At 68.0% G+C, this 56,821-nt stretch carries 52 protein-coding genes and 1 riboswitch (1 of these 53 cut by a window edge); of the genes, 32 read left to right on the top strand and 20 right to left on the bottom strand.

Annotated features, from left to right (window positions below; genetic code table 11):
* From der to MHA02_RS00210, 11 genes are all read right to left on the bottom strand, one after another.
* Positions 1 to 994: the 5' portion of a ribosome biogenesis GTPase Der gene (gene der / locus MHA02_RS00260; RefSeq protein WP_147075966.1), read on the bottom strand. 350 nt of this gene lie to the left of the window's left edge; only the first 994 of its 1,344 coding nucleotides appear in the window; the start codon lies at positions 992 to 994; its stop codon lies beyond the left edge, outside the window.
* Positions 995 to 1,226: 232 nt separating this feature from the next.
* The gene (locus MHA02_RS00255; protein ID WP_147075965.1) at positions 1,227 to 1,937 is read right to left on the bottom strand and encodes a tetratricopeptide repeat protein; all 711 of its coding nucleotides are present in this window, start codon (positions 1,935 to 1,937) and stop codon (positions 1,227 to 1,229) included.
* Positions 1,938 to 2,116: 179 nt separating this feature from the next.
* Positions 2,117 to 2,875 (bottom strand): precorrin-3B C(17)-methyltransferase, encoded by a 759-nt coding sequence (cobJ, locus tag MHA02_RS00250; protein WP_147075964.1) that lies wholly within the window; start codon positions 2,873 to 2,875, stop codon positions 2,117 to 2,119.
* Complete coding sequence (locus tag MHA02_RS00245; protein ID WP_147075963.1) at positions 2,872 to 3,660, bottom strand: precorrin-2 C(20)-methyltransferase; 789 nt, start codon at positions 3,658 to 3,660, stop codon at positions 2,872 to 2,874. Before MHA02_RS00245 ends, cobJ begins: the two co-directional genes overlap by 4 nt.
* Positions 3,660 to 4,292 carry a precorrin-8X methylmutase gene (locus tag MHA02_RS00240; protein ID WP_147075962.1) on the bottom strand — a complete coding sequence of 211 codons (633 nt, stop codon included), beginning with the start codon at positions 4,290 to 4,292 and terminating at the stop codon, positions 3,660 to 3,662. Before MHA02_RS00240 ends, MHA02_RS00245 begins: the two co-directional genes overlap by 1 nt.
* A 20-nt stretch (positions 4,293 to 4,312) precedes the next feature.
* Positions 4,313 to 5,905 carry a ferredoxin-like domain-containing protein gene (locus MHA02_RS00235; protein WP_373318373.1) on the bottom strand — a complete coding sequence of 531 codons (1,593 nt, stop codon included), beginning with the start codon at positions 5,903 to 5,905 and terminating at the stop codon, positions 4,313 to 4,315.
* A complete protein-coding gene (cobN, locus tag MHA02_RS00230) occupies positions 5,902 to 9,237 on the bottom strand; it encodes a cobaltochelatase subunit CobN (protein WP_147075961.1) in 3,336 nt (1,111 codons plus the stop codon). The genes MHA02_RS00235 and cobN overlap by 4 nt, the downstream gene beginning before the upstream one ends.
* A gap of 11 nt (positions 9,238 to 9,248) precedes the next feature.
* Positions 9,249 to 10,283 carry a cobalamin biosynthesis protein CobW gene (gene cobW, locus MHA02_RS00225; RefSeq protein ID WP_147075960.1) on the bottom strand — a complete coding sequence of 345 codons (1,035 nt, stop codon included), beginning with the start codon at positions 10,281 to 10,283 and terminating at the stop codon, positions 9,249 to 9,251.
* Positions 10,280 to 10,684 carry a DUF1636 family protein gene (locus MHA02_RS00220; protein WP_147075959.1) on the bottom strand — a complete coding sequence of 135 codons (405 nt, stop codon included), beginning with the start codon at positions 10,682 to 10,684 and terminating at the stop codon, positions 10,280 to 10,282. The genes cobW and MHA02_RS00220 overlap by 4 nt, the downstream gene beginning before the upstream one ends.
* Positions 10,677 to 11,429 (bottom strand): CbtA family protein, encoded by a 753-nt coding sequence (locus MHA02_RS00215; protein ID WP_147075958.1) that lies wholly within the window; start codon positions 11,427 to 11,429, stop codon positions 10,677 to 10,679. Before MHA02_RS00215 ends, MHA02_RS00220 begins: the two co-directional genes overlap by 8 nt.
* A 127-nt stretch (positions 11,430 to 11,556) precedes the next feature.
* Positions 11,557 to 11,736, bottom strand: a complete 180-nt coding sequence (locus MHA02_RS00210; RefSeq protein ID WP_147075957.1) for a CbtB domain-containing protein — start codon at positions 11,734 to 11,736, stop codon at positions 11,557 to 11,559.
* A 33-nt stretch (positions 11,737 to 11,769) separates the two neighbouring features.
* A riboswitch (cobalamin riboswitch) is annotated at positions 11,770 to 12,017 on the bottom strand.
* A 392-nt stretch (positions 12,018 to 12,409) separates the two neighbouring features.
* Between MHA02_RS00210 and MHA02_RS00205 the strand changes: the two genes are divergently transcribed.
* The 5 genes from MHA02_RS00205 (at position 12,410) to MHA02_RS00185 (ending at position 16,517) form a co-directional block, all read left to right on the top strand.
* Complete coding sequence (locus MHA02_RS00205; RefSeq protein WP_147076009.1) at positions 12,410 to 13,195, top strand: transporter; 786 nt, start codon at positions 12,410 to 12,412, stop codon at positions 13,193 to 13,195.
* An 81-nt stretch (positions 13,196 to 13,276) separates the two neighbouring features.
* On the top strand, positions 13,277 to 13,798 hold the full coding sequence (gene cobU, locus MHA02_RS00200; protein WP_147076008.1) for a bifunctional adenosylcobinamide kinase/adenosylcobinamide-phosphate guanylyltransferase: 522 nt from the start codon (positions 13,277 to 13,279) through the stop codon (positions 13,796 to 13,798).
* Complete coding sequence (cobO, locus tag MHA02_RS00195) at positions 13,795 to 14,397, top strand: cob(I)yrinic acid a,c-diamide adenosyltransferase (protein WP_147075956.1); 603 nt, start codon at positions 13,795 to 13,797, stop codon at positions 14,395 to 14,397. Before cobU ends, cobO begins: the two co-directional genes overlap by 4 nt.
* Positions 14,398 to 14,523: 126 nt before the next feature.
* Positions 14,524 to 16,014 (top strand): cobyric acid synthase, encoded by a 1,491-nt coding sequence (locus MHA02_RS00190; protein ID WP_147075955.1) that lies wholly within the window; start codon positions 14,524 to 14,526, stop codon positions 16,012 to 16,014.
* Between the two features lie 32 nt (positions 16,015 to 16,046).
* Complete coding sequence (locus tag MHA02_RS00185) at positions 16,047 to 16,517, top strand: YfjT/YkfB family phage-associated protein (protein ID WP_147075954.1); 471 nt, start codon at positions 16,047 to 16,049, stop codon at positions 16,515 to 16,517.
* A gap of 12 nt (positions 16,518 to 16,529) precedes the next feature.
* Here MHA02_RS00185 and cbiB read toward each other — a convergent pair whose 3' ends face one another.
* The gene (gene cbiB, locus MHA02_RS00180; RefSeq protein ID WP_147075953.1) at positions 16,530 to 17,522 is read right to left on the bottom strand and encodes an adenosylcobinamide-phosphate synthase CbiB; all 993 of its coding nucleotides are present in this window, start codon (positions 17,520 to 17,522) and stop codon (positions 16,530 to 16,532) included.
* 37 nt (positions 17,523 to 17,559) lie between these two features.
* On the opposite strand from cbiB, the gene cobD reads away from it, so the two are divergent.
* Complete coding sequence (gene cobD / locus MHA02_RS00175) at positions 17,560 to 18,564, top strand: threonine-phosphate decarboxylase CobD (protein ID WP_147075952.1); 1,005 nt, start codon at positions 17,560 to 17,562, stop codon at positions 18,562 to 18,564.
* Here cobD and MHA02_RS00170 read toward each other — a convergent pair.
* Positions 18,551 to 19,723, bottom strand: a complete 1,173-nt coding sequence (locus tag MHA02_RS00170) for an MFS transporter (protein WP_147076007.1) — start codon at positions 19,721 to 19,723, stop codon at positions 18,551 to 18,553. The two genes, cobD and MHA02_RS00170, sit on opposite strands and share 14 nt — an antisense overlap.
* Before the next feature lie 331 nt (positions 19,724 to 20,054).
* Between MHA02_RS00170 and MHA02_RS00165 the strand changes: the two genes are divergently transcribed.
* The 6 genes from MHA02_RS00165 to MHA02_RS00140 all read left to right on the top strand — a co-directional run bounded on the left by MHA02_RS00165 (position 20,055) and on the right by MHA02_RS00140 (position 25,909).
* A complete protein-coding gene (locus MHA02_RS00165; protein WP_147075951.1) occupies positions 20,055 to 20,261 on the top strand; it encodes a hypothetical protein in 207 nt (68 codons plus the stop codon).
* Positions 20,262 to 20,397: 136 nt separating this feature from the next.
* Positions 20,398 to 21,804: a malonyl-CoA decarboxylase gene (locus tag MHA02_RS00160; RefSeq protein WP_147075950.1), complete on the top strand. Its 1,407-nt coding sequence runs from the start codon at positions 20,398 to 20,400 to the stop codon at positions 21,802 to 21,804.
* A gap of 254 nt (positions 21,805 to 22,058) precedes the next feature.
* A complete protein-coding gene (petA, locus tag MHA02_RS00155; protein ID WP_147075949.1) occupies positions 22,059 to 22,631 on the top strand; it encodes a ubiquinol-cytochrome c reductase iron-sulfur subunit in 573 nt (190 codons plus the stop codon).
* A gap of 46 nt (positions 22,632 to 22,677) precedes the next feature.
* Entirely contained in the window at positions 22,678 to 24,000 is a 1,323-nt protein-coding gene (locus MHA02_RS00150; RefSeq protein WP_238180346.1) for a cytochrome b, read from the top strand.
* 19 nt (positions 24,001 to 24,019) lie between these two features.
* On the top strand, positions 24,020 to 24,910 hold the full coding sequence (locus MHA02_RS00145) for a cytochrome c1 (protein WP_238180350.1): 891 nt from the start codon (positions 24,020 to 24,022) through the stop codon (positions 24,908 to 24,910).
* 123 nt (positions 24,911 to 25,033) lie between these two features.
* Positions 25,034 to 25,909: an S-methyl-5'-thioadenosine phosphorylase gene (locus tag MHA02_RS00140; protein ID WP_147075947.1), complete on the top strand. Its 876-nt coding sequence runs from the start codon at positions 25,034 to 25,036 to the stop codon at positions 25,907 to 25,909.
* Here MHA02_RS00140 and MHA02_RS00135 read toward each other — a convergent pair.
* Positions 25,906 to 26,823 (bottom strand): metallophosphoesterase, encoded by a 918-nt coding sequence (locus tag MHA02_RS00135; protein WP_147075946.1) that lies wholly within the window; start codon positions 26,821 to 26,823, stop codon positions 25,906 to 25,908. The genes MHA02_RS00140 and MHA02_RS00135 overlap by 4 nt on opposite strands.
* Positions 26,824 to 27,034: 211 nt before the next feature.
* Between MHA02_RS00135 and hisB the strand changes: the two genes are divergently transcribed.
* The 11 genes from hisB to MHA02_RS00080 all read left to right on the top strand — a co-directional run bounded on the left by hisB (position 27,035) and on the right by MHA02_RS00080 (position 35,749).
* Positions 27,035 to 27,622, top strand: a complete 588-nt coding sequence (hisB, locus tag MHA02_RS00130; RefSeq protein WP_147075945.1) for an imidazoleglycerol-phosphate dehydratase HisB — start codon at positions 27,035 to 27,037, stop codon at positions 27,620 to 27,622.
* Between the two features lie 52 nt (positions 27,623 to 27,674).
* Positions 27,675 to 28,151 (top strand): DUF2628 domain-containing protein, encoded by a 477-nt coding sequence (locus MHA02_RS00125; RefSeq protein ID WP_147076006.1) that lies wholly within the window; start codon positions 27,675 to 27,677, stop codon positions 28,149 to 28,151.
* Positions 28,148 to 28,810, top strand: coding sequence for an imidazole glycerol phosphate synthase subunit HisH (hisH, locus tag MHA02_RS00120; RefSeq protein WP_147075944.1), 663 nt, complete (start codon positions 28,148 to 28,150; stop codon positions 28,808 to 28,810). The genes MHA02_RS00125 and hisH overlap by 4 nt, the downstream gene beginning before the upstream one ends.
* Positions 28,811 to 28,867: 57 nt before the next feature.
* Positions 28,868 to 29,605, top strand: a complete 738-nt coding sequence (gene hisA / locus MHA02_RS00115; RefSeq protein ID WP_147075943.1) for a 1-(5-phosphoribosyl)-5-[(5-phosphoribosylamino)methylideneamino]imidazole-4-carboxamide isomerase — start codon at positions 28,868 to 28,870, stop codon at positions 29,603 to 29,605.
* 24 nt (positions 29,606 to 29,629) lie between these two features.
* Positions 29,630 to 30,406 carry an imidazole glycerol phosphate synthase subunit HisF gene (gene hisF / locus MHA02_RS00110; RefSeq protein WP_147075942.1) on the top strand — a complete coding sequence of 259 codons (777 nt, stop codon included), beginning with the start codon at positions 29,630 to 29,632 and terminating at the stop codon, positions 30,404 to 30,406.
* Positions 30,407 to 30,514: 108 nt separating this feature from the next.
* A complete protein-coding gene (locus tag MHA02_RS00105) occupies positions 30,515 to 30,838 on the top strand; it encodes a phosphoribosyl-ATP diphosphatase (protein ID WP_147075941.1) in 324 nt (107 codons plus the stop codon).
* Positions 30,835 to 31,848: a type I pantothenate kinase gene (coaA, locus tag MHA02_RS00100; RefSeq protein WP_147075940.1), complete on the top strand. Its 1,014-nt coding sequence runs from the start codon at positions 30,835 to 30,837 to the stop codon at positions 31,846 to 31,848. Before MHA02_RS00105 ends, coaA begins: the two co-directional genes overlap by 4 nt.
* A 243-nt stretch (positions 31,849 to 32,091) precedes the next feature.
* Positions 32,092 to 33,225, top strand: coding sequence for a transglycosylase SLT domain-containing protein (locus MHA02_RS00095; RefSeq protein WP_147075939.1), 1,134 nt, complete (start codon positions 32,092 to 32,094; stop codon positions 33,223 to 33,225).
* Positions 33,226 to 33,422: 197 nt separating this feature from the next.
* Entirely contained in the window at positions 33,423 to 33,932 is a 510-nt protein-coding gene (locus tag MHA02_RS00090) for a response regulator (protein ID WP_147076005.1), read from the top strand.
* Positions 33,933 to 34,138: 206 nt separating this feature from the next.
* Complete coding sequence (locus tag MHA02_RS00085) at positions 34,139 to 34,960, top strand: transglutaminase-like domain-containing protein (protein WP_147075938.1); 822 nt, start codon at positions 34,139 to 34,141, stop codon at positions 34,958 to 34,960.
* Between the two features lie 114 nt (positions 34,961 to 35,074).
* A complete protein-coding gene (locus tag MHA02_RS00080; RefSeq protein WP_147075937.1) occupies positions 35,075 to 35,749 on the top strand; it encodes a L,D-transpeptidase in 675 nt (224 codons plus the stop codon).
* Positions 35,750 to 35,834: 85 nt separating this feature from the next.
* Here the strand turns inward: MHA02_RS00080 and MHA02_RS00075 are convergent, their stop codons facing one another.
* Positions 35,835 to 36,170 (bottom strand): hypothetical protein, encoded by a 336-nt coding sequence (locus MHA02_RS00075; RefSeq protein WP_147075936.1) that lies wholly within the window; start codon positions 36,168 to 36,170, stop codon positions 35,835 to 35,837.
* Between the two features lie 220 nt (positions 36,171 to 36,390).
* On the bottom strand, positions 36,391 to 36,879 hold the full coding sequence (locus tag MHA02_RS00070) for a phasin (protein ID WP_147075935.1): 489 nt from the start codon (positions 36,877 to 36,879) through the stop codon (positions 36,391 to 36,393).
* A 216-nt stretch (positions 36,880 to 37,095) separates the two neighbouring features.
* Between MHA02_RS00070 and MHA02_RS00065 the strand changes: the two genes are divergently transcribed.
* The 6 genes from MHA02_RS00065 (at position 37,096) to MHA02_RS00040 (ending at position 47,347) form a co-directional block, all read left to right on the top strand.
* Positions 37,096 to 39,804, top strand: a complete 2,709-nt coding sequence (locus MHA02_RS00065; protein ID WP_147075934.1) for a PAS domain-containing sensor histidine kinase — start codon at positions 37,096 to 37,098, stop codon at positions 39,802 to 39,804.
* Between the two features lie 211 nt (positions 39,805 to 40,015).
* Entirely contained in the window at positions 40,016 to 41,965 is a 1,950-nt protein-coding gene (gene acs / locus MHA02_RS00060; RefSeq protein WP_147075933.1) for an acetate--CoA ligase, read from the top strand.
* Between the two features lie 150 nt (positions 41,966 to 42,115).
* Positions 42,116 to 42,496, top strand: a complete 381-nt coding sequence (locus tag MHA02_RS00055; protein ID WP_147075932.1) for a DUF485 domain-containing protein — start codon at positions 42,116 to 42,118, stop codon at positions 42,494 to 42,496.
* Positions 42,493 to 44,193: a cation acetate symporter gene (locus MHA02_RS00050; protein ID WP_147075931.1), complete on the top strand. Its 1,701-nt coding sequence runs from the start codon at positions 42,493 to 42,495 to the stop codon at positions 44,191 to 44,193. The genes MHA02_RS00055 and MHA02_RS00050 overlap by 4 nt, the downstream gene beginning before the upstream one ends.
* Positions 44,194 to 44,433: 240 nt before the next feature.
* Positions 44,434 to 46,140: an MFS transporter gene (locus MHA02_RS00045; protein ID WP_147075930.1), complete on the top strand. Its 1,707-nt coding sequence runs from the start codon at positions 44,434 to 44,436 to the stop codon at positions 46,138 to 46,140.
* A 91-nt stretch (positions 46,141 to 46,231) separates the two neighbouring features.
* A complete protein-coding gene (locus tag MHA02_RS00040; RefSeq protein WP_147075929.1) occupies positions 46,232 to 47,347 on the top strand; it encodes a glycosyl transferase family 90 in 1,116 nt (371 codons plus the stop codon).
* Here MHA02_RS00040 and purH read toward each other — a convergent pair.
* The 3 genes from purH to MHA02_RS00025 all read right to left on the bottom strand — a co-directional run bounded on the left by purH (position 47,344) and on the right by MHA02_RS00025 (position 52,299).
* Positions 47,344 to 48,942: a bifunctional phosphoribosylaminoimidazolecarboxamide formyltransferase/IMP cyclohydrolase gene (gene purH, locus MHA02_RS00035; RefSeq protein ID WP_147075928.1), complete on the bottom strand. Its 1,599-nt coding sequence runs from the start codon at positions 48,940 to 48,942 to the stop codon at positions 47,344 to 47,346. The two genes, MHA02_RS00040 and purH, sit on opposite strands and share 4 nt — an antisense overlap.
* Before the next feature lie 97 nt (positions 48,943 to 49,039).
* Positions 49,040 to 50,776: a heparinase II/III family protein gene (locus MHA02_RS00030; RefSeq protein WP_147075927.1), complete on the bottom strand. Its 1,737-nt coding sequence runs from the start codon at positions 50,774 to 50,776 to the stop codon at positions 49,040 to 49,042.
* Between the two features lie 146 nt (positions 50,777 to 50,922).
* A complete protein-coding gene (locus tag MHA02_RS00025) occupies positions 50,923 to 52,299 on the bottom strand; it encodes an RsmB/NOP family class I SAM-dependent RNA methyltransferase (protein WP_147075926.1) in 1,377 nt (458 codons plus the stop codon).
* A gap of 83 nt (positions 52,300 to 52,382) precedes the next feature.
* Here MHA02_RS00025 and MHA02_RS00020 point away from each other — a divergent pair, with 83 nt between their 5' ends.
* The 3 genes from MHA02_RS00020 (at position 52,383) to MHA02_RS00010 (ending at position 56,292) form a co-directional block, all read left to right on the top strand.
* On the top strand, positions 52,383 to 52,637 hold the full coding sequence (locus tag MHA02_RS00020; RefSeq protein ID WP_373318374.1) for a DUF1674 domain-containing protein: 255 nt from the start codon (positions 52,383 to 52,385) through the stop codon (positions 52,635 to 52,637).
* Positions 52,638 to 53,022: 385 nt separating this feature from the next.
* The gene (locus MHA02_RS00015) at positions 53,023 to 53,544 is read left to right on the top strand and encodes a DUF1993 domain-containing protein (RefSeq protein WP_147075925.1); all 522 of its coding nucleotides are present in this window, start codon (positions 53,023 to 53,025) and stop codon (positions 53,542 to 53,544) included.
* Positions 53,545 to 54,150: 606 nt separating this feature from the next.
* Entirely contained in the window at positions 54,151 to 56,292 is a 2,142-nt protein-coding gene (locus MHA02_RS00010; protein WP_147075924.1) for a helicase-related protein, read from the top strand.
* 227 nt (positions 56,293 to 56,519) lie between these two features.
* On the opposite strand, the gene MHA02_RS00005 is transcribed toward MHA02_RS00010, so the two are convergent.
* Positions 56,520 to 56,821, bottom strand: a 302-nt coding sequence (locus MHA02_RS00005; RefSeq protein ID WP_308618882.1) for an ATP-binding protein, incomplete at its 5' end; no start/stop codon positions are given.

Genomic DNA, 56,821 nt, shown 5'->3' with positions numbered 1-56,821 from the left:
GCACGACGGCGACGCCGCGGACCTGCGGCAGCAGGCGCGTGCAGTCGGCTCTCAGCTCTTTCAGCAGGCCCGGCTGGTCGGCGACGAGGTCCCACTTGTTGAGGCCGATCACCAGGGCCCGGCCCTCGCTCTCGACGAGGTCGACGATGGTGAGGTCCTGCTTCTCGAACGGGATGGTCGCGTCGAGCAGGATCACCACCACCTCGGCGAAGCGCACGGCGCGGATGCCGTCCGAGACCGCGAGCTTTTCGAGCTTGTCGTCGATGCGGGCGCGGCGGCGCATGCCAGCGGTGTCGTGCAGTTTGATCCGCTGCCCGCGCCATTCCCAATCGAGCGAGATGGAATCGCGGGTGATGCCGGCCTCGGGGCCGACCAGCAGGCGCTCCTCGCCGACCATGCGGTTGATCAGGGTCGACTTGCCGGCGTTGGGACGTCCGACGATGGCGACGCGCAACGCCTTGCCGCCGGGGCCGTCCTCGTCGTCGTCGTCGTCGAGATCCGGCAGCACCTCCTGCAGGGCGCTGTGGAGTTCGCCGACGCCTTCGCCGTGCTCGGCCGAGAATGGGATCGGATCGCCGAGGCCGAGGGAGAAGGCGTCGTAGGCACCGGTCAGCCCATCCCGGCCCTCGGCCTTGTTGGCGATGAGGATGACGGGGCAGCCCGAGCGGCGCACCATCTCGGCGAAGGGCCGGTCGGCCGGTAGAATGCCGGCGCGGGCATCGATCACGAACAGCACGACATCGGACTCGACGATCGCCGCCTCGGTCTGCAGGCGCATGCGGCCGGTCAGCGAGTCGGCCGCGGCATCCTCGAGACCGGCGGTGTCGATGACGCGGAACTTGAGACCGCCGAAGGCGACGTCGCCCTCGCGGCGGTCGCGGGTTACGCCGGGGCGATCGTCGACGAGGGCAAGCTTGCGGCCGACCAGCCGGTTGAACAGGGTCGACTTGCCGACGTTCGGGCGGCCGACGATCGCGACTGTCGGCAATTCCATGGTGGTTTCAGTCTTCTGGTTCTGCGTCAGGTCTTTCCTGACGATGTCGAAAAATCCGCCGTCATTCCGGGGCTCGCCAACGGCGAGAACCCGGAACCCAGCCGTGCAACGACGCTGGGCGTCGCGCTCGATCGTGGGTTCCGGGTTCCGCTGCGCGGCCCCGGAATGACACGGGGAGGATACGTCTGCTGCTGCGTATGTCAGAAAGCGACGGCTTGAGCCATGCCGTGCGTCAGCGGGTCATCGGCGGGGGCGCCGCGGCGTCGGGCTTGGCCTCCGTCACGGTGACCGGGCCGCCGGATACCAGCGCCTCGTAGACCTCGACCCGCTGGCGCAGGCCCTGCGGGGTCTCGGCATCGCCGGCGATCTGGTCGAACCAGCGGCCGGCGGCGGTGTAGTCGCCGCGCTTCAGCTCGGCGAGGCCGAGCATCTCGCGGGCGGTATGACGGAAGGCGCCGGTCGGCGCGGCGAGGCCCTGCAGGCTCGTCAGCGCAGGCGCCGGATCGGCCAAATCGAGGCGGATCAGGCTCGCGCGAAGACGTGCCAGATCGCGCAGGCCGTCGCCGAGCGCCGTGTCGGCGGCAAGCTTGTCGTACTCGGCGGCCGAGGCTGCGGCGTCGCGCTTCGACAGGTCGGCGGCGGCGCGGAAGCGGGCCAGGATTCGGTAGCCGGCGGTGCCGTCCCGGCTCAAGGCTTCGAAGGCCTTGTCGGCCTCGGGACCGCTGCCGGCGGCGGCGAGCTTGGCGGCCTTGTCGAACTGCTCGGAGGCGGTCTCGGCACGCACCAGCTGGTCGTGCTGCCAGTAGCGCCAGCCGCCGACGCCGGCTGCGATCAGTACCGCGACGGCGATGATCAAGCCGCTATAGCGCTTCCAGATCGCCGCGATCTGATCCCGGCGATAGTCCTCTGCGACCTCGCGAAAGAACTCGTTGTTTTCGGCCATTCCGTTCCGGGCGCTCGTTTGGGGCGATGCCCGCCTCAACCACTCTCAAGGGGGCGCGCCTAGCACGGCGGCCCGGCTTTGGCGAATGGGGAAACGCAGCGCTGTTTGTCATCGCTTCGCTGCGCTCGTGATGATTTGCGGCGAAAGTCGAAGCGGAAACACGCGTCGACCGTGTGCGATCAGCGCGGTACGCTACGCGGCGTGTAGACGAACGGCTGTCCCGAGGCGCGCTCGATCATCCGCGTTCCCGAGGCGCCGATGATCACGATCGTCGCCATGTCGGCGGTCGCCTCGCGCGCGGCATCCAAGGTCAGGACGCAGATCGCCTCGTCCGGCCGCGAGACCGCACGGGCGAAGATGACCGGCACGGTACCCGCGCGGAACTCGGCCGCGAGACCGAGCGCCCGGCCGAGCTGCCACGGACGTGCCGACGAGATCGGATTGTAGAGCGCGACCACGAAATCCGCCCGAAACACCGCCTCCAGGCGGGCCGTGATCACGTCCCACGGCTTGAGGTTGTCCGACAGCGAGAGCGCGCAGAAATCGCCGCCGAGCGGAGCCCCGAGCCGAGCTGCCGCCGCTAGCATTGCGGTGATGCCGGGCTCGACGACGATGTCGAGGTCGCGCCACTCGAGCTCGCCCTGCTCCACCGCCTCGAACACCGCCGCCGCCATGGCGAAGACGCCGGGATCGCCGCCCGAGACGACGGCGACACGCCGGCCCGAGGCTGCCAGTTCGAGCGCGTGGCGCGCACGGTCCACCTCGACACGGTTGTCGGTGGCGTGGCGCACGAGTCCGGGCCGCTCCGGCACGCGGGCGACATAGGGAAAATACCCGATCAGATCATCGGCCTGCGCCAGGGCCTCGCTCGCCGCGACGGTCAGCAGACGCGGGTCTCCGGGGCCGAGTCCGATGACGGTGACGGAGCCCCGGCTCACGGCCGACGGCCCTCTCCCGGAACCAGCACCATGGAGAAGTACGGCGCCTTGTCGTCGCTCTTCTCGGCGAGTGGCTGGATGCTTTCGCCGGCCATCGTGCCCCGCTCGACATAGACCGCACGGGCGAGAAGCCCCGTCGTCGAGAGCGCCGCACGCACCTTCGGCAGATGGCGGCCGAGCTTCATGATCACGGCGGCGTCGGCCTCGGCGAGACGGGCGACGAGCTTGTCCGCCGGCAAGGTCGCCGGCAGCACCGTGAGCACGTCGTCGCCCCAGGTGATCGGCGTTCCGGCCCGCGTCCAGCAGCCGGACATGCCGGTTACGCCGGGGATCACCTCGATCGGGAAGCGGCCTTTCAGCCGCCGCCACAGGTGCATGAACGAGCCGTAGAAGAACGGGTCACCCTCGGACAGGATCGCCACGTCGCGCCCGGCGCCGAGATGGTCGGCGAGCCGCGCGGCCGCGTCGTCGTAGAAGGCGGCGAGCGCCGTGACGTAATCGGCGTGATCGGGCGCGATCTCGGTGGTGTAGGGGTAGATCAGCGGAAACTCGCGGGCGGCGTCCTGCACGACGGCGTCGGCGATCGTGCGGGAATTGCCGCGCCGGCCCTTCTTGCAGAAATGGACCAGCACCGGTGCACGCTCCAGCACCCGCAGGGCCTTCAGCGTCAAAAGCTCCGGATCTCCCGGCCCCATGCCGACGCCGTAGAGCGTGCCGGTCGCGACGGCGCGGGGCGCGTCGTCGGCGTCGAGCCCTATGGCGTCGATGCGCGCGTTGGCCTCCATCACTCGACCTCGCAGGCCAGCGCGTTGACGGCCGCCGCCGTCATGGCGCTGCCCCCGCGGCGGCCATGCACCACGACGAACGGAACCCGGCCGTCGCGGGCGAGCGCCTCCTTCGACTCTGCAGCGCCGACGAATCCGACGGGAATGCCGATGACGGCCGCCGGCGGCCCGACGCCCTCGTCGAGGAGTTCGAGCAGGCGGAACAGCGCGGTCGGCGCGTTGCCCACGGCGACGACGCTGCCCGGCAGATGCTCGCGCCACAATTCCATCGCGGCGGCGGAACGGGTGGTGTCGAGCTGGACGGCGAGATCCGGCACGCTCGGATCGCCGAGGGTGCAGATCACCTGGTTCTTGACTGGAAGCCGGCTGCGGGTGACGCCGTCGGCGACCATGCGGACGTCGCACAGGATCGGTGCGCCGTTGGCGAGCGCCCGTGCGCCGGCCTCTGCGAAGGTTTCGGACATCTCCACATCCCTCGGCAGGTCGGTCATGCCGCAGGCGTGGATCATGCGCACCACGACGCGCTCGGCAATGCCCGCGAACCGGGCTAGGTCGGCCTCCGCGCGGATCATGGCGAACGAGCGCGCATAGATCGCGCTGCCGTCGCGGATATACTCGTGGCGGGGCCGCATCGTACTCGAAATCCTGGAACTCATGGCCCAAACGCCCCGGCTAAGGACTGCGCCGGATCGGCCCTCCTTACGCGGTCCAGAGCCGCCTCGAAAGTCAGGCTCGGCGCGTGCCCGCCATCCCCGGGCGCGCCATCGAGGACGACGCGATAGCGTCCGCCTTCGGCCACCAGCGTGAGGCCGGCCTTGCGCGGATGTGCGCATCCCTTGGCGCAGCCGGAGACGTGGGCGAAGAGGCCGCGCGCGGCGAAAGGGGCGAAGGCGGTTGCAAGCTCGCCGGCATGCCGGGGCACCGGTGTGGTGCCGGACGCGCAGGCAGGGGCGCCGGGGCAGGCGGCGACGGCGCGGCGGGGGTCTGCGGACTCGGTGATGATGCCGGCGGCGGCGAGGGCGGCGCGGGTGGGTTCGGCCTGATCTTCGCGGACGAAGAGGACGAGGCCGCGGTTGGGAGTGAGGCGAATGGCGTCCTGGCTGGCCGGGGCTGCGCCGAGTCCGGCGTGATGATCTTCGGATTCACCCCCGTCATTTCGGGGCTCGCTGCGAGCGAGAACCCGGAACCCACCCGAGACGCAGTGCCCAGTCGTGGGTTCCGGGTTCCGCTGCGCGGCCCCGGAATGACGGGGGTGGGTTTCGACGTCGCTTGATGATGCCTCACCGGCCTGAAGGGCCGCGACGGCATTGAGGTTGTCGGCGGTGCAACGTCCGAAGGGGGCCTCGACGATGATGGCCGTCAGGCCGGAGGACAGAGCGATCAGGCCCGGTTCGGGCGCGCCGGCAAAAAATCTGCCCCCCCGGCGGGGGAGGGTGCCATCGGAGAGGGCGGGAGAGAGGTCGGCTCCGCACGCTTCGGCACCGTCGCTCCCCTCTCCCGACCCCTGCTGACGCAGGGTCCACCCTCTCCCGCAGAGGGGAGAGGGGGATGCGCGCGAGGGTTCAGCGTGAGCGGTGAGGAGCTGCACGCGCTCGGAGTCACCCAAATCGCGCACGCGCCGCCGTCCGGTGGCGACGAAGGCATTCAGCACGCGGCCGACAGCTGCCGGTGCGTCGTCGATGGCAATCTCAGCGCACCAATCGGTCCCTGTCTCGGACGCCAATCCGATCGCGACCCGCGCTGCTCCGGTCGCACTCAGAAAAACGTCCGCCTCAGCCGCGCCGAGCCCCCAGCGGCCACCGCCATCGATCGCCACCAGCGTCTTCGCAGGCAGGCCCGGCACCGTGAGCCCAACGTCTTCGATGGCCCGCGCCAGAGCCAATACGTCGATAGCCTCGTCCGCATCGAACCCGGCGAGCGCGCTCGCGAGCGTCAGCCGCTGCGGCCCGCCATCCGAGCGGACGTCCGCGAGGCCGAAATCTGCGAGCCACGCGGCAAGCGGTGGAGCCGTCCCCTCGCTCACGCCGCGGATCTGCAGATTTCCGCGGGCCGTGATGTCGACATGGCCGTTGCCGTAGCGTCGCGACGCCTCGGCGACGGCGCGCAACTGCGCGGCGCTGAGAACGCCCAACGGTGGATGCACCCTCGCCAAAAGCCCATCGCCGGTGGGCATCGGCCGCGCCAGGCTCGGGCACCAGCCGCGTCGCGCCGGATCGTCGGGGCGGCGACGGCGCTCCCCGCTCACTCCGCGGCTTCCTGCATGAGGATTTCGGTGGGCGCGGCGTTGCGGCGGCTCTGCCAGAGGCCGCGCTCCCGGAGTTCGTCGAAACGGTCGAGGATCGCGCGGGTGGCGTCGGGGTTGGCGGCCCGCAGGCGCTCGAACACGTCGAGATCGCCGATCCAGGCGGCGTGCAGCCGGTCGAGGTCGGGGCTCGAGACGGCATCGGTCGTGGCCGCGAGCACGAAGACCGCGTCGATCCCCTGCGCCAGCTCCTGCGCGCCGCGCCAGCCGTGGCGAAGCTGGCCGTCGATCCAGCGCGGATGCGCGAGCCGCCCGCGGACCAGCCGGTCGACATCTTCGCGGGCCGTGCGCGTGCGGGGCTTTTCGGGATCGGACACGTCCAGGCTGTAGAGCGCTGGCGGGGCCGTTTCGCGGCCGGCGGCGACCGCAAAAAATCCGCCCATGGCGTCGGCCGCGGCATCGCCGTCGAGGAGATCACGCTCGGCCACGTCGAAGGCGTGGACATAGGCGTCGGCCTGGGCGACGCGCTCGGCAAAGCCGTCGTCTCCGGTTTCGGCGCTACCGCCGAAAGCGTGCGTGGTAGCGTCGAGATAGGCTTTCCCGAGATCCTTTCGCTCCGCCCAAGTGCCGTCGAGCGCGGTCTCGGCGGCGCCCGCTCCGTAGCGGCCGGGGGCCGAACCGTAGACGCGGGCAGCCGACTCACCCCGGCGCCGGGATGCGGCCAGAGGGTTTTCACAATCGTCCTCGTCGCGTTCGGCGACGGCGCGAGCGGCGCGGTCGATGAGTGCCAGCGTGTCCGGAAAGGTATCGCGAAACGCACCGGAGACACGGCAGGTCACGTCGATGCGCGGTCGGTCGAGCACGGCGAGCGGCAACACCTCGAACCCGGTGACGCGGGTCGAGGCGTTGTCCCAGAGCGGGCGCACGCCCATCAGCGAGAGGGCGTGGGCGACGTCCTCGCCGCCGGTGCGGAGCGTTGGCGAGGCCCAGAGGTCCATGACGATCCTGGCCGGATACTCGCCCTCGTCCTGCAGGTAGCGGCGCACGACGGCGTCGGCGGCCTTGGCACCGAGCATGGTCGCGGACCGTGTCGGCAGGCTGCGGGGGTCGAGGGTGGTGAGGTTGCGCCCCGTCGGCATGACGTCACTACGGCCACGCGAGGGTGAGCCGGCGGGGCCGGGCGGTACGAAGCGTCCATCGAGGGCCGCCAACAGCCCGGCGCGCTCGGCTTCGGCGCAGCCCTGCATCGCCGCTGCGGCATCCGCGCCGGCACGGCCAAAAACATGGAGGCCGTCGCGGATCGGCGTCTCGCCCAGATCGCAGAGATGCGCGTCGAGCGCGGTCAGCGCATCGGCCATCGGCGTATTCGCACCGACCCCGGCGCCTTCGAGCAGCCCCGCGGCGGTGGCCTCGTCGAGGATCGCGGCGGCGATCAGGGCGGCGCGGCGCGGATCGAGCACGCTGGCCGACGAGTATTCTTCGACCAGCTCGCGCAACGCCGCTGCCTCCGGCGTGAGGCCCGACGCCTCGACGCTCGGCGTCAGGTGCCCAAGGGTGATGGCACCGAGGCGGCGTTTCGCCGGCGCGGCTTCGCCGGGATCGTCGACGATGAAGGGATAGACCACCGGCAGCGCGCCGACCGCCCGCGCCGGCCAGCAGCCGGGCGAGAGCGCCACTGCCTTGCCGGGCAGCCACTCGGTGGTGCCGTGCGTGCCGAGATGGACGAGGGTGTCGAAGCGGGTGCGCAAGGCCAGATAGAACGCGAGGTAGGCGTGAGTCGGCGGCTCGTCGGGGTCGTGATAGCCGGTCTTGCGATCGGCTGCCCGACCGCGATTGGGCTGGAGGAAGAGTGCAAGCGTGCCGCCACGACCGTTATTGCGAGCGGAGCGGGGATCGGCGCCGATCGTCCGAAATCGGAAAGCGCCCCCGCGACAAACCGGATCGTCCTCCGGCTCGCCCCATCGCGCGGTCAGCTCCTCCCGCGAATCGACCGGCAGGCTCTCGAGCCAGGTCCTATAGGCATCGAGCGACACCGAAAACGGCGCCTCGCCCCCGGTCAGCGCCCGCATCAGCGCATGTTCGTCCGGAAGCGTTGCAGCCGCATACCCCGCCTCAGCGAGATCCATCGCGATCGCCCGCGCACTCTCCGGCGTGTCGAGCCCGACCGCATAGCCGGCCCGGCCGCCGCGCGCCGGATAGTCCGACATCACCAGCGCGATCCGCCGTTCCGAGCGCGGCGTGCGGGCGAGACCGATCCAAGCGGCCGCGCGGTCTGCCAGCGCGGCGATGCCGGCAAGATCGGCCACAGCGCGGCGGCCGGCATAGCCGTCGACGGCGTCGGCTTCCTCCTTGAACGAGACCGGAAAGCCCGAGAGACGTCCGTCGAATTCCGGCAGGGCGACCTGCATGGCGAGGTCGGCCGCGTTCATGCCGCGAGCAGACGCCATCCAGGCCTCACGCGAGGCACCGACGGTGTAGGCCTGCAGCACCGGGCAATCGGCCGCGTCGAGGACGAAGCCGGCATCCTCGCGCGCTGAAAAGGCGGTGGCTGCGATGACGATGTCCGGCCGTCGCGCCGCGATGACGGCGCGCAATGCGGGCACGACGTCCGGATCCTTGAGGCTCGAAACCGCAACCGTCACGCAACCGATGCCGCGCTCCCTCAGCGCGGCGATGATCGCGACGGCAGGTCCGGTCTCGCCGGAGAGCACGGCCGAACGGTAGACCAGCAGCATCGCCGTCGGCCCCGGTCCGGCGGAAGCCAGAGCTGTCTCGACAGGGAAAGGTCCGCACCCGGGGCACCAGGGGAAGCCGCGCGGGAGCGCCTGCGGCGGATCGTACGAAACAGGTTTGCCGGCTTCTGCCGCGAGGCGGCGGAGGAGGTTGCGCAGGTTGGCGATGCCACCGGCGCGAAAATACGCATCGAGGGTTTCGGAGACGTCCAACGGCACGGTCGAGAACGCGTCGAGCCGCAAATCCGGCCGGTCGTCGCCCGGAAGCACCGCGAGCTTGACACCATGGGCACGGGCCGCGGCGGCAGCGCGCTCGATGCCGTAGCGCCAGTAGTCGAGCCCGCCGAGGCAGCGGATCAGGCAAACCTTCGCCTGTGCGATCACGGCATCGACGTAAAGGTCCACCGACATCGGGTGGCGCAGCTTCGCGAGCTTGGCGAGCCGCAGGGTCGGCAGTGCGGGCTCGGCGGCATAGGCGTCCGCGATCGAGGCGAGGTCGCTGTCGGTGAAGGACAACACGACGATCTCGCCCGGGCTCTGCCCGAGATCGATCGCCGCTTCGCCCTCGTCGAGCGAGACCGTGTCGACACGCAGGAGGTGCATAGGCCTCTATATCATCCCGCCAGGGCCGCCGCGACGGCTGCCTGGTCAAACCCTTTCAGCCCGATCACCACCAGCTTGCCATCTCGCTGCTCGCTCGGCTTCCACGGGCGGTCGTAGTGATGGGCGATGCGGCGGCCGACGCCCTGGACGACAAGGCGCATCGGCTTGCCGGTGACGTCTGCGAAACCCTTGATGCGGAGCACGCCGGGAATCTCGGCCGCCTTGGCGACGCGGGCGGCGAGATCTTCGGCGGTCTTCGTGTCGGCGATAGCCATGGCCACGGACTCGAAGTCGTCGTGGTCATGGTCCTCACCCTCGCCGTGATGCGAGGGGCGGGCGTCGAGGTCGTCCTCGGCGGCAGCCTGCATGCCGAGGAGCACGCGCGGATCGATGCGGCCGTGCTCGGTCTCGACGATCTTTACGGCACGGGGCAGGTGTTCGAGGATTTCCGCGCGGACCTTGTCGCGGGCGGCCGCGTCGATCAGGTCGGCCTTGTTCATGACGACGAGATCGGCGCAGAGGATCTGGTCCTCGAACACCTCCTCGAGCGGGTTGTCGTGGTCCACGGCCTGATCGGCGGCGCGCTGGTTGGCGAGCGCGGTCGGATCCTCGGCGAAGAACCCGGCGGCCACGGCCGGCGCATCGACCACCGCGATCACGCCGTCGACGGTGACGCGCGAGCGGATCGCCGGCCACTGGAAGGCCTGCACCAGGGGTTTCGGCAGCGCGAGGCCCGAGGTCTCGATCAGGATGTGCTCGGGCGGGTCGGCCCGGTCGAGCAGGGTGTTCAGCGCCGGCACGAAATCGTCGGCGACCGTGCAGCAGATGCAGCCGTTCGGCAGCTCCACCACCGAATCCTCGTTGCATCCCTCGATTCCGCAAGAGGCGAGGAACGAGCCGTCGAAGCCGAGATCGCCGAATTCGTTGACGATGATGGCGAGCCGCCGGCCGGCCGAGCGCTCCATCACGTGGCGCACGAGCGTCGTTTTTCCGGCTCCGAGGAAGCCGGTGATGATGGTGCAGGGAATCTTTTCGACGATGCTCATGATGCGTCCGTGTCGGGTTGCGCGCTCGCGAGCGGCGGGATGCGGGCGACGACGCCCTTGCGGAAGGCCTCCGGCCGCTCGCGCCAGGGCACGATGCCGTCCTCGGTGCCGGCATAGAGGCCGATGCCGGCGAGGATCGTGGCGGCCGAGGCGTCGGCATCGAGGTCGCCGTAGACGTAGGTCCAGCGGCCGGGCGAGGCGACGGCGACCGTACAAGGCCGCTTGCAAACCGAGAGGCATGGGATGCCCTCGACCCGAAGTTCCGGGGCCATATCGGCTGCCTGATCTCGAAGCGCCGTGAGCAGCCGTGCGCCGGCGGTTCGCGTGGAGGCATCGCCCGATGCACGGCAAGTCGTGCAGACGTAGAGGACCGCCTCGCTGAGGCCGGACTGGTCAGGCATGCGAGCGGTTCCCGGACGAAGCCGCCTCGCCGAACAGCCGCCAGGCCCAGCCATAGGCCAACCCGATCACCGCCCAGAAAATCAGGCTGACGCCGAGGGAGCGCGCCGCGAACTGCGCGGCGTAGGCTGCCGGCAACTTCGAATCCGTATCGACGACGAGCGGCGCACCGGCCAGATGCGGAGCCACGATGAGCACGATACCGCCGGCGATCGTGAGCGGCACGCGCCGCACCGCGATGAGATAGAGACCGAGGCCGGTGGCCACGACGGTCATCAGCCACCAGGCCTGACGCACGCCGAGCGCCGCGGAAGCCATGCCGGGTAATTCCGGCGGCAGGCCTATCGCCGGCGCGAGCGCCACCGTGAGAAATCCGGCGATACCGAGGGCAAGTCCGGTCTCGGGGGAAGGCTCTCGCTTCAGTGCCAGCATGACCGCACCAAGCAGCAGCGCGTAGCCGACTCCACCGACGAGGGTTGCAAGACCGGTATAGGCCATGCGCTCGAGCCCGGGACTCGGCTCCCACTCTTGCGCAGCGCCAGGATCGCCGTGGCCGTGCGCGTCGCCGTGAGCCGGCATGATGAGGCGGGCGAAAGGCGACGACAACGATGCCTGCTTGCCGGCCTGCTCCTCGTAGACTTCCGCCTTGAGGATCAGCGGCGAGGTCAGGGCGAATTGCAGGCCCGTCGCGACGACGGCCGCAAGAAAGCCGGCGACCAAGGCCGCCGACAGCAATCGGATGATCATGATGGGCTGTCCGGCATGAGTGCGCTCCGCGCCGAAGCGGATGCCGCTTCTGCGCAGGGGTGCGCGTCAGAACGAGAGGGGAGCTGCGCGCACCGATCCAGCGGGACCGGGCAGCCTTCCGGTTCCGTCAGTGACAGGGGAAGTTCTGCGTGTGCCGGAAATCGTGCGCGGCGTTGTGCAGGGCCATGGCCGGGGCGAAGCCCGTCATGAACACGAGACCGAGACCTAGCAGGACTGCGATCACGATCGCGCGGGTGCTCTCGCTGGCGGAGGCAGAGGTCTGGGTGGAAGCGGTGGTCGTGGACATCTTGCAAACACTCCGGCCGCCCCGCCGGCGGCATCGAGAAAACGGGGGACGGCAGGTCTCCTGGCTCGCGGGTCGATGCGCCTGCCGCCTTCCCGGACTTGCCTTGCCGCATTCTCGGACGACGAACCGGGGTTCACTCCGTCTGGAAATGCTCAAGTCCAGTGGATTCTGGCAGAAACTCGCCGCTCACAGTTGCGGGGGCAGCCGCGGGTTCGAGGCGAACCTCTCACCGCATTCCCTTTTCACCCCGTCTCCAGGGCACCGTCCGCCTCTCCATAACCGCTCGCGGGCGCGCGCACAACGATCCCCAGGGCCGTTCCCGCGCGCCGCCCGCCGAAAGAGCGCGGGTGGCGAGGGCGCGGCACCACTGGGCGCGCACGTTTCATGTCGGGATTTCGTCCCCGCAGGGTTGGCCGTCGTTCGTAAAACAGAAGATATGTGACGAATATACAAAATTTACACTTAACATATCATCAATTAAAAAAGTACATGCGCTCGAAATTTCAGATTCTGTGCGCTCCCAGCCTCCAGCGTAACAGGAATGAATTTGGCTAAGCAAGCTTTCATAGAGCAAGAGGCTGTTGCGAAGCGGCGGGTCGATATAAATCTTCTCCGTGCCGCCGCTTTGTGTGCTGCGCTCCTGCCCTCCGCAGCCCTGGCGCGGTCCGCCGCGCTGCCGGGCATCACCGTCGGCCTGCCGACGGGCTGGCAGGTTCCGACCGGCGTCCAGATGAACGTGACATCGAGTTTTGCCGAGCGCGGGACGCTGCCGCGGGACAACCAGGGCAACAACAACCTGGCCGTCTTTCTCTGGGCGACACCCTGGACCGTGCTGGGAGGGCAGCTGCGGTTCATCCAATCGTTTCCGTTCAACGCTGTCAGCCCGCAGGAGGGGCCATGGCAGGCGGGTCTCGCGCAGCCGTTGACGACGGCCCAAGTCGCCTGGAAGATCGGCGACAATCTCGGCGTCAGCTACTTCCTTGGCGGCTTCTGGCCGAGCGATACGCTCTTCGCCCTCCGATCGGCCTCGATCGCCCAACGCTTCGCGATCAGCTACGTCGGCGATGGCTGGAACCTGACGGCCAACCTCCATTACGGCACGATGCTTGACGACATCTCGCCGACCGGCGTGTTCTATTCCGACTACATGAACCTCGACCTGACCGCGACCAAGCGCTTCGGCAAATGGCAGGCCGGTGCCGTCGCATTCGGCTCGACCGATCTGCCGACCGGCCGGTTGGGCTACCGGCATGTCGGACAGGTCGCGGTAGGCGGCCTCGTCGGCTATGCGTTCGACAAATTCACCATCCAGACGTTCGTCACCCGCGACATCGCCCAGCGCAACCTTGGCGGAGAGGAGACCCGCGCCTGGCTGCGCGTCCTCGTCCCACTCTGGCGGCCGGAGCCGGATCAGGTGCCGAACCGCGTCTCGGTGAGGCGCAACAGCGCCGCGCAGTGAGCTCGCGCACCACGAACGATCCGCTTTGACCTTCGGGTCCGCGCACGGCAAGGGAGGCGGATGACTGCAACCGCCCCTCGCATGACTCTGGTGCTTGGCGGCGCCCGTTCCGGCAAGAGTCGCTACGCGGAAGCGTTGATCGAGGCCGTCCCCGGCCCGTGGCTCTATCTCGCCACGGCACAGGCCTGGGACGACGAGATGCGCGCGCGGATCGCCCTTCATCGCGAGCGGCGGCCTGAAGGCTGGAGCACGCAGGACGTGCCGCTGGCCCTGGCTCAGGCTGTCGCCGCCGCGCATGGCCCGGTGCTCGTCGACTGCCTGACGCTCTGGCTGACCAACGTGATGCTCGCCGAAGCCGACCTGCCGGCCGCCGTCGACGGGCTCCTCGACGCGTGCGCTGCCGCGCGCGGTCCGCTGGTGCTTGTCGGGAACGAAGTCGGCCTCGGCATCGTGCCGGACAATGCCCTCGGCCGCCGCTTCCGCGACGAGGCCGGGCGGCTGCACCAACGGCTGGCGCACCAGGCCGACCGCGTCGTCTTCATGGTCGCGGGCCTGCCGCTGACCGTCAAACCCTCTCCCGAGAATCCTGGAGCCTCCGCATGAGCGACGACGAAGCCCGCCATCGCGAAAAGATGGGGAAACGCAAGGCTGTGCAGGACGCCGAGGTCGCGGAAAAGACCATCGAGAAGGGTCTGCTCATCGTCCATACCGGTCCCGGCAAGGGTAAGTCGACGGCGGCTTGGGGCCTGATGCTGCGGGCCCTCGGCCGCGGCTGGCGCGTGGGCGTGGTGCAGTTCATCAAAGGCGCGTGGGACACCGGCGAGAAGCACGCGATCAAGGCGTTCGGCGACCAGATCGACTGGCACACCCTTGGCGAGGGTTTCACTTGGGAGACCCAGGACAAGGCCCGCGATATCGCCGCCGCCGAGCATGCCTGGGCCGAGGCACAGCGCCTGATGGCCGATACGAGCATCCGGCTCGTCATCCTCGACGAACTCAACATCGCGCTACGCTACGACTACCTCGACCTGGGGACGGTCGTCGCCGCCTTCCGCGCCCGCCGGCCGGATCTCCACGTCGTCGTGACCGGCCGCAACGCCAAGCCGGCGCTGATCGAGGCCGCCGACCTCGTTACCGAGATGGGGAGCGTGAAACACCACTTCTCGGCAGGCGTGAAGGCGCAGGAGGGGATCGAGTTCTGAGGGAAACGCCGATGGGTCATTCGGCTCCCGGATGATAAGGGGAGCGCCCCCGAACGGCCTTCTGTCCTCCCGAGCACAGGAGAGCAGGGGGCTCACGCGAAGTCTTCGCTTTCACACAGAGGCCCTATGACGCGTGCCCTCATGATCCAAGGCACGGGTTCCGACGTCGGCAAGTCGCTGATCGTCGCCGGGCTGGCGCGTGTGTTTACCCGTCGAGGCCTGCGGGTCCGGCCATTCAAGCCTCAGAACATGTCGAACAACGCGGCCGTGACCGCAGACGGCGGCGAGATCGGCCGGGCGCAGGCACTGCAGGCGCGGGCCGCGCGGGTCCCGCCCTCCGTTCACATGAATCCGGTGCTGCTGAAGCCACAGAGCGATGTCGGCGCGCAGGTGATCGTGCAGGGGCGGATGGTCGGCACCGCCAAGGCACGGGAGTATCAGAGCTGGAAGCCGCGCCTGCTCGCCTCGGTGATCGAGAGCTTCGAGCATCTCGAGGGCGAGGCCGACATCGTGCTCGTCGAGGGGGCCGGCTCGCCCGCCGAGATCAACCTGCGCCGGGGCGACATCGCCAATATGGGCTTTGCGCGCGCGACGGGCACGCCGGTGGTGCTCGTCGGCGACATCGACCGCGGTGGCGTCATCGCCAGTCTGGTCGGCACACGGGCCGTGCTCGAGCCCGACGATGCCGCCATGATCCGCGGCTTCATCGTCAACCGGTTTCGCGGCGACCCGACGCTGTTTGCGGACGGCATGGCGATGATCGCGACGGCCACCGGCTGGACGCCGTTCGGGCTGGTGCCGCATTTCCACGCCGCGGGGCGTTTACCGGCCGAGGACGCGATGGCGCTCGCGCCGCCGATTGCACGGATAGGGCAAGGCGCCGTCGTTGCGGTACCCATGCTGCCGCATATCGCGAATTTCGACGATCTCGATCCGCTCCGGCAGGAGCCGCGCGTCGAAGTGGTCTGGGTGCGCCCGGGCGAACCGATCCCAGCCGGAGCCGACCTCGTGCTGCTGCCAGGCTCGAAGACGACGATCGACGATTTCCTGTTCGTGCAGGCGCAGGGCTGGGACATCGACATCCGTGCGCATGTCCGCCGGGGCGGCCGCGTGCTCGGTCTCTGCGGCGGCTTCCAGATGCTGGGCAGCCGCATCGCCGATCCGGACGGCATCGAGGGCGAACCGCGAACGATCGCGGGTCTCGGGCTCCTCGACATCGAGACCGTGATGACGGCAGCCAAACGCCTCGTCGCCGTCACCGGCACCAGCGAGCCGGACGGGGTGCCGTTCAGCGGCTACGAGATGCATGTCGGTGATACGGACGGGCCGGATGCTGCCCGCCCGCTGCTGCGCTTCGCCGATGGCCGGGCCGATGGGGCCGTTTCCGCCGACGGCCGGGTGTTCGGCACTTACGTCCACGGATTGTTTTCCGACGATGCCCAGCGGGCGGCATGGCTGACGCGGATCGGCGCCGTGTCCGCCGGCGCGTCCTACGAAGCCGGCATCGAGACCGTGCTCGACGCGTTCGCGGACCACCTCGAAACGCATCTGGATTGCGATGGATTGCTGGCGCTGGCGAGCGTTCGACCTGTCGCAGACCCTGGAAGGTCGAGCTAGGGTCGGGACGAAGAGAACGGGAGTCCGATCGAATGGTGTTCAGATGCGCTGTTGTCGTGCTCGCGAGCCTGGCGGCGACGCCCGCTGCGGCCGTCGACTATCGCTGGGTCGTCGGAACCGGGCAGGGGAGTGTCGAAGCCAGCATCCGCAACAAGGCCGGCGGCAACTTCATCGTCTTCTGCGGCTCCGGCACCGACGAGCGTCGCTCAGGGATCATTCTGGAAGGCATCGCCGACACCGCGTCCAAAGGGAAACCCCTCGACGTCCAGGTCGTGATCGACGGCAAGAGCTTTCCGTTCTCCGTGACCGACGGCTACGGCCCGGTCGCGGCGCGCGGTGACCGCCTCATGCTGCAGAATCTGGCCCAGGCGCTCTCGGCGAGCCGGCTTGCGGAGTTCACGATCGAGTACCCGAGCCTGGACAAGTCGGAGCGCTATTCGCTCCTCAGCGTGCGCGATGCCCTCAAGGAGAAGAAGGGAACGATCGTCACCCCCTGCCTGTGACCGGACCGCCCGTCACGTTAGCATGACGAGAAGAGCGGTGCCGGCGAGGCCGAACAGCAGCAGGCACGCCGTCCGGTAGAGCCTCAACGCCCGCTCCACGTCGACCGGCCCGGCCTCGGGCCGACCATCGCCCATCCACACATCCTCGACACGCGTTTCGCCATAAACCCGCGGGCCGGCGAGGCGCAGGCCGAGGGCGCCGGCCATGGCTGCCTCGGGCCAGCCGGCATTCGGCGAGCGATGGTGGCGGGCGTCGCGGCGCACGGCCTGCCACGCCCTGCGCGCCGAGGCGTCGCGGTGGATCGCGGCGGCAGCGACCAGCAGCAGCGCGGTAAGCCGGGATGCGGGCAGGTTCACGAGATCGTCGAGGCGGGCGGAGGCCCAGCCGAAGGCTTCGTGGCGCGGGGTCCGGTGACCGATCATGCTGTCGGCGGTGTTGATCGCCTTGTAGAGCACGCCGCCCGGCAGGCCGCCGAGGCCGAGCCAGAAGGCCGGCGCGACGACGCCATCCGAAAAATTCTCGGAGAGGCTCTCGATCGCGGCGCGGCAGATCCCGGCCTCGTCCAGTGTCTCCGGATTACGGCCGACGATCATCGAGACGGCAAGCCGGCCGCCGGCCAGCCCGCCGTTCGTCAGGTCGCGGGCCACGCGGGCGACGTGGTCGTGGAGGCTGCGCTGCGCCGGCAGGCTGGCGGCGAGGAGTGCGAGGAGCAGCAGCGATCCCGGCCGGCCTGCACAGGCCGCGACGACCGTTACGACGGTCGCCGCCGACCCGCAGATCGCGAGCAGCATCGCCAAGCTGACAACCCCGGCCGTCCGGCGCCGGGCCTCGCCTCCGCGGTTGAAGCCGGCATCGAGCGCTTCGATCAGCCGACCGATCCAGGTGACAGGGTGGCCGAGCGCCCTGTAGAGGCGATCCGGATAGCCGGCCGCCGCCTCGATCGCCAGCGCGAGGCACAGGATCGCGAGCGCGTCGGGCGGGTGGGTCAGGCTGGTCCAAGGCATTGCTGTGTCAGCGTTTTCCGCAAACGACGCGGATTTTATGGGGGAGCGTGCCCCGCCAGGGACCTTCCATGGCGGCGATCTCGACGCCGCCCGTAACCTGTTTCCGAACGCGCCGGAGCCCTGGCTCGACCTGTCCACCGGGATCAACCCGGTCCCCTATCCGCTGCCGACCTTCGAGGCCAGCGCCTTTCAGCGGCTTCCGTCCGCCTTCGACCTCCTGGCCCTGAAGCGTGCCGCGGCCACCGCCTACGGAGCACCGGGACCGGAGCACGTCGCCGCCGCCCCTGGATCGCAGATCCTCATCGAGACTCTTCCGCGGCTCAGGTCCGCATCCCGCGTCGCCGTCGTCGAGCCCACTTACGCCGAGCACGCGATGGCTTGGCGTAGGGCAGGCCACGCCGTCGAGACCGTGGCGGAGGTGCCTACGGCGGAGCGTTTCGACGTCGTCGTCGTCGTCAGTCCGAACAATCCCGACGGGCGGATCCACGCCGCCGACGTCCTCGTCCGATCGGCGTCTACCCTTGCGGCGAAGGGCGGCCTGCTCGTGGTCGACGAGGCTTTCGCCGACCTCGAAGACGAGGGGACGGCGGGAGCCGAGTTCGGCCCGAGTGCCGTGCGCCTGCGATCGTTCGGCAAGACCTATGGGCTGGCCGGCCTGCGCCTCGGCTTCGCGCTGACCGAGCCGGCTCTTGCCCGGCGCATCGAAGCCGCCCTCGGCCCCTGGGCCGTCTCGGGGCCGGCGATCGCCGCCGGCCTCGCGGCTTTACCCGATACGGCGTGGCTGGGAGAGGCCGCCGCGGCGCGGGCGCGGGATGCGGCACGGCTCGACCGGATGATCCTTCGCGGGGGCGGGCGGATCGTCGGCGGGACGGTGCTGTTTCGGACCGCGACGTTCGCGGACGGCCCGTCGCTGTTCCGGCGTCTCGGTGAGGCCGGCATCTACGTTCGTCGGTTTCCCGAGCGGCCGGCACAGCTCCGCTTCGGCCTGCCGCCGGACAAAGCCACGTGGTGCCGCCTGTCACGGGTGCTCAAGCCGGTTTAGCCCGGCCTCCGAACCAGGACACCACGAGGGCGCCGAGGGCGAAGGCACTGCCGACGAGGCAGACGCCGGGCCATCCGGCCATCAGGAAGGCCCGCGAGCCGGCAAAGGCCCCGATCGCGCCGCCGATGAAGACCGAGGTGAACAGCACGGTGTTGATCCGTCCCCTGGCTCCGGCGACGAGGGCATAGGCGCGGGTCTGGTTGGCGATGAGCGCCGCATTGATGCCGAGATCGATCAACAGGACGCCGATCGTGATGGCGGTCAGCGACCACGTGCCGCCGGCGGCCAGCACCGCGAAGGCGGCCAGCACACACAGGCTTCCGGCGATCACCACGGGACGCGCGCCGCGCCGATCGCTGTAGCGGCCGGACAGAGGCGCGACGATCGCGCCGGCCACGCCGATGACGCCGAACAGGCCCGCACCGGCCGGCGAGAGATCGAAAGGCGGGGCTTCGACGAGCAGCGCCAGCGTCGCCCAGAACGCGTTGAAGCTCGCAAAGAGAAGCCCCTGCGACAGGCTGGCATTCTGCAGCACCGGCTGCGAACGCAGGATGTGAAGCAGCGACGTCATGAGCGCGCGGTAGCGCAGCCGCTTCGTCGCTGAGGTCGGCAGGGTCGCGGCCGCGATGCCGGCCATGGCGACGGCAACGACGGCAGCCGCGAAAAAGACGGTGCGCCAGCCGTGATGCGCGCCGACGAATCCGCTGACGGTCCGTGCGAGCAGGATGCCGCAGAACAATCCGGTCATGACTTGCCCGACCATGCGCCCGCGGGTCGCATCGGGCGCGAGTTCGGCGGCGAAGGGCACGGCCTGCTGCGCGGCGGAGGCGAGGATGCCGATGGCAAGGCTCGCACATCCGAGCACCGTGAGATTCGGGCTCGACGCCGCGACGAGAAGTGCCACGGCCAGACCCAGCAACTGCCCGATGATCAGGCTTCTGCGCGGCAGGGCGTCGCCGAACGGTACGAGCCCGAGAATGCCGAGGCCATAGCCGACGAGACTGGCCGTTGGCACGACGAGGGCGGCTCGGTCGCCGAACTCGCCCACCAGCAGCGCGAGCAGAGGCTGATTGTAGTAGATGTTGGCGACCGCACCGCCAGCGATCAGGGTGAGACCGAACCGGGTTCGGACGGTGAATCCATGCGCGTCATCGCGCAGGGTGCCGGTCACGAAGTGGCCGTGGCGTTGGCCGGTCGAACCCGGGACATGGCGTGACGAGAGTTCGCGAGACTGGACATCCTGCTCGGCTATCGGGCTCGTCGCGGCGTCGCAAGGCACGCTGAGCCGCCGCCCGCGTATTACGGCCGTTGATCAATTCTGTGTGTCGGCGAAGAACCCCTTGGTGAAAAACACTTTCGAATCGCCAAATCACCCCCATATTCAGCGCTCTGCGGGACAAAAGGAGCCGTCCGCACCGGCATCGTCCGAGCCTGTGTCGCAGGGTCGCTCCTCTCGCCGCAGATCGCTGCTCGCAGACATGGAGTTGTGCGTGTCCAACTACCGCATCCATTTCGCCAAGGAGATTCTCGGCGTTCCGTTCACCGTCGGCTCCGTCGAGATCGCCAAGGCTCGCGATCCGGACCGGGCGCTGCGTGCTGCCGAGATCCGCTTTGCCCGCCAGCATGGCCTGGTCGACTGGCGCGAGCGTGCGGACACTGCCGACATCGCTGCCCTCGGCGACGGCAGTCGCGGCTGATCCACTGAGGGAATGGCAACAGTGCCCGCCATGTGCTGGCCGAAGTCGGCTCGAACCATTAAACTCCCCCGCTGAGTAGGACGGCCACTCCTTCGTCCTGCTCGGTGACCGGAGCCGAAGGGTCGGGCGGCGTTTCATGGCGGCGATCTCATTCCTCGGCGACTTGCTTCAGACGATCGGTGATCGTGGACGCGACCTGATCGCGTTCGGCCGCGGCGAACTTGCCCGCGCCGACACTGCCGCGGACCTGTTGCGGCTTTGCGAGGATCTGATCTCCCGGCGCGGTGAGGCGTCGGGCGTCGCCCTCGCCCGTCTGATCCTCGAACGCTACGCTGCGCTCCCACAGGAGGAGCGGCTCATCTTCCTGAGGCTGGTCGCAGCCGAGTTCGATGCCGACCATGAGGCCGTCGACGAAGCCATCGCCGCCTACAGGGCCAACCCGACCCGCGCGCAACTGGGCCTGCTGCACGAATCGGCCGAACCGCGGGCGCAGGAACTGATCCGCCGGCTCAACCTCGCCCGCGGCGGAACGCTGGCGCTGGTGCGGATGCGGCAGGACCTTTTCGTGCTGCGCAAACGTCTGAAGCAGGAGGAGGCCGACCCGGATCTGATCGATGCCGCGGGCAGCCTCGACAGCGATTTCGAGCACCTGTTTATGTCGTGGTTCAACCGCGGCTTTCTGGTGCTGCGGCACATCGACTGGAGTTCGCCGGCCGACATCCTCGAAAAGATCATTCGCTACGAGGCGGTGCACGAGATCGCGGACTGGGACGACCTGCGCCGGCGTATCGAGCCGCCGGATCGGCGTTGCTACGCCTTCTTCCACCCGGCCCTTCTCGACGAGCCGCTGATCTTCGTGGAGGTGGCGCTTACCTCGGGGATCGCCGCCTCGATCGGGCCGATCCTGGCGAACGAGCGCGAGCCGCTGCCGATGCGTTCGGCGACGACTGCGATCTTCTACTCGATTTCGAACTGCCAGCCGGGTCTTGCCGGTGTCACGTTCGGCAACTTTCTGATCAAGCAGGTGGTCGAGGATCTGGCGCGCGAGATCCCGACGCTGAAGACCTTCGTCACGCTCTCCCCGGTGCCGGGTTTCCGGAACTGGCTCGATCGCGAGCGCGGCTCGGATGCGCCCCAGGGCCTGACGCCCGAGGACGTCGAGACGCTGCGCCTGCTCGATTCCGACACGTGGCACCGCGACAAGACGAAGACCGAGGCGTTGCGCCGGGCGATGCTGCCAGCGGCTGCGGCTTATTTCCTCCGCGCCAAGAACGCCAAGGGCCGTCCGGCCGATCCGGTGGCGCGTTTCCATCTCGGCAACGGCGCGCGGCTGGAGCGCGTGAACTTCCTGGGCGACACGTCGCCGAAAGGGCTCTCGCAATCCTACGGCCTGATGGTGAACTACCTCTACGACCTCACGGCGATCGAGAAGAACCACGAGACCTACGCCAATCTCGGCACGGTCGCGGCCTCGTCGGCCGTCAGCCGGGAGTTGCGTGCGAACCTGCCGCCGCCGCGTACGCTCGTTCTCACGGAGGCCTGAACGACCGCCGGGGTGTAAAGCCCGTGTCGCGCCGGCTGGGCAGTCTAGACACGTTCGCATCTGTCATGTCACAGAGCGCCGCTACGCGCATGCGGTCGGGTGACCCCGGGTCGCATTGTCCGCAGCGACGCGATGGTGTCTGCCGTCACGTCAGGCTGACATCCTGCGCGAGGCTCGCTAGGCGCCGTACCGGCACGAGACCGGTCGGGCTGCCCGGCGAAACTTCGGCGCCTTCTCCGTTCGGAGCTTGAGTCTTGGCGAACACTTCGGCCACCCCTGCCGCCGCGCACGATCAAGACGGCAGCCGTCGCGACTTCCTGTTTCTCGCGACCGGCGCGGCCGTCGCCGTAGGGGGCGCCTTCGCGGCGTGGCCCTTCGTCTCCTCGATGCGGCCCGACGCTGCGACCATCGCCGCCGGTGCACCCCTCGACGTCGATCTCGCGCCGATCACCGATGGCCAGATCGTCAACGTGTTCTGGCGCGGCAAGCTGATCTTCGTCCGCAAGCTGACCGCGAAAGAGGTCACGGACATGAAAGCGATCCCGCTCTCGGAGCTCTCCGACCCCGCTCCGTTCGATGCCAGGGTCAAGTCCGGTCACGACCAGTGGCTCGTGGTCTACGGCAACTGCACCCATCTCGGCTGCGTGCCGATCGGCCACCAGGGTAATTTCGAAGGCTGGGCCTGCCCCTGCCACGGCTCGCAGTTCGATGCGGTCGGCCGCGTCCGCCGCGGACCCGCTCCGATCAACCTGCCGGTACCGCCTTACACCTTCGCTTCCGACACCAAGGTCCGGATCGGCGAAGAAGGCGGCAAGGCCGCAGCTTGAACCCAAGATACGCGGACACGATAAGCGGAGCTGAGCGGGTCAACCCATGAGCGCGCACGCCACCTCGACCTACGTTCCCAAGAGCCGCATCGCGAAGTGGTTCGAGTCGCGCCTGCCGCTCGTCGGTTTGGTGCACGGCTCGTTCATCGCCTATCCGGTTCCGCGAAACCTCAACTACTTCTGGACTTTCGGTGCGATCCTGTCGGCCTTCCTCGGCATCCAGATCGTCACCGGCGTCTGGCTGGCGATGCATTACGAGCCGTCGGCCGGGGCTGCTTTCGAGAGCGTCGAGCACATCATGCGCGACGTGAACTACGGTTGGCTGCTGCGCTACGCACATGCCAACGGCGCCTCGATGTTCTTCCTTGCGGTCTACGTCCACATCTTCCGCGCTCTCTATTACGGATCGTACAAGGCCCCGCGCGAGGTGCTCTACCTGCTCGGCGTCATCATCTACCTGCTGATGATGGCCACCGCCTTCCTCGGCTACACCCTGCCGTGGGGCCAGATGAGCTTCTGGGGCGCCACCGTCATCACCAACATCCTCGCTGCGATCCCGGTCGTCGGCGACTCGATCCAGAGCCTGCTCTGGGGCGGCTATTCGGTGGGCAATCCGACGATCAACCGCTTCTTCTCTCTGCACTATCTGCTGCCGTGGATGATCGCCGGCGTGGTGGTGCTGCACGTCTGGGCCTTGCACGTGACGGGTCAGAACAACCCGGCCGGTATCCCGATCAAGTCGAGCAAGGATGCGGTTCCGTTCACGCCCTACGCCACCGTGAAGGACGCGTTCGCGACGGTCGCGTTCATGATCATCTTCGCGTGGTTCGTCTTCTACCAGCCGAATTACCTCGGCCACGCCGACAATTACGTGCCGGCCAACGCCTCGGTGACACCGGCGCACATCGTGCCCGAATGGTACTTCCTCCCGTTCTACGCGATCCTGCGCGCGGTGCCGGACAAGCTCGGCGGCGTGATCCTGATGTTCGGCGCGGTCATCATCCTCGCCTTCGCGCCATGGCTCGACACCTCGCGGGTCCGCTCGACGAATTACCGCCCGGTCTACAAAGTCTTCTTCTGGGTGTTCGTGGTGAATGCGATCCTGCTCGGCTGGCTCGGCGCCAAGCCGCCGGAGGGTGGCTACGTCATCGTCGGCCGCATCTGCACCGTCTATTACTTTGCCCACTTCCTGCTGGTGATGCCGCTCTGCGGCCTGTTCGAGACGCCGAAGGCGCTGCCGGGCTCGATCCTCGAGACCGTCACCGGACCAGGCCAGACGGGTTGGGACGGGCGCCAGGGCGGCCAGCCGCAGGATCCCGACAAGGGCATCCCCGACTGGGCCATGCCCGATGCAGTCAAGCGTAGCTGAGCGGCGGGGACACCCAATGATGCGTTACCCCAGCCTTATCGCTGTCGGACTTCTGTCTGTCGTCGGCGTCGGCCAGGCCTCGGCCGAGGAGCACGGCCACAATCCGCCCCGTCAAAAGTGGAGCTTCGCCGGCGTGTTCGGCAAGTTCGACGAGGCGCAGCTTCAACGCGGCTTTCAGGTCTACAAGGAAGTCTGCTCGAACTGCCATTCGATGAAGCTGGTCCGCTTCCGCAATCTGGCGGAGGAGGGCGGCCCAGGCTTCAGCAAGGAGCAGGTCAAGGCCTTGGCCGAGACCTATCAGGTCAAGGAAGAGAACGACAAAGGTGAGGTCGTGGACCGTCCCGGCCGCGCCGCCGACGGCTTCCCGCCGATGTATCCGAACGAGAAGGCGGCCGCCGCCGCGCATGGCGGCAAGGCGCCGCCGGACTTCTCGGTGCTCGCCAAGGCCCGCACCTACGAGCGCGGCTTCCCGGCCTTCGTCTTCGATGCGCTGCCGCTGACCGGTTACTCGGAGCAGGGCGTCGACTACATCCACGCCCTCCTGAACGGCTACGGCGATGCGCCGGAAGGCAAGGAGGTCCCCGACGGGACCTACTACAACAAGTATTATCCGCAGGGTCAGGTGATCGCCATGCCGCCGCCGCTCAGCGACGGTGCCGTGACCTATCCGAAGAACGACAAGGGCGAGCCGGTCGCCCCGGAGACGACCGATCAGTACGCCAAGGACGTCGCGGCCTTCATGGCCTGGGCGGCCGAGCCGCACATGATGGCCCGCAAGGCTCTCGGGTTCCAGGTCATCCTGTTCCTGATCCTGCTTTCCGGCCTTCTTTATTACGTAAAGAAGCAGATCTGGAAGCCGCTCGGCGGCGAGGTCCACGGCCTGCAGCCGGAACTGCACAAGACGTTCTGAACCGGGTATTCTCGGCTTTCAGCGATCGACGAACGGGCCCCGCGCGGGCCCGTTTGCTTGCGCGGTATCGCCCGCAGCGGCAATACGCGGGAAGCATAGCGACGAAGAGAATGGGGATTGGCCATGACCGCAGCGGTTCTCGGCGTGATCGGCGGCTCGGGCGTCTACGACCTGCCGGGTCTTGAAGACATTCGTGAGGAAGCGATCGCCTCCCCCTGGGGCGAGCCGTCGGATGCCGTCCGTATCGGACGGATCGGGCGGACCCAGGTGGTGTTCCTGGCTCGCCACGGACGCGGCCATCGGCTCTCGCCGTCCGGCATCAACTACCGCGCCAACATCGACGTGCTGAAGCGGGCGGGCGTGACCGACCTCGTCGCGATCTCGGCCTGCGGCTCGTTCCGTAACGAACTGCATCCTGGCCTCTTCGTGCTCGTCGACCAGTTCGTCGACCGCACGCACGGCCGGGCCTCGTCGTTCTTCGGCAACGGCTGCGTCGCCCACGTGCCCTTCGCCCATCCCGTCGGCCCGAACCTCCAGAAGCGCATTCTTGAGGCAGCCGCAGCCGAGGAGATCACCGTCCACAAGGGCGGGACCTATGTCTGCATGGAGGGGCCGCAATTCTCCTCGCTCGCCGAGTCGAAGACCTACAAGGCCGCCGGCTACGATGTGATCGGCATGACCAACCTGCCGGAGGCGAAGCTGGCGCGCGAGGCGGAGATCACCTTCGCCACCATCGCCATGGTCACCGACTTCGATTGCTGGCATCCGAACCACGACGACGTGGACGTCGCCTCGGTCGTCGCCGTCGCCCGCGCCAATGCCGACCGGGCCGCACGCCTCGTCGCGCGGCTCGCCCGCGACTTCCCGTCGGAGCGTGAGGACTGCCCAGCCGGCTCGCATCGCGCCCTCGACGGCGCGATCATGACCGCCGCGAGCCACCGCGATCCGGAACTGCTCGCCAAGCTCGACGCCGTGGCGGGGCGTGTGCTGACGGCTTAGGCGCTGCGCAGCCGCAGCGAGCGGCTCGGTTCGCGGCCGAAGCCGCGGATGTCGAGCCGGTCGCCCGCGATCTCGACGATCGCGTAGGCGTTCTCCGCAGGCGTATCGACCATGCCGTGAAAATTCACGTAGTGGAGGCCCGCAGCCTCGGCGTAGTTGCCCGCGTGGTTGTGCCCGCAGAAATACGCCACGACGTGGGGATGGCGCGCGAGAAGCGCGGCGATCCGGCCCGAATCCCACATGTTGTGCGGGTTCGCCGGGAAGACCGGATAGTGGTTGAGCACGACCACCCGCTGGCGTTTGGCCCGCGCATCGTCGAGCACGTCGCCGAGCCAAGCGAATTGTGCATCACTGAGCGATCCATTCCACGGTTTGGCATTCTCCGCGCCTGCGGCCGCCAACACGCCGATCCGATCCTGCGCGATCGCCCAGCGCGGATCACCCGGAGGCGGCGCGAACAGCGAAACGTCGTTGCCGTCGAGGACGACGAAGCGCATGCCGCCTGCCGTGTAATCGTAGTGCGTCGCGGCGAGGCCGAGCAGGCCGGGCTGCGTCTTCAGGACGTCCGGCGCGAGCGCGTAATCGTGGTTGCCGAGCAGGACGACGTGGCGATGCCGCAGCGTCGCGTAGATCGGCAGGATCGCGTCGTAGCTCTCGGCATGCCGGTCGATGACGTCACCGAGGGTGACGACGAAGTCGAGGTCCTCTGCGTTGAACGCCGCGATTGCCGCGCGCAGCTTGCCCAAGCTGTTGCGGTAGTAGCGTTGCAGGCCGACATGCGGTTCTGCATCCGCATATTGCGGGTCGGCAACGACGCCGAAGCGCAGCGGCGCGGAACCTGCGGCCGACGCAGCGGGGAACGGCCCGGCGAGCATGGCGGCACCGCCGGCGAGAACGGTCCGTCGGGACGGCATGTCGAAATCCTGCGCGAACGTAGCGGTCGGATGGCAGCATAGCCGAACCGCCGCGCCGGGGCGTGACGATTGCGTGACCCGGAAAGCGGATACCGTTCCGTGTTTTCACGGGGCTTCGACGCGCGAAACTCTTCCCCCCGCGGCCGGAACCGCTCTAAAAGGCAGCCCCGGCCGCTCCAGCGGCTTTTTTCGATCAGGGCCCACATCAGCGATGCGCGCCGCGAGCATCAGCCGTCGTACGGCGGAGACCGACGTCAGCGTTTCGATCGCGCTCGACGGGACCGGCAAGGCGTCGATCGCAACCGGCGTCGGCTTCCTCGATCACATGCTCGAGCTCTTTGCCCGGCACGGTTTGTTCGATGTCGAGGTCAAGGTCACGGGCGACCTGCACGTCGACCAGCATCACACCACCGAGGATGCCGGCATCGCTCTCGGGCAATCCTTCGCCCGCGCGCTCGGCGACAAGCGCGGCATCCGGCGCTACGCCGACTTGCATCTGCCGATGGACGAAGCGCTGACCCGCGTCGCCGTCGACATCTCCGGTCGGCCGTTCCTGGTGTTCAAGACGGAATTCCGGGTCGAGAAGATCGGGCAATTCGACACCGAACTCGTGCGGGAGTGGTTCCAGGCCTTCGCCATGAACGCCGGCATCACGCTGCATGTCGAGACGCTTTACGGCGACAACGCCCATCACATCGCCGAGAGCTGCTTCAAGGGGCTGGCGCGGGCCTTGCGGCAGGCTGTTGCGGTCGATCCGCGTGAAGACGGTCGGGTGCCGTCGACCAAGGGCTCGCTCTAGTCGAGCGTCGTCCCACGAAACAGATGCTGCGAGCCAGGGGATCGGGATGCGCCTGCGGACCTACACCATTCACCTGCCCGAGGGCGCCCTGCGCGGCGATGCGGGTGCGCTGGATTCCGCCGCGATCGTGCCAGACGGTTTCTCGCGGCAGGCTTTCGCTTTCTCGGTGCTCTGGTTCCTGTTTCATCGCCTCTGGCTGGCGGCCCTTTTGGTATGCGCCCTGCTGGCCGCGCTCGTGATTGCGGGCCAGCTGCTTGGTATCTCGCCCGTCGCGGGCATCGTCATCTCGCTGCTGGCTTCCCTGCTGATCGGCCTCGAAGCGTCGAGCCTACGTCGCTGGACCTATGCGCGGAACGGCCGGCCAGCCCGCGACGCCGTCGTCGCCGCCTCTCGCGACGAGGCCGAAGCCAAAGCGGTGACGCGCTGGCTCGACCCGTCGGCGACGCCGCGGTCGCTGGCTCCGACGGCGGCCCGGCGGCTCGACGATTCGGTCATCGGCCTGTTTCCCGCCAGCGAAGGCCGTCGGTGACCCCTTTGACCGTTGCGATCATCGATTACGGGTCCGGCAACCTGCATTCGGCGGCGAAAGCCTTCGAGCGGGCCGCCCGCGATTCCGGCCTCGATGGAATGCGCATCCTCGTCACGGACAAGCCCGACGACGTAGCGCAGGCCGAGCGCATCGTTCTGCCGGGCGTCGGTGCCTATGCGGATTGCCGGCGCGGGCTCGATGCCGTGCCCGGCATGGTCGAAGCGATGACGCTGGCGGTGCGCGAGCGCGGTCGGCCGTTCCTCGGCATCTGCGTCGGCATGCAACTGATGGCGACCCGCGGGCTCGAATACGAGACGACGCCCGGTCTCGACTGGATCTCCGGGGACGTCGCCCCGATCGCGCCGACGGACCCTTCGCTCAAGATCCCGCATATGGGTTGGAATACGCTGACGGCGGATCGCGACCTGCCGCTGCTCGACGGCATCCCGACGGGGGACGACGGCCTTCACGCCTATTTCGTGCATAGCTATGCGCTGAAGCCGCTCGACCCCACCGACGTCGTCGCGCAGAGCGACTACGGTGGCCCCGTGACCGCGATGGTGGCACGCGACAACATCGCCGGCACGCAGTTCCACCCCGAGAAGAGCCAGCGCCTCGGTTTGGCATTGATCGCCAACTTTTTGCGGTGGCGTCCGTGACGCTCACGCGAGAGACTGCATGACTTTCGCTTCTGCAACTTATGGACGAGCCGTTTCGTGATCCTTTTTCCGGCGATCGACCTCAAGGACGGACGCTGTGTCCGCTTGATCCAAGGCGACATGGCGCAGGCCAAGGTGTTCAGCGACGATCCGGCCGCACAGGCGGCCGAGTTCGAGACGCAGGGCTTCGCCTGGATCCACGTAGTCGACCTCGACGGCGCATTCGCCGGTGCACCGCAGAATGCCTCGGCCGTGGATGCGATCCTGTCGCGTGTCACGGTGCCGGTTCAGCTCGGCGGCGGCATCCGTGAGATGCGGACGCTCGAAGGCTGGATCGAGAAGGGCGTGAGCCGCGTCATCATCGGCACCGCCGCCGTGCGCGACCCGGCCTTCGTGCACGAAGCCGCGCGCCGCCATCCGGGCAAGATCGCCGTCGGGATCGACGCCAAGGATGGCCGCGTCGCCGTCGAGGGCTGGGCGCAGACCTCGAGCATGACGGCGGAGGAACTCGGCCGCCGCTTCGAGGATGTCGGCGTGGCTGCGATCATCTACACCGACATCGCCCGCGACGGCATCCTCAAGGGTCTCAACATCGAGATGACCCTGGCGTTGGCCCATGCCGTCACGATCCCGGTGATCGCGTCCGGAGGCCTCGCCTCCATCGACGATGTCCACCGCATCCTGCAGCCCGATTGCGCGATGCTCGCCGGCGCTATCACCGGCCGCGCGCTCTATGACGGCCGCATCGATCCGCGCGAGGCCCTCGATGCGATCCGGCAGGCGCGCGCTGCCTGAGTCAGAATTCGGAAGCAACCGGCTTTGCTCAAGACCCGCATAATCCCCTGTCTCGACGTCAAGGACGGCCGCGTCGTCAAGGGCGTGCAGTTCCTCGAACTGCGCGACGCCGGCGATCCGGTGGAGTCCGCCAAGGTCTATGACGCGGCCGGTGCCGACGAACTCTGCTTCCTCGACATCGCCGCAAGCCACGAGAACCGCGGCACGTTGCTCGACGTGGTCAGCCGCACGGCCGAGGCCTGCTTCATGCCGCTCACCGTCGGCGGCGGCGTGCGTACGGTGGCGGATGTCCGCACGCTTCTGCTCGCCGGTGCGGACAAGGTCGGGATCAACACGGCGGCCGTGAAGAATCCCGAGGTGGTCGCCGCGGCGGCGGAGAAATTCGGCGACCAGTGCATCGTCGTCGCCATCGACGCGAAGCGCGTCTCGGGTCCGGGTGAGGTCCTTCGCTGGGAGATCTTCACCCATGGCGGCCGTACGCCGACGGGCATCGACGCCATCGAATTCGCGCAAGCCGTCGCCAAGCGGGGTGCGGGCGAACTTCTCGTGACGTCGATGGACAAGGACGGCACGCGGTCCGGCTACGATATCGCGCTCACCCGCGCGATCACGGACGCGGTGAACGTGCCGGTGATCGCCTCCGGCGGCGTCGGCGGGCTCGACGATCTCGTCGCGGGTGTGCGGGACGGTGGGGCCAGCGCCGTGCTCGCGGCCTCGATCTTCCATTTCGGCCAGCACACCGTCGGCGAGGCCAAGGCGCACATGGCGGCGGCCGGGCTCGCCATGCGGCTCGATCGCTGATGCCGGAGCTGAGCCGTCATCGGGGCCTGCTCCCTTGACTGAAAATAGTGCCGTAGATCAGGGTCCGACGCTGGCATTCCTTTCCGTCCACGCCCCTCAACGGACTACATGACCGCCTTTACCCTCCAGGATCTCGCCGATCTGGTCGATGCGCGCGCGGAGGCGCCGCCGGACAGTTCCTACACCGCCAAGCTCCTGTCGGGCGGCCCTGCGAAACCAGCCAAGAAATTGGGAGAAGAGGCCGTCGAGGCCGCAATCGCCGCGGTCCAGGGCGACCGGGCCGGTCTCGTCTGCGAAGCGGCGGACGTACTCTATCACCTCGTCGTTCTGCTGAAGGCCGGTGGCATCCCCCTCCACGAGGTTATGGCCGAGCTGGAGCGGCGCACGGCGCAGAGCGGGATCGCCGAGAAGGCCGCGCGGAGGCATACGTGAGCGGAGCGCCGATCCCCGCGATCGGCGTCGCGGATGCCGAGTGCCAAAACCCGGTGACCGGCGAAGGCCCGGATCGGCTTTCGCCCTACCGACTGTTCACGCGGGCCGAGTGGGCGCAGCTGCGCGCCGACACGCCGCTGACGCTCGACGTCGAGGACGTGGCCCGGCTGCAATCCATCAACGATCCGATCTCGATCGAGGAAGTGGTGGCGATCTACTTGCCGTTGTCGCGGCTGCTGTCGCTCTACGTCGCGGCGACCCAAGGTCTGTTCAAGGCGACCCAGCGGTTTCTCATGGCCGAGCGTGAGGCCAAGGCACCCTACATCATCGGTCTCGCCGGTTCGGTGGCAGTCGGCAAATCGACGACGGCGCGGGTGCTCAAGGCCCTGCTGGCGCGCTGGCCGAACACGCCGAAGGTCGACCTCATCACCACCGACGGCTTCCTGCACCCGAACGCCGAGCTGAAGCGGATGGGGGCGATGGAGCGGAAGGGCTTTCCGGAGAGCTACGACACGGCCGCCCTCCTGCGCTTCCTCACCGATATCAAGGCGGGCAGGAAGCGTGTCGCCGCCCCGGTCTATTCTCACCTCGTCTACGATGTGGTGCCGGGTGAGGAGCAGGTGATCGAGCAGCCCGACATTCTGATCGTCGAGGGCCTGAACGTTCTGCAGCCGGCGCGCCTGCCCCGCGACGGCACCGCCATCCCGTTCGTCTCCGACTTCTTCGACTTCTCGATCTACCTCGACGGCCACGAGGACGACCTGCACCGCTGGTACGTCAATCGCTTCCTGCGCTTGCGCCAGACAGCCTTCCGCAATCCGCTCTCGTACTTCCGGAAGTACGCCGAGGCGAGCGAGACCGAGGCCCTCGATATCGCCGACGGTCTCTGGGCGACAATCAACCTGCCCAACCTTCGCGACAACATCCTGCCGACGCGTCAGCGCGCGAGCCTGATTCTCGCCAAGGGCGCAAGCCACCGAATCGAGAGCGTGGCCCTGCGCCGGCTCTGAGCGAACCGGCTCATGAAACAGCCATAAAGCGTGGCCGTTCGGCCACGGCGGGCTGGAAATTGCAGCGCTTCGTCCGCTCGTCCCGCGAGAAGCTTGGCCGCGCCCTGGCCGTAGCGCCCGATTTCCCCTGCACTGCCTTCGGTCTGCCACAAGCGCAGCCGTGTTGTCGCCACACCGGTCAAGAAAAGTTCGGGTCATCGACAGGCCGTGAACAGCGGCGATTCAGGGGATAAGCGACCGATCATGCAGGGCCGCGCGAACCGCTCGCAGACCACGACCTCAGCCCACCGTTTTGGTGCCGGAGCCCGGCACGACGTCATCGCCCTGTCCAACGAAGTCGGACGCAACCACGGCAGCCGCACTGCGCTCGTCCGTTCGATACTCTCGATGACCTTGGTCGCAGGCGGCCTCAGCGCGGTTCTGCTCAATGCCGGCACCGATCTCGGCCGGGCCGAGGCCTCGACCAAGGTCGTGAGCGAGTTCGCGATGCCGAAGCCCCGCCTCCAGGCGCTTGCGCCCGAGGCGCCCGAGCCGCAGATCAGCCTGAAGGCGGCATCGAGCTTCGCCGCCGTGCACGATCTCGACACCGAACTCGGCGGCAACAGCGTCGATAGGGTCTCCTACGACTTCCTGCTCTCCCAGACCGCCACCGGCGATCCGAACGACATCCTCGAATTCGGACCGATGAAGATCCGCCGACATATCGTCCAGACGATCGTGAAGGCAGCCCAGGCCGTTCAGACCGATCCGGTCCTGCTGATGGCGGTGGCCGACAAGGAATCGAGTTTCATCACCGCGGTCCAGGCCAAGACATCGTCGGCGACGGGCCTGTTCCAGTTCATCGAGCGGACCTGGCTCGGCGTCGTGCGCGATTTCGGCCCCCAATACGGGCTCGCGCAGGAGGCGGCACTGATCACGGCCGACGGCAACGACCGGCCTGTGATCACCAATGCCGCCGATCGCGTCCGCGTCCTCGAGCTGCGCCGGGATCCATACCTGTCGGCCCTGATGGCCGGCGAGATGCTGAAGCGCGACGCAGCCCGGATCTCGCAGACCATCGGCCGCGAGCTCTCCCTCGGCGAGATCTATCTCGCCCACTTCCTCGGCCCCAACGACGCCGAGAGCTTCCTCTCGAAGGTCGTCGACAAGCCGGGCTCCGCCGCCGCCACCCTGCTGCCCGGCCCGGCAAGGGCCAACCGCTCGATCTTCTTCGGAGCCGGCTCGGGCCGCGGCCGTCGCGCCAAGAAGGCGTCGAGCCTCTCGGTCGCGCAGGTCCACGAGAAGTTCGAGGCGATGATGAGCACCCGCGGCGACCGTTACCGCGACGTGACCTCGGTCGCCGGCGTCATGGCCTACGTCGACGCCGCGAGCCAGTGACGCGGCAAGCTTTTCGCTGGCGAAAAGGTCAAGCCGACGCAACTGAGCACCGGCTGTCGACATTCATACCGAGGTGTCTGCGCGTGTCGCGGCTGCGAGGTGTGAGGAATTCCGTGCGAAAGCCGAACCCAGCGTCGCTCGACGGAATGCGCCCGAATGTCGGGCGCAGCGGCACGCACGACCCGCTCCTGCCCGGCATGCCCCTCGACCAGATCGGACAGGCGCTCGCCTCGGCCTACGACGCGCTTGTCTCCGAAGGCGTGCCGGAGCATCTCGCTGCGCTCGTTCGACGTGTGAAGCATACCGACCTCGACGTGCCCAAGCGGGCTGCGCGGCTGGCCCTCGTCGTCGAGGACGATCCCGACGTGCGCGACCTCGCGGAAGCCCTGCTCGAAGAGACCGAATTGTCGGTCGTCGGCTGCGACAGTGCCGAGCGGGCTCTGCAGGTCCTGCGCGAATGCGGAGGGGACGTTGCGCTCGTCTTCGCCGATATCCGCCTCGCCGGTCAGATGGATGGCATTCAGCTGGCGAATGCCGTCGCGACGCTCTGGCCCAAGGCTCGCCTCGTCGTGACGTCCGGCGTCGCGCCCGAACGCAGCGACGAGATTCCCGAGCGTGCCGTCTTTATCCCGAAGCCGTGGCGGGCGCTCGACGTTCTCGTCGAAGCCGGTCGGGCCTCGGACGAGCCGCCGCCTGCGGTCGCCTGACGCTCCGGCCGACGGGGTGGCGTAGCCGGGACGAGGCGCGCGGCTTGCAAGGTGGCGTGCGGATCATCGGCGAAGTCCGGTTCCGTTTCGCCGGACGAAGCCGCAGGGCCGCACTTCTGCACCTTCGTCACATCTGCAGACGGTCGCACGGACTTACGACATGGCGCCATGCCGCGCCGGCCTCCATCGCGGGACACGTTCGGCCAATGAAGATCAGGACCGGGTTCGACATCACCTTCGAGTCGGTGCAGCCGACGCCGATGATTCTGATGCTCAACGTGCATCCGTCCCGCGCGCCGGACCTGCTGACACCCGAGATCCTGGCCTTCGACCCGCCGACTTCGGTCCGGGTGTATCGCGACGATTTCGACAACATCTGCACCCGCATCGTCGCGCCGCCGGGCCGGGTGACCGTCTCCACCGATTTCCTGATCCGCGATACCGGAGAGGCCGACTTGGTCGTGCCCGAGGCGCGGCAGTCGGACGTGCAGGATCTGCCCGACGACATTCTCATCTACCTGCTCGGCAGTCGATACTGCGACACCGACAAGCTGGCGGCGACGGCCTGGTCGTTGTTCGGGAACACCAAGCCGGGCTGGACGCGGGTCCAGGCCATCGTCGATTACGTGCACCAACGCATCCGGTTCGACTATCAGCGGGCCGACGCGACCCGCACCGCCTTCGACGGTCACGAGGGCGGGGAGGGGGTCTGCCGCGACTTCGCACATCTGGCGGTGGCCCTGTGCCGTTGCATGAACATCCCGGCGCGCTACTGCACCGGCTACCTCGGCGACATCTGCATTCCGCCGGTACCGGACCCGATGGATTTCTCGGCATGGTTCGAGGTCTATCTCGACGGTCGCTGGTTCACCTTCGATGCCCGCCACAACACGCCGCGCGTGGGACGCATCCTGATGGCGCGGGGCCGCGACGCTGCCGACTGCGCGATCTCGACGAATTTCGGTGCCCAGCAGCTCGTCCGCTTCGAAGTCCATACAGACGAAGTGATCGCGGAAACCGCTGATTAGGTCTGGTGCCGGCGCGCACGACGCAGCGCTGCAAAATCGTCGAGGAGATGTGGAACCGCGTGGCTATGGTCACGCTTATACAGTCAAGATACATGCACAGGTAGGCATCCTCTCATGAAGACCCTGGCCACTGCCCTCGCCGGCGTCATCGGCGTCTGTGTTCTTGCGACCGCACCTGCGATGTCCACGCCCTACGACCCGTTCGGCACGAACGACGCGGACGATTACTACGCGGGCCAGACCTACTCCCGTGCCGGCGCCCAGCAATACGACCCCTATGCCGGCCAGTACGGCGCGTCCGCCGGGTACGGCCAGGGTGCGCAGGCCGCACCCCAGGCGCAGGTCGCCCCGATCCCGCGTGAGATGGTCCGCTTCGACCCGCGCTACACCCCAGGCACCATGGTTGTCTCGACCTCCGAGCGCCGCCTCTACTTTGTCACGGCTCCGGGCGAGGCGATCCGCTACGGCGTCGGCGTCGGCCGTCCGGGCTTCGAGTGGTCGGGCACCAAGAAGATCGTCGCCAAGAAGGAGTGGCCGTCGTGGGTGCCCCCGAAGGCGATGCTCGCCCGCCGTCCCGACCTGCCGCGCTACATGGCGGGCGGCGTCGAGAATCCGCTGGGCGCCCGCGCCATGTATATCGGCGGCACCGAGTACCGTATCCACGGCTCCAACGAGCCCGACACGATCGGTCAGGCCGTCTCCTCGGGCTGCATCCGCATGACCAATGACGACGTCTCGGATCTCTACGAGCGCGTCCGCGTCGGCGCAAAGGTCGTCGTCCTGAACTGACCGGCCCGAGCCGGCCTGACGGTTCAACCTACAAACAAAGCCCGCGCCGGTTGAACCGGCGCGGGCTTTTGGTCGGATGCGGCCGCTAAGGCACGACCCGGCCGGCCACGGTGTTGCCGCCGCTCAGAGGGGCGACCGGCGTATCGCAGAAGCAGCGCGCGCCCAGCGGCCGTGGGCCGGGCAGGGGGCAGGAGAACGGCTGCGGCCCGAGCAACCCGGGCTGCAGCGCGTCGCAGTTGAGACCGCTGAGGCGGCGCGGCGGCGGAAGCCGACGCTGCTCGTAGCGGTATTCATAGCCGCCGCGGCGCGGGGGAGGGCCATCGTAATCGCCTTCGTCGTCGTACTGGGCGCGGGCGCCCTGCGATCCGAGCGCGCCGAGAAAGATCGCGGCCGCGATGCTGAGACGATAAGCGGGACGCATGGAATCGACCTCTCTCGATGACGGATCGCCGCCTCGGAAACCGAACCGGCGCGCGTCTCGCTAGGGGCAGGGATCGGCCGAAAAAAGGCGAATCACCTGTGTGGGCACTCGCGGCAGCCCGCAAAAAAATCGGCCCCCTCGTTAGAGAGAGCCGATCGTCACGTTGGGCGTGAGGGCTGCGCTCCGCAGAGCGTGCCCGTTTCCGTATCGAAGCGAGGTCTCAGGCGCCCGGCTTCTTCTCGGTCGCCTTGGCAGCGGCTTCCTTGGCAGCGGCCGTGCTCTGATCGAAAGCCTGACGGGCCTCGTTCGTGCCCTGCTGGACGGCGGTCTTGGCATTCTCGGCGCCCTGCTGGATCGCGCTCTGCGCCAGGCCGCCGAACTCCTTGGCCTGGGCCTGGATGTTGGCGAACTGCGAACGGACGAACTCGGCCTGATGCTGCATCGCCTCCTGCACGTCCTTGGACCGCACGAGCTTCTGCGCGAGGTCGAAGGCCGCGTTCACGTTCTGCTCCGCGAACTCGAAGCTGCGCGACGACAGGGTCGTCGTGTTGGTGCGGGCGAGTTCGGCCGAGCCCTGAACGGTGTCGGCGGTCCGGCGCGCGGCGCCAAGGAACGAGTCGAAGGCCTTCCGGGCCTGATCGACGCTCTTCTCGGCGAAGTCGCGCATCTCGGCGGGGACTTCGTAGTTCGGATTCTGGGTGTTGCTCATTCTCGTAGCCCTCTCTGTTGCCCAACGTTTCATCATTGTGCAGTGCACAATAACATATAATTCATGCGGCGCCAGCCCCCTCCAGCGGCCGCCAGCCGCATGTTAGGGTTAAGCGTTGATTAACGTGTGTCAGATCGCCTTCGTGTCTATGACGGGGCCTTCAGAAGTTTCAGACTGAAACGCGGTCCCAACTCGTGACGCACAATTAGGCTCTTGATGTCCGACCGCGCAATGCAGGCCGACATCGGCGACGCGACGCTCGCGGCAGATGTCGCGCGCTGGGCGGCCGATCCCAGCCTCGCCCCCATCTTTACGACGCGCGACGGGATCCTTCTGGTCTTCGACGCCCGCGGCGAACGCGTGATCCATGCGTCCGACCATGGGACCGCCTTGCGGGCAGCGATCACCGATGCGGAAGGAGGCGTTGGCGTGTGGCGGCGGCTCGCCGAGCAGCTTCGATCGGCTGTTCGGTCCGAGCGCGGTGCACGTCTCGTCAAGCTCCGATTCGACACGCGTGGCATTGCCCGGCCGACCACTTGCCTGCTTGCGCGAGCGAACCGCGGCACCGACGAAGCCGTCCTATTGCTGGCACCGACGGAACCGGTGCCGGTCCTTCGCATACCCGCCACCGGTCCGCGGACTAGTGTGGTACGCGAACCGGTATCGCAAGCGGTTCCAGACGCGCCGCAGTTTGCGTCAGGGCGGTTCACCTGGCGCAGCGACGAGGCCGGAATCCTTACCCAGGTCACCGGCATCGGGTCCGACCTCGCCGCCCATCTCGCCGGGCGATCCTGGGAGGCATTGACCGAGAGCGGCGCGGTGATGGGTCCGAGCCTGCGTGCGGCACTCGGAGCACGGCGGACGTTTCGTGCGCTGCCGCTTCGTATCCGAAGGCCGGGAGCCGACCGCGAAATCGCGATCGAACTCTCAGGCGCACCCTCGGCACGTCCGGCACAGCCGTTTGCGGGCTTTTCCGGGTTCGGCGTCGTCCGTGAGACGCGTCCGCGTGAAAAGACGGCAATGATCGAACCGATGGAATCGCCGGCCGGCGAACGGCCGGTGGCGGAGTCGGGGCCAGCAGCCGTGGCCGGTTTCGCGCATCCGATCCCTCCCACGCAAGCCGACGATCGGGACGACGTAGACGTGACACTCGCGGCCGTCGGCGAAGTATCGGAGCCGCAGGCGCCCGAGCGCGAAATCACGCCGGAGCCTGACGAGTCGGCCGCAGCCGTCGACACCTTCATCGCGACCGACGAATCGACGGAAGACGCCGATCCGGCTTTTGAGGAGGCCGAAGCGCTGCTGAAAGGCCCCGACCTCTCGACGAACGAGCACGCGGCGTTCCGCGAAATCGCGCGAGCGCTCGGAGCCCGCTTCGCCGGCGACGACACGCCACTGCACGCCGAGTCTACGCTCGATCCCGAGCGGCGCGGCGCGGTGATGGCCTTTCCGGTGAGTGCGGCACGGAGCGCAAGCGCGGCGATCGACGCGGCGATCGTCTCCGCCTTGGACCGTCTGCCCGCGGGCGTCCTCATCCATCGCGACGCCGAAACGCTCTACGTCAACCGCCGCTTCCTCGAACTCGTCGACTATCCGGATCGCGGGGCTCTGCAAGCGGCGGACGCCCTCACGCACCTGCTCGGCCGGCTTCCGTCCCGGGACGATGCCGTCGAACGAGACACGCCGATCTCGGTGACCACCGGCGGCGGCGATCTGCTGGCCGTGATCGTCGAGCGATCCAAGGTCGACTGGGACGGCGGACCGGCCGAGCTCCTTCTGGTCCGCGCGGCCGCACAGGCCGATCGGACCCGCGAGCAGATCGCGCGGAGCCTCCTCCAGGAACGCGACGGCACCCGCGAGCGCGACGCCCGGGAGCTGCTCGACCATATCGCCGAGGGCGTCGCGACGCTCGACGACACCGGCCGGGTCCTAGCCCTGAACGAAAGCGCGAAGGCTATACTGGCAAGCGACGCCCGCGAGATCGTCGGAGGAACGCTCGCCGACCTGTTCAAGTCGAACAGCGCGCCGGCCATCGCTAAAAGCCTGCGCGAGGCACGGGAACACGGGGTTAGCGAGCCGCGTGAGGCAACGCCGCGCGCGCGCGCTGCACCGTTACATTTGCGCATCGCACGGCTCTCGGCGTCGAACAGCGCGCAGTTCTGCGTGACACTAAGCGAGGCCGGCGCATCGGCGCCCCCGGTACCGCGTCACGCAGAGCCAGAAAGCGGGCGTCGGGCCGATTTTCTGGCCCGGGTCCGCCACGAAATCCGGACGCCGCTGACCGGTATCCTGGCGCATGCCGAGGAGGTTCTTTCCGAGAAGCTCGGGCCGCTCGGTAGCGAACGCTACCGCGAATGCCTGCGCGATATCCATCATTCGGGCGAGCACGTGCTCGGTGTGGTCGACGACCTCGTCGATATCGCCCGGATCGAGGCTGGCCGCGGCGAACTCACCTTCACCGACATCGCGCTGAACGACGTCGTGTCGGGCTGTATCGCGATGATGCAGCCGCAGGCCGCGCGCGACCGCATCGTGGTGCGCACCAGCCTGTCGCCGGATCTGAGGCCTCTCGTTGCAGACGAGCGCTCCATGCGTCAGGCGACACTGAACGTCATCGCCAACGCGATCCGGCTCACCGAGGCCGGCGGCCAGGTCATCGTCTCGACGACGACCGCCGAGCGCGGCGAGATCGCCTTCCGGGTACGCGACACCGGCATCGGCATGACGCCGGAGGAGATCGAACGCGCGCTCGCTCCCTTCAGCCGGAGCGAGGTCGTTGGCGGACGGAACGGCACCGGGCTTGGATTGACGCTAACGAAGGCGCTCGTGGAGGCCAATCGCGGCCGTTTCCTGATCACGAGCCGCAAGAACGAGGGCACCCTGGTCGAGATGCTTTTCCCGCCCCCGCAGGCGCTGAGCGCCTGACTTCGCTTCACGATATCCCGGCGACCGGGAGCCGTCCCGACGCCTGAGACGGCAAAGTGAGCGTTTCGCCAGAGTCCGCCAAAGTCATACTAAATTCTACGTTTTTGGCGCTTGCCGCGCCGTTTCGTCGATGCAACTACATATGGAGTTGGAAGCCCCGGCTGCGCGGACCGTCGCGATACGATCGGGCACCTCACAGGGAAGAAACGGCATGACTGAACGGGTCGTCGACGTGCAGGACGCATGGCGCGAGCGCGGGCTCGTGGACGATGCGAAGTATCAGGAGATGTACGCGGCGTCCGTGTCGGACCCCGAGGCCTTCTGGGGTGAGCACGGCAAGCGCATCGATTGGATGACGCCGTTCACGAAGGTCAAGGAGACCAGCTTCGCGCCCGACAACGTCTCGATCAAATGGTTCGAGGACGGCAAGACCAACGTTTCCCACAATTGCATCGACCGCCACCTCGAGACGCGCGGTGATCAGGTCGCGATCATCTGGGAAGGCGACGATCCGAACGACGACAAGCACATCACCTACAAGCAACTTCACGGCGAAGTCTGCCGCTGGGCCAACGTCCTGAAGAACCGTGGCGTCGAGAAGGGATCGCGGGTCATCCTCTATCTGCCGATGATCCCGGAAGCCGCCTACGCGATGCTCGCCTGCGCCCGGCTCGGCGCGATCCACGCCATCGTGTTCGGCGGTTTCTCGCCGGATTCGCTGGCGAGCCGCATCAAAGGCTGCGAGGCCAAGCTCGTGATCACGGCAGACGAGGGTCTTCGCGGCGGCCGGAAGGTGCCACTCAAGGCCAATGTCGACGAGGCGATCAACCGCCTGGACGACGCTTCCGTCGACCACGTCGTCGTCGTGCGCCGCACCGGCGGCAACGTCGCCATGGAGGCTGGCCGCGACGTCTATTACGACGAGGCCGCCAAGGAGGTCACCGACGACTGCCCGGCCGTGCCCGTCGAGGCCGAGCACCCGCTCTTCATCCTCTACACCTCGGGCTCGACCGGCCAGCCCAAGGGCGTGGTTCACACCACCGGCGGCTATCTCGTCTACGCCTCGATGACGCACGAATACGTCTTCGATTACCACGAGGGCGACGTGTACTGGTGCACGGCCGATGTCGGCTGGGTCACCGGGCACAGCTACATCGTCTACGGCCCGCTCGCGAACGGTGCGACGACGCTGATGTTCGAGGGTATCCCGACCTACCCGACGAACGGCCGCTTCTGGGAGGTGGTCGACAAGCACAAGGTCAACATCTTCTACACGGCGCCGACGGCGATCCGCTCTCTCATGGGCGGCGGCGAGGCGCCGGTGAAGAAGACCTCGCGCAAGTCCCTGCGCGTGCTTGGCTCGGTCGGCGAGCCGATCAACCCGGAAGCCTGGGAGTGGTACTACAAGGTCGTGGGCGACGAGCGCTGCTCGATCGTGGACACTTGGTGGCAGACCGAGACCGGCGGCATCCTGATCACGCCACTGCCAGGCGCGACCAAGCTCAAGCCCGGCTCGGCGACGCGGCCGTTCTTCGGCGTCCAGCCCGTCATGGTCGATGCCGAGGGCAAGGAGCTCGACGGCAAGTGCGAGGGTAACCTCTGCATCAAGGACAGCTGGCCGGGCCAGATGCGCACGGTCTACGGCGACCACGAGCGTTTCGAGCAGACCTACTTCTCGACCTACAAAAACCTCTACTTCACCGGTGACGGCGCCCGCCGGGACGAGGACGGCTATTACTGGATCACCGGCCGCGTCGACGACGTCATCAATGTCTCCGGCCACCGCATGGGCACGGCCGAGGTCGAATCCTCGCTCGTGGCGCACAAGAAGGTGTCGGAAGCCGCGGTCGTCGGCTACCCGCACAACGTCAAGGGCCAGGGCATCTACGCCTACGTCACGCTCAACGAGGGCGAGGAGGGCGACGATGCGCTCCGCAAGGAGCTGGTGGCCTGGGTCCGCAAGGATATCGGCCCGATCGCTTCACCGGACCTGATCCAGTTCGCGCCGGGTCTGCCCAAGACCCGCTCGGGCAAGATCATGCGCCGCATCCTGCGCAAGATCGCCGAGGACGATTTCGGCTCGCTCGGCGACACCTCGACGCTCGCCGAACCGGCCGTCGTCGACGACCTCATCGAGAACCGGCAGAACAAGCCGAAATAACGGCAGCCGGACGGTTTCGACGGGTGCCCGGTGCGGGCCGCCCGACTTCGTCACCGTGACGGCGTCGAACGCCACAAGCGATCCGTCACGGCACAGCATCGCCGAAGGCCGGCCCGCCGCAGAGCGGTCAGGTCCATCGGGAGGAAAATCATGACAACCACACAGACGCTGGGGGCTACGAGGCCTCTCCAGCCCCATGGAAAACCCGACCTCGACGCCATCGATCTGCCCGATCCCGCCCTTCAGCGGGTCGCCAGCAACCCGACCTTCCAGACCCTGGTCCGCGAGCGTACGCGCTTCGGATGGGTCCTGACGATCCTCATGCTGATCGTCTATTTCGGCTTCATCGGGCTGATCGCCTTCGACAAGCCGCTCCTCGCCACGAAAATCGCCGGTACGGCGTCGCTCGGCCTGTTCCTCGGCGTCGGGGTGATCCTGTTCGCCTTCATTCTCACCGGTATCTACGTCGTGCGCGCCAACACGCGCTTCGACTCGCTGGCCGCCGAACTCGCCCGGAGCCTCGCCCGATGAGCCGCAATCACATCCTCGGAGCCCTCGGCGCAGTCGGCATTCTCGCGATTGCCGCCACGGTGGCGATGGCGGCCGGACCCGATCTCGGTCCGGTTACTCAGCAGGCCACGAACTGGCCTGCCATCGGCATGTTCCTGTTCTTCGTGCTGTTCACGCTGGGTATCACCTACAAGGCCGCCATGGGCACGAAGTCGGCCTCCGACTTCTACGCAGCCGGCGGCGGCATCTCGGCGGGCACGAACTCGCTCGCCATCGCCGGGGACTACATGTCGGCGGCGTCGTTTCTCGGCATCTCCGGCCTCGTCTACACGTCCGGCTTCGATGGGCTGATCTACTCGACCGGCTTTCTCGTCGGCTGGCCGATCGTACTGTTCCTGATCGCAGAGCGTCTGCGTAACCTCGGCAAGTTCACCTTCGCCGACGTGGCGTCGTTCCGGCTCGATCAGACCTCGATCCGCATCATCTCGGCGACGGGTACGTTGGTCGTCGTGGCATTTTATCTGATCGCGCAGATGGTGGGCGCGGGGAAGCTGATCCAACTCCTGTTCGGCCTGCCCTACCTCTACGCCGTGGTGATCGTCGGCGCGCTGATGATCATCTACGTCGCCTTCGGCGGCATGAAGGCGACGACTTGGGTTCAGGTCATCAAGGCCTGTCTGCTGCTGGGCGGCGCGACCTTCATGGCCGGCGCCGTGCTCTATCAGTACGGCTTCAGCCCGGAAAAGCTGTTCGCCGCCTCGGTGCAGACCCACCCTAAGGGCGATGCGATCATGGCGCCGGGAGCACTCGTCACCAACCCGATCGACTCGATCTCGCTCGGCGTCGGTCTCATGTTCGGCACCGCCGGTCTGCCGCACATCCTGATGCGGTTCTTCACCGTCTCGGACGCGCAGGCCGCCCGCAAGTCGGTGTTCTACGCCACCGGCCTGATCGGATATTTCTACATCCTGACCTTCATCATCGGCTTCGGCGGCATCGCCCTGCTGATGTCGGACCCGAGCTACTTCAAGCTCGGCGCGGACGGCACCACCTACGACAAGATCAAGGACATGATCGGCGGCACCAACATGGTTGCCGTCAACCTCGCCAACGCAGTCGGCGGCCCGTACTTTCTCGGCTTCATCTCGGCGGTGGCCTTCGCGACCATCCTTGCGGTGGTGGCGGGACTGACCCTCGCCGGCGCCTCGGCGGTGAGCCACGATCTCTACGCCATGGTCATCGCCCGCGGGCGCACGACGGAGGCTGCCGAAATCCGTCTGTCGAAGGTCTCGGCGGTGGGCATCGGTATCGTGGCGATCATCCTCGGCTACATCTTCGAGAACCAGAACGTCGCCTTCATGGTAGGGCTCGCCTTCTCGGTGGCGGCGAGCTGCAACTTCCCCGTTCTGGCCATGTCGATCCTGTGGCGCGACACCACGACCTGGGGCGCGTTGCTCGGCGGTCTCGTCGGTCTGATCGCTGCGGTTGTGATGGTGGTGCTGTCGGACGCTGTCTGGGTGAAGACCTTCGGCCATCCCGCGGCGCTGTTCCCCTATGCCAATCCGGCCCTGTTCTCGATGCCGCTGGCCTTCCTGACGATCGTCGTGGTCTCGAAGCTCGACAACACGCGCCGAGCCCAACGCGAACGGGCCGCCTTCGACGCCCAGTTCGTGCGCTCGGAGACGGGAATCGGGGCAAGCGGGGCTCACGCCCACTGACCGAAGACGGTCGATCGGCCCCATACGAAAAGGCGCGGCGTGAGCCGCGCCTTTTTCAATGGCAAAGCTGTGTCAAAGCGGTTCCGCACGTGTCGCCGGACGCATTCGTCCTTGGGCTGCGATCGACGCGGCGGTAACATTACCGTGTACGTCGGTCATGCTCTCGGGAGGGGGCCGGCGTCGATAATCAGAACAAGAGCGGGCCCGCATGAAACGGGCCGCAGGATGGAGGAAGGCGAGATGGCCGTGGCAACCGCAGGGTCGCAGGTGGCGGATGCCACACGACCGATGACATCAGCCGAGAAGAAGGTCATCCTGGCCTCGTCCCTCGGCACGGTGTTCGAGTGGTACGACTTCTACCTCTATGGATCGCTCGCTGCGATCATCGGCGCGCAATTCTTCTCGGCCTACCCGGAATCCACGCGCAATATCTTCGCACTACTCGCATTTGCTGCCGGATTCCTGGTGCGCCCGTTCGGCGCCCTGGTCTTCGGCCGTATCGGCGATCTCGTCGGGCGCAAATACACCTTCCTGATCACCATCTTGATCATGGGCCTGTCGACCTTCGTGGTCGGTATCCTGCCCAATGCCGAGACCATCGGCATCGCCGCCCCGATCATCCTGATCACGCTTCGCCTGCTCCAGGGACTGGCCCTCGGCGGCGAATACGGCGGCGCCGCGACCTACGTCGCCGAGCACGCCCCCCAGGGCCGTCGCGGTTTCTATACGAGCTGGATCCAGACCACGGCGACGATGGGCCTGTTCCTGTCGCTGGTCGTGATCCTCGCCACCCGCACCTACACCGGCGAGGACGCCTTCAAGGCCTGGGGCTGGCGCATTCCGTTCCTCGTCTCCGTCCTGCTGCTCGCCGTCTCCGTCTGGATCCGGACCAAGCTCAACGAGTCGCCGGCCTTCAAGAAGATGAAGGAGGAGGGCACCACCTCGAAGGCTCCGCTGACGGAGGCCTTCGGCCAGTGGAAGAACGCCAAGTTCGCACTGATCGCCCTGTTCGGCCTCACCGCGGGCCAGGGTGTGGTCTGGTATACCGGCCAGTTCTACGCGCTGTTCTTCCTGCAATCGATCCTCAAGGTCGACGGCTACACCTCGAACCTGCTGATCGCCTGGTCGCTACTGCTCGGCACCGGATTCTTCGTGTTCTTCGGCTGGCTCTCCGACAAGATCGGCCGCAAGCCGATCATCCTCGCCGGATGCCTGATCGCGGCAGTCTCCTACTTCACGGTGTTCCAGCAGATCACCCTGCTCGCCAACCCGAGCCTGGAGAAGGCTGTCGAGACCGTGAAGGTCAGCGTGATCGCCGACCCGGCGGAATGCGGAAGCCTGTTCAATCCGGTCGGCACCCGCAAGTTTACGGCACCCTGCGACCTTGCCCGCGACTACCTCGCCAAGTCATCGGTGAAATACAACACCGAGGCCGGACCGGCCGGTCAGCCGACCAAGATCAAGGTCAACGACACCGAGGTGGTTTACGCAGCCGGCACGCCGCCGGCCGACTTCGCCAAGGCCGCCGCGGCGGCACTCCAGGGCGCGGGTTATCCGAAGCCGGGCGATGCCGAGATCGTCAAGATGTCGAACCCGTTCGATATCTTCCGGCCGCAGGTGGCCAAGATCATCGGCCTGCTGTTCGTGCTCGTCCTATTCGTGACGATGGTCTACGGCCCGATCGCCGCCGCACTGGTGGAGCTGTTCCCGACCCGGATCCGCTATACCGCGATGTCGCTGCCCTATCACATCGGCAACGGCTGGTTCGGCGGCCTGCTCCCGGCCACCGCCTTTGCGATGGTGGCCGCGACCGGCGACATCTATTACGGCCTCTGGTACCCGATCGCCGTCGCGGTGATGACCTTCGTCATCGGCATCATCTTCGTACCGGAGACGAAGGATCGGGACATCTTCTCCGAACTTGAGACGCCGGCTCCGCGCCGCTGAAGACTGACGCGGGTCGGTGGCATCGTGCTGCCGACCCGTGGAACGGTTCCGGTCCGGCTTTCCCGCGTCGACCGCGTGTTGAGAAGGCCGAATGCTCAGTTTCGATCGAATCCGTCCGCTGCTCAAACCTTTCGCGAGGCGGTCGATCCGCAGCCCGATACCGTCGGCGCAGAGCGAGGCCGAACGGCAGGCTGCGATCTACCGCGAGCTCAAACCGGCTTTCGCTGCGCGGGAATCGGGCATCCCGGAAGCTATCGTCCGCCAGGAATACGGCCTCGACGCCCGTATCGTATTCGACCCGGCGTTCACGCTGCACCCGACCTGTTTCATCCTCGCCGTACGAGACGGCCGCGTCACGTTCCGGTTCTCGACCGTGATGAGCGACGACGGGCTTTCGATTATGATCGTGGAGCGCTGGTGGGGGATCCTGCCCTTGATCGAGCGGCTCGTCTCCATCTGCGGCGACCGGCCGGTCGAGACGGTGTTCAACCTTAACGACGAGGGCGTCGCGGAAGGTCTCACGTTCTGTGACAACCGGCCGAGTTTCTCGCTCATCCCCGATTGCGTGTTCATCGGCACGAAGGGCTACCACGAACAGCGGGAACTCTACGCCGCCCGGGCCATCGCCTGGGACGACAAGTGCGACGTGGTGTTCTGGAGAGGCACGTCGACCGGGCGGCCGTCCGGGGAGCGGCACGAACTGCCGCGGATCAGCCTGTGCCGGCTATGCCAATCTGATCCATCGGGTCTTTACGACGTCGGCCTGACCGGCCTCGTCGATCATGGCGCGGACGAGACCGGAGAACGCCAAAGTCGGTCGCTCCTGAGCGGCTTCGTGCCCTGGCAGGACTTCGATCGCTATCGTTATCACATCGATATCGACGGCCACACGAACTCGTGGCCGGGCCTGATGTTCAAGCTTCACTCGGGCGGCCTCGTCTTCAAGGTCGATCCGCCGGCAGGCCACCGGCAGTGGTACTATGAGCGGCTGAGACCCTGGGAGAACTACGTTCCCGTCAAGAGTGACCTCAGCGACCTGTTCGATCTGGTCGCGTATTTCCGCAACAACGACCCAGTCGGCCGCGCCATCGCCGAGGAGGGCCGGCGGCTGGCTCAGTCGATGGAGTTCGCGTCCGAACTCGACATCGGCGTTCGTACGATCCTCGGACGATGCGCGCGGGAACAGTACGTCAGCAGTCGGCTTTAGTGCCGAAAATGCCGGATACCTGTGAAGACCATCGCCAGCCCGGCCTCGTCGGCGGCGCGGATCACCTCGTCGTCGCGCATCGAGCCGCCGGGCTGGATCACTGCCGTCGCCCCGGCCTCGGCCGCGGCGATAAGGCCGTCGGCGAACGGGAAGAAGGCGTCTGAGGCGACGACCGAGCCCTTGGCGAGACTGTCGGCCTCACCGATGCGCCTGGCGCCTTCGGCCGCCTTCCACGCGGCGATCCGTGAGGAATCGACCCGCGACATTTGCCCCGCCCCGATGCCGACCGTGGCACGGTCCCGTGCATAGACGATCGCGTTCGACTTGACGTGCTTGGCGACGCGATAGGCGAAGCGCATGTCCGAAAACTCGGCCTCGGTCGGCTGCCGCTGCGTCACCACCTGCAGCGGCATGTCGTCGACGACCGCGCCGTCGCGGCCCTGGACGAGCAGCCCGCCGGCCAGCGTGCGCACGGTCTCGCCCGTTGCCCGCGGATCGGGGAGGGTGGCGGCGAGCAGCAGCCGCAGGTTCTTCTTGGCGCCGACGATCGCCATGGCCTCCTCGGACGCATCCGGCGCGATGATGACCTCCGTGAAGATCTGGACGATGCTTTTGGCGGCTTCGGCGTCGAGGGTGCGGTTCAAGGCGACGATGCCGCCGAAGGCCGAGGTCGGGTCGCAGGCGAGAGCGCGCTCGTAGGCCTCGAGCAGGCTCGACGCCTCGGCGACGCCGCAGGGGTTGGCGTGCTTGATGATCGCCACCGCCGCCGAGCGCGCCGCGTCGAATTCGGCGACGCATTCATAGGCCGCGTCGGTATCGTTGAGGTTGTTGTAGGACAGTGCCTTGCCCTGGATCTGCCGCGCGGTCGCAATGCCGGGCCGCGCGAGACCAGGCGAGCGGTAGAAGGCGGCCGACTGGTGCGGGTTCTCGCCGTAGCGCAGGCTCTGGCCGAGCGTGCCGCCGAAGGCCCGGAAGGCCGGCGCGTCTTCGCTGGCGATCTCGCCGGCGAACCAGTTGGCGATGGCTGCGTCGTAGGTCGCGGTGCGGGAAAACGCCTTCTGCGCGAGCCGGCGGCGCGTCGCGGCGCCGACGCCGCCATCGTGGGTTTCGAGCTCGGACAGGATGACGGCATAGTCCGCGACGTCGACCACGACCGTGACGTCGGCGTGGTTCTTGGCCGCCGCGCGGATCATCGCCGGGCCGCCGACATCGATGTTCTCGACGTGCTCGTCATAGGTGCTTCCCTGCGCCAGGGTCGCCTCGAACGGATAGAGGTTGACCACCAGCAGGTCGATCGCCTGCAGGCCGTGTGCGGCGAGGGCCGCCTGATGCTCGGGATTGTCGCGGATCGCGAGCAGGCCGCCATGCACCGCCGGATGCAGCGTCTTGACCCGCCCGTCCATCATCTCGGGAAAGCGCGTCAGCTCGGAGACTTCCGTGACCGGCAGCCCGGCCTCGGTCAGCGCCTTGTGCGTTCCGCCGGTGGAGACGAGGGCGATTCTGCGCTCGGACAGGGCGCGGGCGAACTCGACCAGGCCGGTCTTGTCGGAAACCGAAAGCAGGGCGCGGGTAACGGGGGTGGCGTCGCGCGGCATCAGGCGTGTCGTCCGGTCGTCGGCATGTCAGGAATGCGCGCCGGTAGCACGGAACGCGCCGGCCAAGCCAGCCGGACGACGACAATGGCCGATGCCGTCAGGCTGCCGGCCGGCCCGCTGCGGCATCGGTTTGTGTGAACTGCCAGCGCACCCTCGCGCCCTCGGTCACGGTGAGGTGCAGAACGATCTGGGAGGTCCGGCGGGCGCCGGCCACGCCCGCGAAGAACACGCTGTCCTCGATCGCGACCTCGGCGCCCTCGGATGCGAAGTGCCAGACACCGCCGAGCGGTGTCGTCAGCACGATCCGGCCATCCGTCTCCCCCCGCGCACTGACCGTTGGGTGCAGGTGGAAGCGGATCGCGACCTCGCGGGGGCGGCCCTTCGCGCGGCCCTCGCGCCGGAAGGCGTCCTCGCCGTCGACGCGGCTGCCGTCGAGGGAAAGATCCCAGCGGCGCTCGTGGATCACGCCGAAGGGGTGCTGATAACCGTCGTGGCGTCCAGCAAGAATGGCCCGATCGGGCGCGTTGTGTCGCTCGATCGTCACCGGACCGGGTCCGCGCAGCACGATCGGCCCCCAGCGCTTCAGCAGCCAGCGGCCGATGACCCGCCGGCCCCACCAGCCGTCCTCGCCGGTCAGGAAGCGGCAGGAGGAAGTGTCGGCGACGCAGGCGGTCGAGTGCGCGGCGGTGCTGCGCGAGACGCGCCGCTGCTCGCTTCCGCTTGCCGGTGCGCCGCAATTGACGACGAGGCGCTGCAGGCCGCTCGACATCTCGAACGAGAGGCATCCCGCGCAGGCGAGCCGCGAATACGAGTGCCGGGGCGGCCCGCCGACATCGGCGACGAGCATCAGCCGGCCGCCTTCGAGCCGCTCGTAGCCCGAGAACGGCGCATGCCGCTGCGCCTCGATCATGGCGCCGTCGTAGATCAGCAGCGTGGTGAGATGGTCGGCCTCCGTGGTGCCCATGCCGTTGAAGTGGCTGAGCGAAGCATCGCCCTGGCGCATCAGGCGCAGCATCGGCAGCATCCGATCGATGGCCCGCAGGAGCGCCTCCGGCGGATCGAGGCTGCGGCTGAGGAAGCTCTGGCGGAGCGGCAGCAGATCGAGCAGCAGTTCCACCACGAAGCGCGCGTTGCGGCTGCGATGGCCGCCATCGGGCAGGATCTGACGATCGAGCTCGCGGGACAAAACGCGCGTCGCCCGCCGCAGGATCGGTTGCAGCCCGTCGCAGCAGAGCCCGGCATAGCAGAGCGCCACTGCCGCGAGCAGCCGCGAGGGCCGCTCCGTGCCACGGCGCAAGGCACGCTCCAGATCCCGGGCGCCGCGCCCGATTGCCTTGAGGAAGGCCTGGTAGAAGGCGTGATCCGCGCCCTCCAGCACCAGCGGAGACTGGCACAGGAACGCGATCAGCCGCCGCGCCGCGATCGGCACCGGACGCGCCAGAGCCGGATCGCCGCGGTTGGCCAGGAAGTCGGAGACGAAGGCGCGCGCGTTGGCGCGCGCCAGGGCGGTGTCGGCGGCGCGCAGGTGCCGCAGCCAACCGAAACCGTAGAGCACCTCGGCCCATTCGGGCGAGGGCGGATCGTAGTCGAAGGGCGAACGGCCGCTGACGGAGAGTGAGCGCCCGGCGAAGACGAACAGCCCGGAATAGATGTCGTCGGCGAAGGTGGCGTCGCTGGTGCGAAGGTCGTGCGGCGCGATCACCAGCGCCGTCACCCGTGCCCGCGCCAGCAGGTCCGGCGGTGCGGTGACGCGTGCGAACGCGCTACGCACCGAGCGCACCGCCTCGCGCATGGCGAGCCGATACAACACCCAGCGCTCATGGCCGCGCGCCACGCCGTACCCTCTCGTTGGTGTGGTCCGGGCAATCCCGAAGGGACGGCGGCGACTGGACCCGAGGCCCATCGGTCAGATTACCGGTCGCCTCTTAACCATCCGCTAACGCTGTGTCGCCCGGCGTGAGGCCCCTGCGACGCCGGCGATCACGCCGTCCGGCGCAGGCGGCTCGCGAAGAAGCCGTCCAGACCGCCCCGGCGTGCCCCGGTCTCGCCGCTGGACGAGAGCGGAAGATGGCAGGGCAGGGTGCGCAGGTCGCCCTGGACGTCGATCATCTCGACCTGCCCGGCGACTTCGTCCGCGGTAACGGGCACCCGCTCGAACTCTGGGTGACGCTCCAGGAAGCCGGCGATCTGTTGCTCGCCCTCCTCCGGCTCCAGCGAGCAGGAGCAGTAGACCAGCCGGCCGCCAGGCCTGACGAGCGTCGCCGCCTTGTCGAGGAGGCGGCGCTGCAGGCCGGCGAGGCGAGCGATGTCGGTCTCGGTCTTGGTCCAGGCGACGTCGGGATGGCGGCGGATCGTCCCGGTGGCTGAGCAGGGCGCGTCGAGCAAGATTCCGTCGAACGGTGCGTCCACGTCGAGCGTGGTCGCATCGGCAACGCAAATCTCGGCGCCCAGCCCGAGGCGTTCGAGATTTTTTCGCAGTCGGTCGAGGCGAACGCCTGAGCGATCGACGGCGAGCACCGCGGCCCCGGTTACCGCGAGCTGCGCGGTCTTTCCGCCGGGTGCGGCGCAGAGATCGGCGATTCGCTCGCCCGGCGCGGCCTGCAGCAGACGCGCGGGGAGGGCGGCGGCCGCATCCTGGACCCACCAAGCCCCCTCGGCGTAGCCGGGGAGCGACGCCACCGGCGTGTCGACTTCGGCGAGCCGGACGCTGCCGAGGCCGAGTGCCACACCGCCGAGCGTCGTCGCCCAGGCCGCAGCGTCCTCGCGGATCGTCAGATCGACGGCAGCGCCGTCGAGATGCGCGGCGGCGATCCGATGGGCGGCGTCCTCGCCATACGCGGCACGCCAGCGGGCCGCGAGCCAGTCCGGCGTGTTCACGTCGAGGGCATCGCCGGCATTCGCCAGGATGGCATCGCGCTCCCGCGTCACCCGCCGCAGGATGGCGTTCACGAGACCGGCGCGGTAGCGGAGCTCCAGGTCGGCCTTGGCGAGCCGCACGGACAGGTCGACGGCGGCATGGTCCGCCACGGCGAGGTCGAGGATCTGGGCCGCGCCGGTGGCGAGGAGCGCGAGCAGCCGCGGATCGTCCTCCGGCAGGCCCTGGCTCAAGCGCTCGGCGAGGACCGCGCGCAGCAGGCCGAAGCGCCGAAACGTCGCGGTGGCGATGGCCCGCGCGAGCGCGGCCTCACCCGGTTCGAGGCCGCCGCCGGTCTGCGCCAGCGCATCCTCCAGCGCGAAGGCCCGCCCCTTGCCGAGAAGCCCCGCCACGGCCTCGTGCGCCGCGCGCCGCGCCGCGAGGCCCGCAACCGGGCCTTCCGGCACGTCGCTGGGGGGGGCCGCGTTGCGGCGTGCCGTCATGAATGCCACTTTCTGAGAGAAGCGCGTACTGCGATGTTCCTTCGGACGCAGTCCCATCCGCAGCGACGCGACGCAAGAGAGCGATGACAAGAGCCGTCATGCACGACGATACGCCCACCACCGCGACGCCGCCCGAGCGGCCCCCGCCCGAAGGCCAGCCGAGCCGCGTCCTGACACCCGCGGCCCAACGTGCATTGGCCGAGGCGGCCGAGCGCCGGGCTGCCATCGATGCCCGCGCCGCCGAGATCGCGGCCACACGTGAAACCAGCGGCCGAGGCGGCCTCGAACCCGTCCGCTACGCCGACTGGGAGGTAAAGGGCATCGCCGTCGATTTTTGACGATCACGGCGCCGTCAAAAGCCGCCGCGCAGCACTTCCTCGGCGAAACCGGCTTTCGCTCCGCCATGCCTGCCGTCGGAACCGATCACCTCTACGCCGATGGCCGCCACGATCGTTCGATAGCCCAGGACCCGGTCCCGACAGGACCAGAGCCAGATCGGACTCTGGTTATGAACGGGGGCAATCAAGGGGGAAGGTCAGCGGAAGTTGGCTCTTGCCCAAGTGCGGTCGTTCCGGCTTCGGCCCTTGCCAACCGCCCGGACCACCTTCGTCACTTCTCCAAAGCGGCCGTTCGTCGGCCGTCCGGCAATTTCGCTCGATACATCTTTGCGCGGTGTGCGCCTTCTCACCGCGTCTTCGTTGGCAGGTGCCTTAGCCAGCCTGGATGAGCATCAGCATCCACGACGTCAGCGTCCCGGTCTTCGTCAACGCGCTTCGCAGCATGAGCGCGTGGCTCGACAAGGCAGCATCGGAAAAGCCGGAAGCCGACTTGCTCATCGGGCGGCTGGCTCCCGACATGAGGCCCCTGCCGGCCCAGTATCAAATGGCGTCCGACAGCGCGAAGAACGCGGTGGCACGGCTCGCCGGAATCGAAGCGCCCTCGATGCCCGACGTCGAGGCCACCTTCGCCGAACTCAAGGAGCGCTGTGCCAGGACGATCGCCTTCGCCGAGGGCATCGATCCGGCCGCGCTGGCCTCGGGCGCGGAGCGCGAGGTGGAGCTGAAGTTCCCGAACGGCATGGGATACCGCTTCACCGGGCAGGCCTATCTCACTGGTTTCGCGCTTCCGAATTTCTTCTTCCACGTCACCACAGCCTACGGGATACTCCGCAGCGCTGGCGTGAGCCTCGGCAAACCGGATTTTCTCCAGCATCTCGGGCCGCCGAACATCCGCACCGCGACATAGGCGTTCACGCTCCCCGGACCCGAAACCGATCTGCGGGATTCGTGGCGCGTGACGGCGTCGCCCCGGCAGTCTCCCGGTCGTCGATTGAGCCTTAGCAGCGCCGGCGCGTTCACTCCCGTGTCCTCACCCGAACGGGAGCCCCGATGTCGAGCCTGCGGGTTCGTGTGATCGAGTAGAACATCGGTCGATCCCGAGATTGGCCTCGACGAGGTCACTGACGCGCTTCGTCGGCAGGCGGCCGACCTCGTTGGCATTGGTCTCACTCGGACGATGCCCGAGGTTCGAGGATCAGGCCGATCCAATCGAGGCGCTTCATTGCGAGCCTGGCTGGCGCTATCTCGCCTGGAAGCTGACCTCGACGAGCAGGTCATCGACTACGGATGCCGTCGCATCGAGATGCGGAACTTCATCTCAGCCCTGCTCGATCACGGAAGGAGCTCAAGCCAGTCGGGATCGGAGCGGTCTGCCGTATTGCATCGATCGCTGCGCGTGATCGATGGAACGGCTGATTGCGATGTCCAATCCGGGGCCCACGACATGGCCGTGCGTCGAGACGCGCCGCCCCCGCGTGCTTGATCTGCAGCCGCGCGCCCGAAAGGGTGGAGCATGGCCCGCAAGCGCAACCACCTCACAACCGACATTCTGGCAGATGCCCTGCATCGGCTTGGGATCGGAGCCGCTGCGGTGGACCGCGAGGCGTTGCGCCTTCGCATGGACCTGCCCGAGCTGAACGGCTTCGTCGAAGACGAAACGGTCGCCGCCGCGCTCCGGGACGGCGGGGCCCGGCGTGCCTTCGCCGAAACGGGCGTCGCCGCCCTGCGTTCGACGATCCCGGCGCTGCGGTCTGAACCGGGGCGCGACGACGACCGCGTCTGGCGGCTTCGGGTGAGCATCCCGCTCCTCGACGACGGCCGACTCGATCTCCGGCTCGACGTTCCCCCCGGCGAGACGGCCGCGGAGATCCTGGAGGAGATGGCGTTAGGCAACGACCCGGCCCGACGGCTGGACGACCTGCGCGCGGCTCTTGCCGAGACGGCTGCGGAACGCGAAGGCACGTTGCGCCGGGCGGTCGCCCGGCTGCGCGAGCTGATCCGCGACGATCTTCACGAGATCGGCGCGGATGCGCCGACATACATCGCCCCTCTCGACCGAACGTTGCGGGCCCGCGTCTTCACGCCGTCGCCCAACCTCGCGCACGCCATCGGCGACACGCTCAAGACCGTCCGCACCCGGGCGAAGGTGGTGGCGCGCGAGGAATCCGGCCGGCGGCGCCTGCGCGACCGGGTCGGGTTCGGCGGCTACATCGACAAGTTCGTGCCCGCCCGCCGGTTGAACCGGCGGATCGTCTTCCACATGGGCCCGACCAATTCCGGCAAGACCTACGCGGCGCTCGAGGCGCTGGCGAGGGCGCAGACCGGCACCTACCTCGCGCCGCTGCGCCTGCTCGCCCTGGAGAACTACGAAGCGCTGCTGGAGCGCGGGCTTCGCGCCGGCATGGTCACCGGGGAGGAGATCTTGGGCGAGCCCGACCCCAGCCACACCGCCCGCACCATCGAGACAGCGGATCTGCGCCACCCGGTCGATGTCGCGGTGATCGACGAGATCCAGATGCTGTCCGACCCGGACCGCGGCTGGGCCTGGACCAACGCGCTGTTCGGAATCCCGGCGAACACCGTCATCGTCTGCGGCTCGGACGACGCCCTGTCGCATGTCCGCCGCGCGGCGGAGGCGGCCGGCGAATCCCTCGACGTCGTGACCTTCGCGCGCAAGACGCCACTGGTGGCGCTGGATGCGCCCGTCCCCCTCGAATCCGTGCAGCCGGGAGACGCCGTCGTCGCCTTCTCGCGCCGGGCCGTACACGAGAACCGCGAGACCCTGGTGGCGGCCGGGCGGAGCGTCGCGACGATCTATGGCGCTTTGTCCCCGGAAGTGCGCCGCGCCGAGGCGCAGCGGTTCCGCGACGGCGAGGCCGAGGTGTTGGTCACCACCGACGCGATCGGCATGGGCCTCAACCTCGGGCCGCTCAAGCGCGTGATATTCTCCGCAATTATGAAGTGGGACGGCACGGCGACACGCGCGCTCACCAACCCGGAGATCCGCCAGATCGCTGGTCGGGCCGGGCGTTTCGGCCATCAGGACGAGGGCCACGTCACGGCGACCGACGATGCGAGCCTCGGGCCGATCCGCGACGCGCTCGCCGGCGCCCCGACGGCACCTGCTGCCGACACCCGGTTCTACGTCAGGCCGGATCTGATCGCGATCGAGGCGGCGGCCCTGGAACTCGGCACAGCGTCCCTCGCCGAGGTGCTGGCCCACTTCTCGCGCGCCACCTTCTACGATGGTTCGGCGTTCCAGCCCTCCGAGATGGAGGAAGCGCTGGAGGCCGCGCGGGCGGTCGACAAGGCGCGACTGCCGATCCGCGAGGCCTTCGCCTTCGCGGTCGCCCCGATCGACCGCCGCGACGCGATCTCGAAAGCCGTGCTCGACCGCTGGGTCCAGGCCCGCGCGGCAGGCGCTTCGGTCCCTGCGCTGCGGGCCAGCGTCGACGGCGAACTCGACGGCCTCGAGCGCACCGTCAAGCTCGCCGCCGCCTATCTCTGGCTGGGCCGGCGCTTCCCCGACACGTTCGACGAGGTCGAGGCAACGAAACTGCTGCGCAGCCGTGCCAACGCAGCGATCGAGGCACAACTTCGGAAAACGGCGTCGCAGAGGGTCGCCGCGCGGCGCAGACCTCGCGCAATGGCCTGATGCGGTGATCGCGCCGGGCACCTGACATAGGGTGTGACGTACAGCGCGCGCCGCCAAATTCGTAGCTTTGCACCCTGGAAGCAGAGCGGAAGAAATCCACCCAACCGGTCGTACATCGGATCGGTAGGTGGCGACCTCGAACAGCCCTTCCGGTAGCGACCCAACCCAGTCCCTCCCGGTCATTCGATGAAGCTCGACAGAAGACGCTTCGAGTGAAATGCCGCTTGTCAAATCAAGGCGGATACGTCGCTGCAGCGGTCCGAGGCGAATATTCTTGGACGGAATTTAGGGCGCCATCTCTGATCGCGGAAGGTGAGTTCGAACCGCGCTCGCGCTGAAGGCGCATCTCCCAACTGGACCTTGGCGCTATGCAGTTTAGCGATTGCCGCCACCAGGCCGTTCCCGACGGTCTGGCGGGCCGGTTCGGAGCGGTAGAAGCGGCTGATTACCCTGGAGCGCTCAGCTTCCGGAATGCCGGGACCGGTCTCGTCCACGGTCGCCAGTACGGTGTCTCGTTGCCTCGCTAGCT

This window comes from Methylobacterium haplocladii (assembly GCF_007992175.1).
In the GTDB taxonomy this organism is placed as follows: Bacteria; Pseudomonadota; Alphaproteobacteria; order Rhizobiales; family Beijerinckiaceae; genus Methylobacterium; species Methylobacterium haplocladii.
This window is presented reverse-complemented; position numbering and strand designations above follow the sequence as displayed.

What these genes read in the sequence shown, in the direction of transcription:
- MHA02_RS00255 (WP_147075965.1), bottom strand. Translation starts at nt 1,937, where the DNA reads ATGGCCGAAAACAACGAGTTCTTTCGCGAGGTCGCAGAGGACTATCGC.
- MHA02_RS00245 (WP_147075963.1), bottom strand. Translation starts at nt 3,660, where the DNA reads ATGGAGGCCAACGCGCGCATCGACGCCATAGGGCTCGACGCCGACGAC.
- MHA02_RS00240 (WP_147075962.1), bottom strand. Translation starts at nt 4,292, where the DNA reads ATGCGGCCCCGCCACGAGTATATCCGCGACGGCAGCGCGATCTATGCG.
- cobN (WP_147075961.1), bottom strand. Translation starts at nt 9,237, where the DNA reads ATGCACCTCCTGCGTGTCGACACGGTCTCGCTCGACGAGGGCGAAGCG.
- cobW (WP_147075960.1), bottom strand. Translation starts at nt 10,283, where the DNA reads ATGAGCATCGTCGAAAAGATTCCCTGCACCATCATCACCGGCTTCCTC.
- MHA02_RS00220 (WP_147075959.1), bottom strand. Translation starts at nt 10,684, where the DNA reads ATGCCTGACCAGTCCGGCCTCAGCGAGGCGGTCCTCTACGTCTGCACG.
- MHA02_RS00215 (WP_147075958.1), bottom strand. Translation starts at nt 11,429, where the DNA reads ATGATCATCCGATTGCTGTCGGCGGCCTTGGTCGCCGGCTTTCTTGCG.
- MHA02_RS00210 (WP_147075957.1), bottom strand. Translation starts at nt 11,736, where the DNA reads ATGTCCACGACCACCGCTTCCACCCAGACCTCTGCCTCCGCCAGCGAG.
- cobU (WP_147076008.1), top strand. Translation starts at nt 13,277, where the DNA reads ATGACTCTGGTGCTTGGCGGCGCCCGTTCCGGCAAGAGTCGCTACGCG.
- cobO (WP_147075956.1), top strand. Translation starts at nt 13,795, where the DNA reads ATGAGCGACGACGAAGCCCGCCATCGCGAAAAGATGGGGAAACGCAAG.
- MHA02_RS00190 (WP_147075955.1), top strand. Translation starts at nt 14,524, where the DNA reads ATGACGCGTGCCCTCATGATCCAAGGCACGGGTTCCGACGTCGGCAAG.
- MHA02_RS00185 (WP_147075954.1), top strand. Translation starts at nt 16,047, where the DNA reads ATGGTGTTCAGATGCGCTGTTGTCGTGCTCGCGAGCCTGGCGGCGACG.
- cbiB (WP_147075953.1), bottom strand. Translation starts at nt 17,522, where the DNA reads ATGCCTTGGACCAGCCTGACCCACCCGCCCGACGCGCTCGCGATCCTG.
- cobD (WP_147075952.1), top strand. Translation starts at nt 17,560, where the DNA reads ATGGGGGAGCGTGCCCCGCCAGGGACCTTCCATGGCGGCGATCTCGAC.
- MHA02_RS00160 (WP_147075950.1), top strand. Translation starts at nt 20,398, where the DNA reads ATGGCGGCGATCTCATTCCTCGGCGACTTGCTTCAGACGATCGGTGAT.
- MHA02_RS00150 (WP_238180346.1), top strand. Translation starts at nt 22,678, where the DNA reads ATGAGCGCGCACGCCACCTCGACCTACGTTCCCAAGAGCCGCATCGCG.
- MHA02_RS00145 (WP_238180350.1), top strand. Translation starts at nt 24,020, where the DNA reads ATGCGTTACCCCAGCCTTATCGCTGTCGGACTTCTGTCTGTCGTCGGC.
- MHA02_RS00140 (WP_147075947.1), top strand. Translation starts at nt 25,034, where the DNA reads ATGACCGCAGCGGTTCTCGGCGTGATCGGCGGCTCGGGCGTCTACGAC.
- MHA02_RS00135 (WP_147075946.1), bottom strand. Translation starts at nt 26,823, where the DNA reads ATGCCGTCCCGACGGACCGTTCTCGCCGGCGGTGCCGCCATGCTCGCC.
- hisB (WP_147075945.1), top strand. Translation starts at nt 27,035, where the DNA reads ATGCGCGCCGCGAGCATCAGCCGTCGTACGGCGGAGACCGACGTCAGC.
- MHA02_RS00105 (WP_147075941.1), top strand. Translation starts at nt 30,515, where the DNA reads ATGACCGCCTTTACCCTCCAGGATCTCGCCGATCTGGTCGATGCGCGC.
- MHA02_RS00095 (WP_147075939.1), top strand. Translation starts at nt 32,092, where the DNA reads ATGCAGGGCCGCGCGAACCGCTCGCAGACCACGACCTCAGCCCACCGT.
- MHA02_RS00090 (WP_147076005.1), top strand. Translation starts at nt 33,423, where the DNA reads ATGCCCCTCGACCAGATCGGACAGGCGCTCGCCTCGGCCTACGACGCG.
- MHA02_RS00085 (WP_147075938.1), top strand. Translation starts at nt 34,139, where the DNA reads ATGAAGATCAGGACCGGGTTCGACATCACCTTCGAGTCGGTGCAGCCG.
- MHA02_RS00080 (WP_147075937.1), top strand. Translation starts at nt 35,075, where the DNA reads ATGAAGACCCTGGCCACTGCCCTCGCCGGCGTCATCGGCGTCTGTGTT.
- MHA02_RS00075 (WP_147075936.1), bottom strand. Translation starts at nt 36,170, where the DNA reads ATGCGTCCCGCTTATCGTCTCAGCATCGCGGCCGCGATCTTTCTCGGC.
- MHA02_RS00070 (WP_147075935.1), bottom strand. Translation starts at nt 36,879, where the DNA reads ATGAGCAACACCCAGAATCCGAACTACGAAGTCCCCGCCGAGATGCGC.
- MHA02_RS00065 (WP_147075934.1), top strand. Translation starts at nt 37,096, where the DNA reads ATGTCCGACCGCGCAATGCAGGCCGACATCGGCGACGCGACGCTCGCG.
- acs (WP_147075933.1), top strand. Translation starts at nt 40,016, where the DNA reads ATGACTGAACGGGTCGTCGACGTGCAGGACGCATGGCGCGAGCGCGGG.
- MHA02_RS00055 (WP_147075932.1), top strand. Translation starts at nt 42,116, where the DNA reads ATGACAACCACACAGACGCTGGGGGCTACGAGGCCTCTCCAGCCCCAT.
- MHA02_RS00050 (WP_147075931.1), top strand. Translation starts at nt 42,493, where the DNA reads ATGAGCCGCAATCACATCCTCGGAGCCCTCGGCGCAGTCGGCATTCTC.
- MHA02_RS00045 (WP_147075930.1), top strand. Translation starts at nt 44,434, where the DNA reads ATGGCCGTGGCAACCGCAGGGTCGCAGGTGGCGGATGCCACACGACCG.
- MHA02_RS00040 (WP_147075929.1), top strand. Translation starts at nt 46,232, where the DNA reads ATGCTCAGTTTCGATCGAATCCGTCCGCTGCTCAAACCTTTCGCGAGG.
- purH (WP_147075928.1), bottom strand. Translation starts at nt 48,942, where the DNA reads ATGCCGCGCGACGCCACCCCCGTTACCCGCGCCCTGCTTTCGGTTTCC.
- MHA02_RS00025 (WP_147075926.1), bottom strand. Translation starts at nt 52,299, where the DNA reads ATGACGGCACGCCGCAACGCGGCCCCCCCCAGCGACGTGCCGGAAGGC.
- MHA02_RS00020 (WP_373318374.1), top strand. Translation starts at nt 52,383, where the DNA reads ATGACAAGAGCCGTCATGCACGACGATACGCCCACCACCGCGACGCCG.
- MHA02_RS00015 (WP_147075925.1), top strand. Translation starts at nt 53,023, where the DNA reads ATGAGCATCAGCATCCACGACGTCAGCGTCCCGGTCTTCGTCAACGCG.
- MHA02_RS00010 (WP_147075924.1), top strand. Translation starts at nt 54,151, where the DNA reads ATGGCCCGCAAGCGCAACCACCTCACAACCGACATTCTGGCAGATGCC.